We start from the raw sequence: 57671 nt of genomic DNA, 5'->3' as shown, positions 1-57671 counted from the left end.
GCGAGCGGGCTGAAGTGATCGTGCGTGAAGCCAAAAAGCTGTCCAGCGTGGCGGATATCGAAATCGAGACCCTGAACGTCTATCCGGGTCTCGACACCCACCCGAGCGTCGAAGCGGTGCGTTTTCTGAAAAACTTCGCCGCGCCGGATACCGGCACCGCCAAGGTTTCCTTCGGCACCGAGGGCGGGTTGTTCAAACAGCGCCTGGAGGTGCCAGTGGTGGTCTGTGGTCCAGGCTCGATAGAACAGGCACACAAACCTGACGAGTTTATCGAGATCAGCCAGATGGAAGCCGGTGAGTACTTTCTGCAAGGGTTGTTGGGCTCGATGCGGCTTTAGAGTTCCGTTTGCCTACGCCGAACACTTGCACATTACGCTTGTGTCTCGGTTATGGCAGGACGCCCGAGCTAGAGTTTCCCCCTTCAATGCAACCGACAGTGTGGGAAGTGCTGAGAAAGCCTTCTCGGGCTTGACTGCGCCTATTCAGAAAACCGCTAGCCACTCGCAACCCTTCCGGAGTTCCCCCATGAAAGTGCTTGAGCGCCTGACATTCGCGGGCAAGTTCGCCTTGCTCGGCTCGCTGGCCGTGACGCTGATCACCCTCCCGACCGGCCTCTACGTACTGGGCGCGTATCACAATAGCCGCCAGACCAATCAGGAGCTGCGGGGTATACGTCCGGTACAGGCATTGCTCGAGCTGATCCAGTTGACGCAGCAGCATCGCGACTTGGCGTCCGTCGTGCTGACCGGCAATCGGGACTTCAACAAAGCCCGTTCAGACAAACAGGCTGAAGTGGATCGCGCTGTCGAGGCAACCGAGCAGGTTTTGCAGGAGGCACAAATCGCCCCCAGCCTTCTGGCTGCCTGGCGACAGGCCCGGCAGCAATGGCAAGCGCTGGCCGGCCAGGTCGATCAGGCCGCCATCAAGGGCTCGCAAAGTCTGGACCGGCATAGCCAGTTGATCGCAGCCTATCTGCTGATCGAAGACGCCATGCTCGATCACTTCAAATTGTCCCTGGATCCAGTGTTAGAGACGTACTCGCTGATGGCGGGCGCCTTGATCGAGTTGCCGCAAACCACCGAGTTGTTGGGACAGTTGCGCAGTGCCGGTGGCCTGTATTTGGCGCAGGGCCAGATCTTGCCCGAACAACAAGGTGCCCTGCGTGGCCTGGCCACCCAGACACTGAGCAGCGTTGAAAAGACGGCGCGTGCCTTGAGCAAGGCGAGTGCTGCCGAACCGGAACTCAAGGCACTGCTGGAAGCGCCGCTAACGGCATCAGGTCCGCAGATCCAGCGAGCGCTTGAACTGAGCAACGCGAAGTTGGTATCGGCGATCGAGATGGACCTGAGTTTCGCACCCAGCGTTAACGCCGCAGGGAATAGCGAACCTGGCGATGCCCTGTACGCGCTTAAGCTGGAGTACCCGGTCGGCGACTATCTGACGGCATACAACAAACCGGTTGACGATTTGTACGCCCTTGGCCGTTCAGCGCTGACGGCACTCGACGAGGCACTGGTAAAACGCCGTGACAGCGACCGGCAACGCCTTGTCCTGATGTCCGCGGGTCTGTTGGCACTGTTGTTGGCCGGCGGCACGCTGGCGACATTGATCGTGCTGCGTCTGCTTGCACAGTTGGCCATGGCCATGGCCGCCGCCGAACGTATCGCCAAGGGCGATCTGACCCAACCACTGAATATCGTCGGCAGGGATGAAGCGGCGCGCCTGTTGCAGGCGCTCGAACGCATGCAAGTTAACCTGCGCAGTACGGTCACGCAGGTCTTGAGTTCTTCCGAGCGACTGGCCACGACGTCCGCTCAGTTGAGTGCAGTGACCGATGACGCCACCCGTGGTGTGCAACGCCAGAGCGCTGAACTGGACCAGGCGGCGACGGCGGTCACCGAAATGACGGGAGCGATCGAAGACGTGGCGCGTGATGCCGCCTGGGCTTCGAAGGTGACCCAGGCTGCAGACCAGCGCTCGCGCCAGGGGCAGGAGAGCGTCAGCCGTACGGTCGGCGCCATCGAATCGCTGACCGGGGATATCGAAGAGACCGCAGGTGCCCTGCAAACCCTGGCAGGCCAGATTGGGGATATCGGCTCGGTGCTGGATGTGATTCGCGGCATTGCCGAGCAGACGAATTTGCTCGCCTTGAATGCGGCGATCGAGGCGGCTCGGGCGGGCGAAAGCGGAAGGGGGTTCGCCGTGGTAGCCGACGAGGTCAGGGCCTTGGCGCAACGAACCCAGGAGTCGACCAAACAGATCGAGAGCATCATCGGCTCGGTGCAAAAAAGCAGTCACGGCACCCTGCGCGCCATGCAAAGCAGTAACGGTAAAACCCGGGAGACCCTGGAGGTCGCCCGTGCGGCAGGCGCGGCACTCGATGCCATCGTAGCTGACATCGCCCAGATCAATGAACGCAATCTGTGTATTGCCAGTGCCACCGAAGAGCAATCCCATGTGGCCCGTGAAGTGGACCGCAACCTGCTCAATATCCGTGACGTTTCCCAGCAGGCCTCGGCCGGCGCCAACCAGAGCCAGGCCTCCAGTCGGGAGCTCGCCGGCTTGGCCAGCGAGCTGAATGGCATGGTCAGGCACTTTGTCGTCTGAAGGTTCGCTGAATCCGACACCGGTGGGGCACGACGATAACCATCACCAACCAACAGTAGAGCCTGCCGTCGAATGCCGATTTTCAGCATTCGACGCTGCTGGGGCGGCGCTTTCAGCATCCTCGCCTGTGGCGACACCATAGACTGAAGGCTGTCTCGGAACAGGACTCGACCATGCTCAAGAATCGCCTGAAAGACCCCAGCCTGCTGGTAGAACTCGCTTACATCAACGGTCAGTGGATCAGCGCCGACAGCGCCGCCACCCTTGATGTTATCGACCCGGCCAGCGGCCAGTTGCTCGCCCGCGTACCCGCGATGCAAGGCAGCGAAACCCGACTTGCTATTGAAGCTGCCGAACGGGCCTGGCCGGCCTGGCGCGCACGCCCGGCGGCAGAACGGGCGGCGCTGCTGGAGCGCTGGTGTCAGGCGATGATCGATAACCTGGACGATCTCGCATTGATCATGACCTGCGAGCAAGGCAAGCCCCTCAACGAAGCCAAGGGCGAGATCCGCTATGGCGCCAGTTTCGTCAAATGGTTCGCCGAAGAAGCCCGCCGGATCTACGGCGAGACCATTCCGGCACCCAACGGCGACCGCCGTTTGCTCACGCTCAAACAGCCAGTCGGAGTCTGCGCGGCGATTACGCCATGGAACTTCCCCAATGCGATGATCACCCGTAAATGTGCACCGGCCCTGGCAGCCGGGTGCACGATCATTGTCAAACCCTCGGACCTGACACCGCTGTCGGCCCTGGCGCTGGCCGTACTCGCCGAACGGGTCGGTATTCCGGCCGGGGTGTTCAACGTCGTCACCGGCATGCCCCCCGGGATCGGCGAAGAACTGACCGGCAACCCGACGGTGCGCAAGATCTCCTTCACCGGTTCCACTGCTGTCGGTCGGCTGCTGATGCGCCAGAGCGCCGAGCACATCAAGCGCCTGAGCCTGGAACTGGGCGGCAATGCGCCGTTCATTGTGTTCGACGACGCTGATCTGGAACAGGCCGTGGCCGGCATCATGCTCAGCAAGTTCCGCAACGGCGGCCAGACCTGCGTCTGCGCCAACCGCATTCTGGTGCAAGACGGGATCTACGAGCGCTTCGCCCAGCGCCTGGTGGAAGAGGTGGGCAAACTCAAAGTCGGCAATGGCCTGGATGCCGACGTGAACATCGGCCCGCTGATCAATGCGGCGGCGGTGAGCAAGGTCGCTCGACATATCGACGATGCCTTGAGTCAGGGAGCCCGTCTGCTCTGTGGCGGCATCCCCGAGAGCGACAGCCAGTTCGTCCAGCCGACGGTGCTCGGTGAGGCCCATGCCGGGATGCTGCTGGCCAACGAAGAAACCTTCGGCCCGGTTGCACCGCTGATGCGCTTTACTACCGAGGAAGAAGCGCTGGCCCTGGCCAATGCAACGCCTTATGGCTTGGCTGCCTATTTCTTCACCCAGGACTTGCGCCGTTCATGGCGGTTCGGCGAGGCGCTGGAGTTCGGCATGATCGGTCTCAACACCGGGATCATTTCCATGGAAGTCGCCCCTTTCGGCGGTATCAAGCAATCGGGACTGGGCCGTGAAGGCAGCAAGTACGGCCTGGATGAATACCTTGAAGTCAAAGCCTTCCACATCGGCGGGCTGTGATCCGGTCACCCTTTGAACAGATAGTTGAGGAGCCACGATTGATGAGCAAACCATTCAGAATCGCCGCGATTGCCGGCGATGGCATCGGCAAGGAAGTCTTGCCGGAAGGGCTGCGGGTACTGGAGCAGGCCGCGGAAAAATGGCAGCTGGATTTGAGCATCGAAGTGCTCGACTGGGCTCACTGCGATTATTACCTGGAGCACGGGCAGATGATGCCCGCCGACTGGTTCGAACAGCTCAAGGGTTTCGACGCGATCTACTTTGGAGCCGTGGGCTGGCCGGACAAAGTGCCGGATCACATTTCCCTGTGGGGATCGCTGCTGAAGTTTCGCCGTGACTTCGACCAATACGTGAACATCCGTCCGGTACGGCTGTTTCCCGGTGTGCCGTGTCCGCTGGCCGGACGCGAAGCCGGGGACATCGATTTCGTGGTGATCCGCGAGAACACCGAGGGCGAGTATTCCTCGGTCGGCGGCAAGATGTTCGAAGGCACCGAGCATGAGTTCGTGCTGCAAGAGTCGGTGTTTACCCGGCGTGGCGTGGACCGGATTCTCAAGTTTGCCTTTGACCTGGCTCAGACCCGGCCGCGCAAACGCCTGACGGCGGCGACCAAGTCTAACGGCATTTCCATCAGCATGCCGTACTGGGACGAGCGCACTGCATTGATGGCTGCGAAGTACCCGGACGTCACTTGGGACAAGCATCACATCGACATTCTTTGCGCGCGCTTTGTGCTGCAGCCAGATCGTTTCGATGTGGTGGTGGCGTCGAATCTGTTCGGCGACATTCTGTCCGACCTGGGGCCTGCCTGCGCCGGTACCATCGGCATCGCGCCTTCGGCCAACCTCGACCCGGAGCGACGCTTCCCCTCGCTTTTCGAACCGGTCCATGGCTCGGCGCCGGATATCTATGGGCAGAACATCGCCAACCCGATTGCGATGATCTGGTCCGGTGCGTTGATGCTGGACTTCCTGGGCAATGGCGATGAGCGCTACCGGGCGGCCCATGACGGTATTCTCAAGGCCATCGAGCAGGTTATCTCCGAGGGACCGATCACCCCTGATCTGGGTGGGCAGGGTTCGACCCAAGATGTCGGCAAGGCAATCGCTGCGGCGCTTTGAGCTGAGGAACACCCGATCGGCTTCGCCGCTCTACTCATTCTTGTGTGTCACCCTTTAGCCCGTTCACACTGCGGGCTTTTTTTTGCGCGCAGGAATGGCACGTCGCGAGTTGATGACCTATATACAGCATCACGTCGAAGGTAGTCGTCATCGACCTGGTCGAAGAGCCTCTCCAGATCCATACCACTTTATGCCCTGAACACACCTAACGTTGGACCGCCAAACGGTATCCAGCACTTAAGTCTCGCGCAAAAGCCACAACTGTGTGTATAGATCATTGGATTGAGAATTGGCTGCAAGACCTGCAGCAGCGCTTATTGACTCAAATCGGCGATCGTTGGAACGCGTTCGCCGCTGGAAGGCTCGGGATGACCAAGCGTCGTACCGGACCGGGCGGCAGACGCCTGAAAGTGAGATGGATCTTTTCGAGTTTGTTGAGCAAGATGTTCGACGGCGAGGGCGATCCGAGCCTCGTGTCGAAGCCTCTAGCAGTGCGATATAGTCACGTGTCTTTAGCGTGTCGCCGACAACTACTCGACAACCTTGTATATCTCGGCCAGGTCGCACAAGTCCCAGTTTCCGCCCGTTAATACCACGCAAACCTTTTCATCCGGTTTAACGTTGATGGATCCGGCCAACAGAGCTCCTATACCAATTGAGGCGGCGGGCTCAGCTATCAATTTTGCGTCCCTGGCAAGAACACGCATACCTTCAATGATGTGCTCGTCCTCAACCAGAACGATCTCATCGACGTACCGCTCGATAATGGGATATGGATTCTGCCCCGGGACGCTTATTCTCAGCCCATCCGCAATGGTATTTTTCAACGGGAGCGAAGTACGCTCTTTGTTTATCCGGCTGTGATAATACTTTGGCGTCAAGGCGGGCTCTACGCCGATAACACGCACCGATGGCTTGGTTTCCTTGATAGCGGTTGCAATGCCTGAAATAAGACCCCCGCCACCCATTGGGATGATGACCGTATCCACATCCCGCAGATCCTCTAATATTTCGCAGCCTATGGTGCCCTGACCGGCCATCACCAGGGGGTCTTCAAAAGCATGAACAACTGCATACTTGTTTTCTGCAGCAATTTCGTACACTTTTTTCCATCTGGCAGCAGTGTCACCATCGAAAAGAATGACTTCTGCTCCGAGAGCTCTTGTGTTGTCAATCTTGATTTTCGGAGAGGTAATCGGTAACACCAATATCGCTTTCACACCCAGCATACGGGCAGCGTAAGCAAGCCCTTGGGCATGGTTGCCCGAAGAAGTGGCAATAATCCCGTTCGCTATCTCATCCCTGGACAATGAAAGTGTCTTGTTCAAAGCACCTCGAATTTTGAAAGCCCCTGTAATTTGCAATGTTTCAGGCTTCAGATAGAGCTGACAACCCACGGCACACTCTATTTTTTCTGCACGCAATAACGGTGTATGCCTAATATGAGGTTTCAGCCGTTCCTGGGCTTCTTTTATGTCCTGAATGGTAGGATGGTCGAGCATAACAATTACCTCTCTAAACATGGGCTTAACTTAAGTGGTGGGGCTTAAATGAACGCAAAAAAAGTCCCAATGTTATTTTCTAGCGCATTTCGATAGATTTTTTCGGAGGTCGTATTATCCTGTATGGCCATGCCCGTAGAATCGAAAATGGTAATTTCTTCATCATTTTCCCTTCCTGGCTTTGTGCCTAGCAGTATCTCGCCGATTTCTCCGTGAATATCGTCTTTGGTGATGATTTTCTCATTCAGCGGATGCCATGTTTCACCTTTTTCGGTGCATTGGGATATCGAGTCGTTGACTATTTTTGCATTTTTGAATATCGCTGGATCCAGTTCTTGCTTACCTTGTTGATCCGTGCCAATTGCAATAATGTGCGTGCCGGGCTTTACCCAGTCCGCTTCGACAAGCGAACCTTTTCCGCGAGTTGTAGTAATCAGGATATCAGCCTGCTCAACCGCTTCTTTTTTTGAGTTGGCCACGATCACAGGAATACCAAACTCACTTTCGATATCCATTTTATATCTGGCAAGCGCATCCGGGTTTCTGCTCCAGGCATGGATTTCTTCGATTTTCATCACTTCAGTGATTGCGCGGATTTGCATTCGCGCCTGGTTTCCGGTACCGATGGTTGTAATTTTTTTCGAGTTCTTTCTGGCCAGGACTTGTACCGAAACAGCCCCAGACGCTCCTGTTCTGAGGTTGGTAATCAAACTTCCGTCCATTACACACGTCAACGCACAACTCCTGGCATCAAACAGTAGAATAGTCCCCATGCCGTTAGGCACGCCGTGTGCTGTCGGATTATCGATGAACCCTCCTGAAGAGGCTTTCATGGATATCACTTCATTGGCTTTATAATAACCAAGCTTAAAATCGATTTCACCACGAGGCGAAGGGAGATGTATCCCTATATAATCGGGCTGCACCACCTGCCCACTGCTAAACGCTTTGTATGCCTCTCCCACCGCACCTATGACTTCCTTCATAGATATCAAACTGCCAACTTCTTGTTTTGTCAGTAAAAGTGTTTTCATTTACGTCAACTCGTTATGTTTTAAATCAGGGCACACGGTATATGCCCCTAATCGCGCCGGCGGGGAAATATGATTTTCCAGCATCAGCGCCTCTCTGATCGGGCGCCCATGTACAATTTTCGCATACCGTTTCCACTCCTTAGTGGGCGCAACTGTATTCAAGGCAGACTTGGCATGCTGATAGAGATCGCCAAGATCTAAAAAAATCAAGCAGGATCTCATCGTTATGTCCTGCGAATTTCCAGCTTACGTGCTTTCATTATGATACTGAGCGCCCAGCAGAAAACGCCGAATACTCTCCTAATACGCAATTTTCGATAATTTTCACCGCCATCAGCGATATCTAACGCTATAGAGTCCTGCAATGCCCCTAAGGCAGCCTTTCGCAAACTATGTCTTTTTATATTTTCCCGTCTGAATCGGGATCCGGTCTAGTTACCTGGGCCACCGATCCTGCGGGCGAACCGCCTGGGTACCCTTTACTATCTGCCGAACCAACGCTTGAGCTGACTACGCACCTCGGCCATTGTGAAGAGCCTGACGATCTGGTGTTTCACTCGCGGCAGCGGGCGGGTGCAGTCGACCCAGGCTCATTACGAAAAGTGCCTGCGCTCGATGATGTTTGGTTGAGAGCCTAGTGCAGGCTAGCACCGAACGTGCGATGGAAAAGACGCAAGATGTACGAGGACCTGGAGTGATATCTGGTGAGCGGCGGATTCGATTCTCGGCGGACCGTCATACGCAATGTCAGCCATTAGGGATAACCTTCAGTCCAATCAGCGCTTAGGGTTGAGCTCTTGGTTCGCTGAATGTTCCGTCATCCTCAGCATAAACTTCTGAACGCTCCCTCGAAAAAGCCCGATCCTGCTATTGCGCACCGCCAATACGACAGACCTCTTCGGGTGGAAATGCCTAATATAGAAACATCGCAACGGCATTGGCGACCGGCATGACTGCCGCAGCCTGTCCTGCCGCTCCGAATCTGCCGACATCGACATCCAACATCACAAGGCAGCGACATAGATCTAAGTTTCGATCGTCCCGATCTTGTGCGCACCGATCACTACATAGGCGCGCACTGGCACAGCTTTAAGGTGGCTTTGCAGCACTGGCTGCAAAGCCGTAAAACAATGAGTTTCAGGCCAGGAGAATAGAATGCCGGCTCCTTTGATATGCATGCAGTCCACACCGGAACTCCCGAAAAACGCCGATGTCGTCGTCATCGGCGGCGGCATCATTGGTGTATGCGCCGCCTATTACATGTCCCGTCAGGGTATGAACGTTGCCTTGGTAGAGAAGGGCCGTATAGGCGCCGAGCAATCCAGCCGCAATTGGGGCTGGTGCCGCCAGCAGAACCGCAGCGAGCGCGAACTGCCGTTGTCGACCAAAAGTCTCGCGCTCTGGGAAGAGATCACCGCCGACCTCGGCGAAGACCTCGGTTTCCGCCGCTGCGGATTGTTCTATCTCTCGGATAACCAAGCAGAATTGGACGGATGGGCGAAATGGCGCGACTTCGCGCTCACCCAGGGGGTTACAACCCATATGCTGAGCAGCGCCGAAGCCACGCAACGCGGCGCGGCAACCGGCAAGCCTTGGTTGGGAGGAGTGTTTTCGCCGTCCGATGGCATCGCCGATCCGGCGCGGGCGGCACCACTGATCGCCAAGGGCGTGCTCAAACATGGCGGCTCGGTACACCAGTTCTGCGCAGCCCGCGGTATCGAGACCGAGGCGGGCCGGGTGTCGGGCGTCATTACCGAAAAAGGCGTGATTAAGACCCGGCAAGTTGTGATGGCCGGCGGTGCCTGGGCCTCGTCCTTCTGTTCACAGCTCGACATTCGCTTTCCGCAAGCGTCGGTGCGATCTTCCATTCTTTCGGTCATGCCGGGGGCCCAGGGACTTCCCGATGCACTTCATACAAGTGAGGTAAGCGTCACGCGTCGTGGGGATGGCGGCTATACGCTGGCGATTTCCGGGCTGGCCAGTGTGGATCCGACGCCGCAGCAACTTCGATTCTCGTCGTATTTTCTGCCGATGTTCGCCAAACGCTGGAAAATGCTTTCACCCGGTGGTTTGCAGGGTTGGCAGTACGGACACGAAACGTGCCGCAAATGGGCGCTCGATCGGCCTACACCAATGGAACGTGTCCGCATCCTCGACCCTCGCCCGTCGGAGGGGGTCCTGAAGGAAACCCTTGCCCGTGCGCGCCGCCTACTGCCCGCCTTGGGCAGCGTGCCCATTCAGGCCGGTTGGGCAGGCTATATCGACTGCACCCCTGACGGTGTGCCGGTCATCGACGAAGCGGAGAATCTGCCCGGCTTCATTCTGGCCGCTGGTTTCTCGGGCCACGGCTTCGGTATCGGCCCTGGCGCCGGGCGCTTGATTGCCGAACTGGCTCAGGGCCTGACGCCGTTTGTGGACCATACCCAGTTCACCCTTGCCCGCCTCAACAAAGGGGCTTGGGGCAAAGTCTCGGATTTCTGACAGTCGTCCTTCGCTGATTTGGCGGGAGCCTTGCTCCCGTGCTCTTTCCATATTCAGTATCAGCTATTGAACCAGTGCTCCACTCGCGAACAGCTCGACAGCTCAAACGATCGACCGCCTGTCAGACTTTCACGGGCAGACATATCGAGCGCGAGTCCTTACAGGGCTATGTGATCGGAGTTCAGTCCGCGGAAGTGGTAGACCCCGTTACCTGCAGTCGCAGGTTAAGATTAGCGCGGTGCATAATTGAGCTTGCCCCTACAAAATCGGATATTAACTCCCCGTTAAATTGATGCAACTGCCAAGCGGTCTGAACTCTCTCGGTGGACGGTAATTCAAGGCACTGTGCGGATGCAGCCCGTTGTAGTGCTCGAAGACAATTGCCAGGTTACATAGCGCCGTTACTCGATCCGGCCTGGGTATGTACATCAAGTAATTCCGCTTGATCGTCTTTACGAAACTCTCAGCCATGCCGTTGCTCTGCGGGCTCCGCACCGGTGCGGTCACCGGTTGGAAGCCAATTTGCGGAGCAAACAGGCGCGTCTGTTCGGCAGTGTAAGCCGAGCCGTTATCGCTTATCCATTGCACTAGCGTGACAGGCAACTTGATCACCAAAGCGCTTCTCTACGCTTCCCAGCATCAAGTCGCGGACTTCATCGCCTGTACCCGGTCGGGCTCGCAACCCACCCGGTGGCTTCGCGGTCACCGCAGTGCAGGGCGAAGGTCATGTTCAGTTTGGCGCCGTCCTCGCAGCGAAATTCAAACCGGTCCGATCACCAACGCGTATTGCTGGTTTCCACCGCAATACGGCCTTCGTGCTGACGCGGCATGTCGGACTGTTTTATCTCATTCAATGAAAATCTGACGCGTACTGGCGGCATAATTTATTCGGCCATTGGTGGGGGATTATTCGTAACTTACAACGGTCTCGGCTGACTTCTGCACGTTGGTCCTATCGCCTCGCGACGCTCTGTAGCGCAGTGGCAAGCGTGCAGATCTCTCAGGGTAATTCGCGCGACCTTCCTGCTTAGGCCTGTCGATTACCCTAACAAGCCCAATTTCATGCAGCGTCTAGATAAGGTCCTGGTGGAATTGGAATAATATGGTGGCAACATCAAACGCCTTGGCAAAAAGTTACGATTTGGTTAACCCTTTGTACTCCCTGGGTGATGACATCCAGACCGGCAGGACTTTACGTGTCCTTGGGCTCCACGGTGACTGGCTTATCGTTGCTTATGGTTTTGCGGAACCCCTTGATTGTTTCACCAATATCCCCCCCAGTCCTTTTAGGCGCCTGGTTCCAAACAGCATGAGCACGATCAACAGAATGATCAGAAGTTTCCCGGTGCTGAAGCCACCTAATCCCATTTTCAATAATCCGTAGTGGGTGATTGACAGTATCGTGGAGATTTTCTCGCATGCTCACCCGCAATCCCTGTCGCTCGAATCCTTGCGCAATGGCTTGGACCATCGAAAGTGCACGCATGATGCCGGCAGTCGAAACGCCATCTGCCGGAACTCACGGAGTTCGCGTTACTTGACGACGTAAAACTTGCGCACGTAAACGCTACTCTTCCAGGCGCATGGGGTACCTCGGGGCACGAATACCGTATCACCGGGGTTGACCGTCAAATCGCTCCCGTCCGCAACCTGGAGTGTGACGCTACCTTCGAGCAGATGCATCAGTTCATGCAGCTTGTGCGGCCTTGCCCTGCGAGTATAGGGAGTCGAATCCCATACACCGATGAGCAGATGGGTCTCTTCCTCAACAAACAAATTGTGCGAGCGACATTGTGGGGTTGGGCTTAGCAAAATCTCTGCATCCGGAGGATTAGAGGAAGAGAGTAGCGTTAACTGGGGGAGCGCAGTGAGCCCAGGATTGCGCTCTTCAACGAGCTGGGTATCCGCGCAGAATGCCCAGAGAGAGTCGGGTTGCGCCTCGACTAGGAGCGAAGTGCCTCGGGCGATAACTGCACTGTCACCGGGATTTAGTTGGAGTGTACGATCCTGGCTGCGTAGGGTGACTTGTCCCGCGTGAACCACGATCATTTCGCTGTAGGGATATTCATCGACGCTGAATTGTCCGCCCGCCTGAACCACTCCGGCAGCAATGTCATCTGGTCCGACATAAGCAATGTGTCTGTCGAAAGGATCGTCGGCCCCCAACGATCCGGAGGTAAATTTTGTTGAAACGGGACTGCCGTCGGCGTGTGCCAACAGAACTGCATAGGGCTCTAGCATGAAAGTGTTTCTCCAGGAAATGCATCGTGTAGCGTTGGATGTAACTGTGGGGTTTGTCAGCCGATAGCCTGAGTCACTAGCGCAAATTGGCGCACTACACCGATAGCCTGCGGCGGGGTACCACGAGCCATTTGTGCGACCGTGTCGACCTGCTTCAGTCCGGCCTCTTCCAGCCAAGGGGCCAGTCCGCTGTCGGACGGTATATCCATGCGCACGAAGGCGTTCGGCACTTGGGCCAACAACAGTGCGATCAAGAGCTTGGCCTGCTCTGGATTTTCCGCGATGACCGGGCCGATGCAGCGACCACGGCCGAAGGGACGCAGCATGGCGAAGGCGCGTAGCTGACCATCGCGCTCGATACCGACCGAGTGTTCGACAATATCGAACAGATCATTTAGTACGGCGTGTCTGTTCAGGCCGCTGCCGGCGTTGGCCAGTTCGATTTGGTTTTTTCGATCGGCTTCGGTCAGCGGGCGGCAGTGCTCACCGGCTGGCAGGTCATTGGGTGCAGGGGGCAGTGCGTTGCCCTGATGTTGTTGGATATGTCCAAAGTCAACGAATCCCTGGCTGGCATAAAGTGGGACACCGGCTAGCGTCGCATTGAGCAAGGCGGTACGCGAACCGCAAGCCTCAAGTGCCAGCTCCATCAACTTGCGACCTATACCCTGGCCCTGATACTCATCACTGACGATGACCAGACCGATGGTGGCGTAAAGTCCCTGCGGACAGGTGAACGCGGTACCGATCAGACGGCCTTCGTCTTCCACAACAAAACCGTGCGCGATGCGCTGCAACATGGCCCATTCTTCCAGGCGGTGGGCCCACTTCAACTTCACGGACAAGGCGTGGGCCGATGGCACATCGGCCGAGGTCATGGGGCGATAGATATAGACAGAGCGTTGCGAGATGGACATGGCAGGTCTCCATTGACAGGGAGCTTGATCGGTCGGATTTCTCCGCTGAAAGTATTTGTATCTCACCTGCGGCGACGCCTGACAAGAGCCTCCAATTGATTCGGCAGATTCCGTAAGAGACAGCTCTGCGGGCCACAGGTACTGCTCAAATGAGAAGCAGGATCGGCAGCAAATACCGGGTCGGTTTCAGGCGGCAGGCCAAAACAAAAGACACTTCTGATGGGGAGTTTGCAAAAAAAGGCGCGCGGATGGGCGTCTCAAGTCTTAGAGAACGAGGAGCAAGCCTTCAAGAAAACAGGCCGGTCCACGAGCAACACCGGCCAGGAACAACCGTTATAGAATGCTCAGTAGGTACTCGATGATCAGGCGGACCTCGTCGATATCGCTCTCGAACGAGGTCGCACGGTGGATGGCCTGGCGCAGTCGGAAGGACAAGTCCTTGGCGGTTCCTTCCTGGATCACGTATTTTGCTTCCAGGTCACGCTCCCACTCCTTCTGGTCGTCACCCACCTTGTTGACGTAGGCACCGTTTGGATGGGCCTTGGTTCCATCGATTTGATCACCTTTGACATAGGGGGCCATGAAGCTCAACCCCGGTATGCCGAACGTAGCCAGATTCAGGTCATAACGAGCCTGGATGGAACGCTCGTTGGGGGCGTTGAAGTCGGAGTACTGAATCGAGTTGGCGAGCCAGACTGAGTCCACGCCGATGTAGTCGAAATACTCGTCGCCAGCGATCTTCTGATAAGCCAGGGTGAACTTGTGGGCATCGAAGGAATAGGCCACCTTCGCCGACCAGCTCGTGGTGTCCAGTTTACCGGCACGCGCTTCGCCTTGGTCTTGGGTCTTATAGGCCGTCAAGCCAAAACTCAACGACTGCTGATCAGTCAGAGGAATCGTATAGGAGGCACTACCGAAGTGCTGACGCCAGACATTGACGGCCTTACTGGTGTACGCCTTCACACTGAGCTTTTCGCTAATTTTATAAGTGCCACCGATGAAGTCGACGCTGTCCTCTTCGGTGCCCCCGAAAGTGGTGAGCAGCATGTCGTCGGAGTTGGTCAAATTGCGGTTGTTGAAGGCAGTGAAGTGGCCGGCTTCGAGGGATAGGTCATCGATCTTGTTGCTGGACAGTTGGAAGCCGGTAGATGTTTCCGGCAGCAAGCGGTTGTTACCGGTGGCGAATCCGGAGCGGTGGGGCGTTGTTCGTCGTACTTCAGCACGGTGGAGGAAATGCGCATCTTCACTGCGCTGCCGATCTCGCCGTAGCTATCTGGCACGTTGGCTTCGGTGGTGCGATTGTTGTTGATGGGAAGCAGGCCGTTGTTGACCCGGCCGCGGCCAGTATCCAGCTTGACTCCACCATAGGCGAAGGCATCGGTGCCGAAACCGATGGTGCCCTGGGTGAAACCGGAAGTGAAGTTGAGCGCCCCTTGCGCCCACTCCTCCCGATAGCCGTTGCGCTCGCTGGCCGGCTTGGAGCCGTTGATACCTTGGCTATTGCTGCCGCCATCGGCAGCTCAGGTGAACCACTACGAAGCAAATCCGGGAGAATTTTGTCGATCACCGTATTGCGGCGGACTTGATCTGCCTAGCCAGGCTGTACACAGCGGTGGCTATGTCGCAGCTACGGCGAGGCCTGACAATGGGCTGTAGTCAATTCGGTAGATTGCATAAGTTGCGGCTTCATGGGCCGCAGTTACTGTTAAATCAGGGGGCAAGGTCAGTAGCAATTAACGGGTTATTTTCCGGGAAAGAGGTGCGCGCAGAAACAGCAAAATGAGATGAACATCAGGTCTGTTGTATAACGCCAGATTTGCCTCAGAGAAGATAAAAAATCTGGCGTCGGTTGGTTGTTACTGGTGAGTTGACAGCCGTTGGTCAGTAACTTCGCTCGCGGTCAACCTGGCCAAGCATTGACTCACCGCGTTGATGTCGGCGGATATTCTCCAACAACACGCTAAACGCACTTTCCGGTTGGGTCATCGCAGCGATATGCGGTGTCAGCAATATCTGCGGATGGTGCCAGAAGGGATGGTCCGGTGCCGCCGGCTCCTGTTCCAGTACGTCGAGCACCGCCGCGCTGAGCTGGCCGCTGGCCAAAGCCTCAAGCAGGTCCTCTTCTACCAGGTGCCCACCCCGGCCCATGTTGACCAAGGCAGCGCCTTTGGGCAGGTGCTGGAACAACTGACGGTTGAGAATCCCTTTGGTCTGCTCGGTCAATGGCAGGACACAAAGCACGATGTCGCATTGGCCGAGGAAGGCCGGAAGTTGCTCCACACCCGCAAAGCAATCCACCCCGGCGATGCGATGCTCGCTGCGTGCCCAGCCTGATAAGGCGAATCCAAAGGTCTGCAAGGTGGCTAGAATCTGTTGGGCCTGCGTGCCGAGCCCCATGACACCTACCCGACGTTTGGCTGCCGGTTGCAGCAAGTGAGCCTGCCAGCACCGAGCCATTTGTTGCTGGCGATAACGGAGCATATCCCGGTGCAGGCTAAGCACCGCAAAACTGGCGTACTCGCACATGCCCCGCGTGATGCTCGGGTCGAGTAAACGGACCACCGGCAGGGTCGTTGGCAGACGGTCAAGGTCAAGTTGGTCGACTCCGGCCGACAAGGCGAACAGTACCTCTAGGTTTGGCAGCACTGTTTCGAGTTCGTCCGGCGCCTGCCAGGCTGCCAAGTAGCGAATATCCTGCGGATCGCCGATGTCCGGCCAGGCACGCCATTCGATGTCGGGGGCGTGCTCGGCAAACAGACGCTTCCAATGTTCACCGCGCACGGGGTCGGCTTTATAGAGCAGGGCCATGGGTCATTTCTCGCATTAAATAGGGAGCCTCAAGCATGCCCGATTGGCGGAGCAGGATATGTCGAATGATTCTGCGTAAACGCATCACGCTGCGTTGTAGGGGGCACCTATCGGCAGATTCCATGGGGCCGGGCCACAGCTGAAGGATTCTGCTGTTTGCCGGGGTGAAAACAGTCGATCCGGGTTTCTCAGGGGTCAAGTTCGGCTTAGACAATTGCGTCGAAAGCTTACCCTGTGAATCACGTCGCAGCCGCTACCCGGTTGCCAGACTCACTATGAGAGATGCCAATGAACAGTAAAGTCGAAGAAACCCCGAATTTGCTCCGTCAACGCGATCAATTCGTGCCACGAGGGCTGGTCACCGCACACCCGCTGGTCATCGATCGGGCCCAGGGTAGTGAGATGTGGGATGTGGACGGGAAGCGCTACCTGGATTTCGTCGGCGGCATCGGCGTGCTGAACATCGGCCACAATCACCCCAAGGTGGTCGCGGCGGTGCAGGCGCAATTGCAAAAGGTCAGCCATGCGTGCTTCCAGGTCGTGGCCTACAAGCCCTATCTTGACCTGGTACAACGCTTGTGTGAATTGGTCGGTGGTGGCGAAGCCTACAAGGCGGCGCTGTTTACCTCCGGTGCAGAGGCTGTGGAAAACGCGGTGAAGATCGCCCGCGCGCATACCAATCGCCCAGCGGTCATCTCCTTTCGAGGCGGTTTCCATGGGCGCACGTTGCTCGGTACGACCTTGACCGGCATGAGCCAACCCTACAAGCAGAACTTCGGGCCTTTCGCTCCCGAGGTCTTCCATACCCCGTACCCTAACGCTTATCGCGGTTTCAGCAGCGAGATGGCACTGCAAGCACTGAACGAATTGCTCGCGACCCAGGTCACGCCGGATCGGGTAGCTGCGATCATCATCGAGCCGGTACAGGGCGACGGAGGCTTCCTTTCCGCGCCGCCGGAATTTCTCCAGGCGCTGCGGGCTCTGACCGAACAACATGGCATCGTGCTCATTCTCGATGAAATTCAGACCGGTTTCGGCCGCACCGGCAAATGGTTCGGTTTCCAGCATGCCGGCATTCAGCCGGATCTGGTCACTGTCGCCAAGAGCCTGGCCGGTGGTTTGCCAATATCGGGCGTGGTGGGTCGTGCGCACATCATGGACGCGCCATTGCCCGGTGGTCTCGGCGGTACTTATGGCGGTAACGCCCTGGCGTGCGCGGCGGCGTTGGCGGTGATCGAAGCTTATGAACAAGAGCAATTGCTCGCACGCGGTGACCTGTTGGGCGAGCGGTTGCGTCAGGGCCTGCTGCGCTTGCAGGCACGTCATCCGCGCATTGGTGACGTACGCGGCACCGGCTTCATGTTGGCGATCGAACTGATCAAGGACGATGAGGCCCGCAGCCCCGATCCCGAACTTACCCAACAACTGATCGATCAGGCCAGGGTAGGCGGGTTGTTGGTGATCAAATGCGGGGTGTATCGTAATGTGCTGCGCTTTCTTGCGCCTCTGGTAACCGAAGAGGATCAGATCGACGAAGCGCTGACTATTCTTGAAGCGGCATTGTTGCGTGTGTTGAATTGATCTCATGCCTCGGTTGGCGCTTTGCAGCAATGCGCCAACCGAGGGCATTTAGCGCACATGGATTGATGAATGCATCATGGGAGACTACAACCATGTACCTGACTGATTATCGTGCACTGTTGATCGATTGCGACGAAGTCCTGGTCGATCGGGATTCCGGTATCTGGACGGCCCTGCAACCTTTGCTCGAAAACCATTCGGGCATGTTAGGCAGGGAAGAGGTATTGGCTGAGTTTGACGAGGCGGTACGCACGCTCTATCCCCGTTTTTCCGAGCTGGGTTTCAGTGGCCTATTGTGCTTTGCCCATCGTCAACTGGCAGAGCGCCTTGGGCTCAAGGCCAGTTGGGAGGAGGGCATGAGTTTCGCCCGTTCGGCATGCAACTGGTCGTTGTTCGAGGACGCGCCTGGTGCCATGTTGTATCTGCGCAAATTCTATCGGCTGCTGGTGTACTGCGATCGTGATGCTGAAGATCGCGAGCAGCTCTGTGAGCGTTTGGGGATTTTACCCGAAGACCTGCATTCCCGAGCCAGTAATCCATTGGAGGACGGCGCATGGTTGCTGGACAACAACCTGGAACCTGAAAATATTCTGCAGGTTTCCAGACCTCCTGCGGAGTCGCCAAAATCGGCTGGTTTGTGTCTGATCCGTCGTGGCCATGAGAATTGTACCCAGGAATATACCGCAGACTTTTACATCACCAGCATGGCCGACCTGGTCGCTCAGCATCAGCTATCGTTGCGACGTTGAGTTTGCTAAAACCACTGTCTAACTGAGCTGCAATCACGAGGTACCCGATGGAAGGTTTAATAAAACTAGACCGAATTGATATTAATATCCTGGTTGAACTTCAAAAAGACGGTCGAATGACCAACGTCAGTCTTGCCAATGCGGTGGGTCTGTCGTCCAGCCCATGTTTGCAGCGGGTCAAGCGGCTTGAATCGGCTGGCTATATTTCCGGGTATAGAGCTCATTTAAACCTTGCCAAGATCACCGACTCGGTCACGGTATTTACTGAGATCACGCTCAGCGACCATAAACGGGAGGACTTCGCCAAGTTCGAGTCCAATATTCGTTTGGTCGATGAGGTACTCGAGTGTCACTTAGTTAGCGGTGGTTACGATTACCTGGTGCGCTTCATGACCTGTAGCATCCAGCATTATCAGGAAGTGATCGAAGGGCTGCTGGACAAGAATATCGGCATTTCCAAGTACTTTAGTTATATCGTCATAAAATCCCTAGTACTTAAAGATGGGTTTCCGCTACGTAGGCTATTGCGTCACTGATGCTACCCAGATCAATTGGATCAGGCAAAGTAAGGAGTAGTACGCAGTCCAAATCCATATTGCTCAAGCGCTTCCAAATATGACTTGTCATTAAAGGAGCACAACACCATCACGGGCAGGCTTGAGACGTGAGCTGTGGCTCCTGCGTGCCGAGCTCGTTTAATCAGTGAAAATATTTAACAAAAACAACTATTCCACCGAGGTAACAAAGATGAGTGCGGCTTCTCTGTATCCCGTTCGTCCCGAGGTTGCGGCCAACACCCTGACTGACGAGGCGACCTACAAGGCCATGTACCAGCAGTCCGTCGTTAACCCGGACGGCTTCTGGCGCGAGCAAGCCAAGCGCCTCGACTGGATCAAGCCTTTCACCACGGTGAAACAGACTTCTTTCGACGATCACCATGTCGACATCAAATGGTTCGCCGATGGCACCCTGAACGTTTCCTACAACTGCCTCGACCGCCATCTGGCCGAGCGCGGCGATCAAGTCGCGATCATTTGGGAAGGGGATGACCCTGCCGAAAGCCGCAACATCACTTATCGCGAGCTGCACGAACAAGTCTGCAAGTTCGCCAACGCCTTACGCGGCCAGGATGTGCACCGCGGCGACGTGGTGACTATCTATATGCCGATGATCCCCGAAGCTGTGGTCGCCATGCTGGCGTGTACCCGGATCGGCGCGATTCACTCGGTGGTGTTCGGTGGTTTCTCGCCGGAAGCCCTGGCGGGTCGGATCATCGACTGCAAATCCAAAGTGGTGATCACTGCCGACGAAGGTGTTCGTGCCGGCAAGAAGATCCCGCTCAAGACCAACGTCGACGACGCGCTGACCAACCCGGAAACCAGCAGCATCCAGAAAGTCATCGTGTGCAAGCGCACCGGTGGCAACATCAAGTGGAACCAGCATCGCGACATCTGGTTCGAAGACCTGATGAAAGTGGCGGGCACTGTGTGTGCGCCGAAAGAAATGGGCGCTGAAGAAGCGCTGTTCATCCTTTATACCTCCGGTTCGACCGGTAAGCCGAAGGGCGTGCAACACACCACCGGCGGATATCTGCTGTACGCGGCGATGACCCATGAGCGTGTATTCGACTACCGTCCGGGCGAAGTCTACTGGTGCACCGCCGACGTCGGTTGGGTCACTGGCCACACCTACATCGTTTATGGCCCGCTGGCCAATGGCGCGACCACGGTGTTGTTTGAAGGCGTGCCGAACTATCCGGACATCACCCGGGTGGCGAAGATCGTCGACAAGCACAAGGTCAATATCCTCTACACCGCCCCCACCGCCATCCGCGCGATGATGGCGTCGGGCAAGGCCGCCGTTGAAGGCGCTGATGGCAGCAGCTTGCGTCTGTTGGGTTCGGTCGGTGAGCCGATCAACCCGGAAGCGTGGGACTGGTACTACAAGAACGTCGGCCAGTCCCGTTGCCCGATCGTCGACACCTGGTGGCAGACCGAAACAGGCGGCAACATGATGAGCCCGCTGCCGGGTGCGCATGCGCTCAAGCCGGGTTCTGCGGCGCGTCCGTTCTTCGGCGTGGTGCCGGCGTTGGTGGACAACCTGGGCAACATCCTCGAAGGCGTGGCCGAGGGCAACCTGGTGATTCTCGATTCGTGGCCAGGCCAGGCGCGGACGCTGTATGGCGACCATGACCGCTTCGTCGATACCTACTTCAAGACCTTCCGCGGCATGTATTTCACCGGTGACGGTGCGCGTCGTGACGAAGACGGTTACTACTGGATTACCGGTCGCGTGGATGACGTGCTCAACGTGTCCGGCCACCGCATGGGGACCGCCGAGATCGAAAGCGCGATGGTCGCCCACCCGAAAGTCGCCGAAGCAGCCGTGGTCGGTGTGCCGCACGACATCAAGGGGCAGGGCATCTATGTCTATGTCACGTTGATCGGTGGCGAAGAGCCGAGCGAGCAGCTGCGTCTGGAGCTGAAAAACTGGGTGCGTAAAGAGATCGGCCCGATTGCCTCGCCGGATGTGATCCAGTGGGCGCCGGGCCTACCGAAAACCCGTTCGGGCAAGATCATGCGCCGCATTCTGCGCAAGATTGCCACGGCTGAATATGAGGGGTTGGGGGATATCTCCACTCTGGCCGATCCCGGTGTGGTGCAGCATTTGATCGACACCCATAAAACCATGAACTCCCGGGCCTTTCTCCGGTAGAGAATAAGCTCCTTTGAAGCAGCCGAAACCTGTTTTTTTCGCATGCTCATTATGTAAATCTTTCCACTCAATAAATGGATAGATGGAGCTGGCGGCGTTGGTCGCTCGGCTGCGCCCAGTTATGGACAGGCCCGGTGAATGACGTGAGTACGCGGGAGCTCAGGACTTGGGGGCGCACTAGACGCACTTTTATCCCCATGCTTAACAATTTGCACGAGTTGGAGGCGGCGTAATGCACGTTCGCCTCCGTCAGCTTCAGCGTCATGGTTTTATGATGGTGCTGTCATCGATGTTGTCTTGCATTACTAGGTTTTCGAAACTGGCAGTTTCTGGTGGATGTACGATCGCTGTTAATTAGATCCTCCCATCCATCATTGAGTCTTGCTAGCAGAGCGCCCAAGTCTTATTAAGACAAAAGCTGTCTGCGAATTTCTCTAACTTTATGGTGCATATGAAATATAGCTGTATTTGCTTCTAATGACTTTGGTCATGCTTTTAATGGCGTGATCGCTAGGTTATGTGTCTGATACGCTTGTGGATATTTTCAGCTGATGTTCAGCTTTCACGGTGCTGATGAAGGCTTGCATCGCTGATGACATAATTCGATGCCGCCGAGTGATCAGACCGAACGGTGGCAAGCGTGGTTCGAAGCTAATCGGCAGAATGGCCAATAGATGACGTCCAGGATAGTCATCGACCACAGAGAGTGGCGTAACGCCGAGCATGTCGGTGTGTTGGATCAGCGACAGCAGGGTCATGATCGACGTGGTTTCGACGATGCTGCTGGGGACATCAACCCGTGCGTTGTGAAATACCTGATTGATGATGGTGCGCATCGGACTGGGTTGTTGTTGCAGAACCCAGGTCATGTTCTGCAGTTCTCCCCAAGTCAATTGGGTGGCTTGGGTCAAGGGATTTTGCGCTCCGGCAATGACACATAGCTGCTCTTCGCCAAGGCTGTCGAAGAGCAACTCTTCGGACCGCGCTCCGGGTGGAATCCTTCCTAGTACCAAATCCAGTTGATCCTGAAGCAACGCATTCACCAGTACGTCACTGGTGTCGACCTGAATGCTCATCGACAGCCGTGGATGGCTTTTCTTTAAGGTTGCAATAGTCCGTGTCAGTAAGCCCGAGGCCAAGGCTGGAATGGCTCCGACAGTGACCCGGCCAAGATTGCCGGATTCCAGCGCAACCAACTCTTCACGCATGCCACTGAGCTCGGCGAAAACCATACGAGCGTAGTAGGTAACTGTTTCTCCGAAAGGTGTGGGGCGCATGCCACGAGATAAACGCTCGAACAGTTCGACACCGAGTACCCCCTCGGCCTCATGCAACATTTTGGTCGCAGCGGGTTGGGTCATGCCGATATTTTCGGCGGCGCGGCGTAGAGAACCAAACTCCTCCAAAGCGAGCATCAGCCGCAATTGGCGCAAGCGCAAGCGGCTGTGTATCACGCTGGCATCGGGAATTCGGGTCATGGGTTCGGCTCGGCAATGAGGTGGCGGCAAGCTAGAAAAAAATCTCCGGCGCTGCCAGTGGTTGCTGTTCAGGCAGCCATTTTTCCATCATCAAACGAGGATGGCGCCAACGAACCCTAGTGCAACTTGCAAGGTATCACCGCGTCTTGCGGCAGGATAAGTGTGTGGGGCTATGCATAACGCGTCTAGTCAAAAAAATAAATAGGGTGATAGCCCACAGTTATGTCGGCTTGAATTGCAGGCAGCGGATGCTTGAGAGCTTTTCGCTTATATCCTGAGGTGATCACCCTATCAGAAGCTTTGATTAGACGGTTATCGCCTGTTCTTCGATAGTCGTCCTACCGAGAGGCGGGAAAGCAGTGATGCCTTCATTCGCCTTAACTATAAAAACAAAGGCTGAGGTGTGCGTCATGGCCCATTCAAGTGCTGATCAGCGCGAGCTGTCAGACGACCTGCAATCGTACAAACCAAAGATCGCCCTAGTCCTGGGTGACCCGGCGGGTATCGGTCCGGAATTGATCGCCCGCTTACTCGCCGAATCGCAGGTGCGCTCCAAAGCCCATCTGCTGTTGATCGCTGACGAGGCTCAGATGCGCATTGGCATGGACATCGCCGGTTGCACCTTTCCCTATCGCACCATCGACTCACTGGATGCTCTGGACTTCAGTGATGACACCCCGCTGTTCTATCAATACCGCGGCGAGGCGCGCGGCGAGTTCCCGCGTGCCGAGGCCAGCGCCATCGGCGGTCAGTACTGTCTGGACACTCTGGAAACAGGTCTGCGCCTGACTCATCAGGGGAGCACAGACGCGTTGTTGTTTGGCCCGTTGAACAAGACCTCATTGCATATGGCGGGCATGACCCATAGCGACGAGCTGCACTGGTTTGCCGAGTACCTGGATTTCCATGGGCCGTTCTGCGAGTTCAATGTCCTCGACAATCTCTGGACATCGCGAGTGACGTCCCATGTGGCACTTGCCGAGGTGCCGGGATTACTCAGTCAAGCCAGGGTCGTGGAAGCCATCGAACTGATCGACACGGCGCTCAAGCGCAACGGTCTCGCCAAGCCACGGATCGGTGTCTGTGGCCTCAACCCGCACAACGGTGACAACGGCAGTTTCGGCCGTGAAGAGCTAGACATCATTGGCCCTGCGGTGAAGACCGCGCGGGAGCACGGGATCGACGCCGATGGCCCTTATCCGGCCGACACCATTTTTCTCAAGGTTCAGGGCGATGCCAAAGCTTTCGACGCGGTGGTGACCATGTACCACGACCAAGGGCAGATCGCGATCAAGTTGATGGGATTCTCCCGTGGAGTGACGGTGCAGGGTGGACTGCCGATTCCCATCACCACACCGGCACACGGAACCGCCTTCGATATCGCAGGGCAGGGCAAAGCCAATGTCGGAGCCATCCGCCAGGCTTTCGAGATTGCTTGTCGGATGGGCAGCGGTCGGCGTTAAGCCGAAAAGTACGCGTACCGCTCCAGTGCTCCACTAAAACAATAAAAGGTACCCGATCATGAACACCAGCACGCTTGCAGCCGCAGAAAGTCCTTCTATTGCCAATAGCCGTTGGCTGAGGGTTATTCCGCCAATACTGATCACTTGCATCATTTCCTACATGGACAGGATCAATATTGCCTTTGCCATGCCCGGAGGCATGGGGGCGGAGTTAGGTATCACGGCCAGCATGATGGGCTTGGCCGGTGGCATTTTCTTTATCGGTTATCTGTTTCTGCAGGTGCCCGGTGGAAAGCTGGCCGTGCACGGCAGCGGCAAGAAGTTTATTGGCTGGTCGTTGTTGGCGTGGGCGGTCATCTCGGTATTGACCGGTCTGGTCACCAATCACTACCAACTGCTGTTTCTGCGCTTTGCCTTGGGTGTGGCCGAAGGCGGCATGCTACCGGTGGTGCTGACAATGATCAGCAATTGGTTCCCGGACAAGGAGCGCGGGCGTGCCAATGCCATTGTAATCATGTTCGTTCCATTGGCCGGGATCATCACCGCACCCTTGTCGGGCTGGATCATCTCCACGTTGGACTGGCGCATGCTGTTCATCATCGAAGGGCTGCTGTCGGCCGTGGTGATGGTGTTGTGGATGCTGACAGTCAGTGACCGTCCGCAAGAGGCGAAATGGATCTCCAAAGAAGAGCGGGACTATCTCATCACGACGTTGCGCGAAGAGCAGCGTGCTATCCAGGGTAAACAGGTCGGAAGCGTTTCGTTAAAGGCAGTACTGAGCGACAGAACCATGTGGCATCTGATCGCGCTGAACTTCTTCTATCAGGCGGGCATTTATGGATACACCTTGTGGTTGCCGACCATCCTTAAAGAGTTGACCCACACAGGCATGGGCATGGTGGGCATGTTGGCCATCCTGCCGTATCTGGGCGCCATGTTCGGCATGCTGCTGTTCTCCAACCTCTCGGACCGTAGCGGCAAGCGCAAAGTGTTCATTGTCGTGCCGTTGGCGTGTTTCGCACTTTGCCTGTTTCTCTCCGTCACGCTGCGGGAACACATGTGGTGGTCCTTCGCAGCGCTGGTCGGCTGTGGGGTCTTTCTGCAGTCGGCAGCCGGCGTCTTCTGGACCATTCCAGCGAAGTTGTTCAGTGCCGAAGCGGCCGGCGGTGCGCGCGGTGTGATCAATGCGCTGGGTAACCTCGGCGGCTTCTGCGGACCTTATTTCGTCGGCGTCCTGATCTCCCAGTATGACCAAAGTGTCGGCGTCTACAGCCTGGCGATATCGGTGGCACTGGCTGCATTGCTGGCGTGGGTCCTGCCAGCCAAATGCGACAAAGCTTAAGCCAAAAATCTGCGCATAACGAATGAGGAGTCAAACCATGAGTCAGGAAATTCTTTTGCTGGTGCAAAAATGCGCCCATACCTTCAGCTTCTACGACGTCGCCAGCGGCGAGGCCATCAAGCACATTCGCCTGCCGGACTTCCCTCACGAGTTCGTCGTCGACTCGCAGAACCGTTTTGCCTATGTCGGCCATTACGGTATCGAGACTTCCAGCCATAAAGGCGAGGGTGGCTGCTCGGTGTTTGTCATCGATCTGGAGAAGGGTGAGCACGTGCGCACCCTGGACATCTGGCCGTACTTTCGTCCGCATGGCCTGGCAATGGATCAACAGGACCGTCTCTACGTGCTCAGCGAAGGGCATTCGACCCTGCTGATTTTCGATCAACCGCACCTGCGAGATGTACCTGATCGGGCGATTCCTTCAGGCGGCTACAAGAGTCACCTGGTGGCACTGACCCGTGACGGTGAAACGGGCTTTGCGCTCAATCTGTTGAGCAACACCGTGACCCGCCTCAAGCCCCAGGATCCGACCGTTGCACCGTTGCCGCTGCAACCTGGCAGCCAGCCTGAGGGCAACTGCTTCAGCCAGGATGAGCGCACGCTGTACGTGACCACCCGTGGCGATAACAGCATCGTCGCCATCGATGTGGAAACCCTGCAAGTGACCCATCGCGGTCGAACCGGCGCGGACCCGACCCGGATCTACCGTGATCGCCAGGATCGCCTCTTCGTGACCAATTATGGTGAGCAGTCGATCTCGGTGTTCAACGCGGATCTGCAGGAAATTCGTCGTATCGAACTGGACAGCGCGGCGATCGCCATGAGCTTGCATCCGACCCGTGATCTGGCATTCGTCACCCTCAAGGATCAGCGCGTCGGCATGCTCAATCTGGACAACTGGACCTTCGAGCGCTACTTCGAAACCCTGCTTGAGCCAGATGTTTCGCAGGTCATCGTCCGCTAAGTGCTGAAGGCGAGAAGATCATGACAGCCATGCCACGCAGTTTGCATGAACGTCTGGGCCTGGAGGTGGGAGCCACCGCTCCCATTACCCTCATCGACGCGCACCACCACTTATGGGATCTGGATAGCCATAGCTATCCCTGGCTACAGGGGCCTACGGACCCGGCGTTCTTTTTGGGTGATTACAGTGCGCTACGGCGCAACTACTTGGCGCAGGACTATCTCGCCGACAGCGCCGAGCACCGGGTACTGGCTACCGTGCACTGTGAGGCCGAGCATGATCGCGGCTTTCAGGTCGCGGAGACCCGTTGGGTACACGAGCAGCATGCGCGTTTTGGTTTTCCCAATGCGGTTGTGGCGCATGTCTGGTTCCACCACGACAACTGCGAGGAAATTCTCAAGCGTCACTTGGACTACCCGTTGCTGCGGGGCATCCGCAGCAAGCCGCTCACGGCGGCCAGCCCCGAATTGGCCGCCAGTGTGCGTGGCCAGCCGGGCAGCATGCAGGACCCAGCCTGGTTGCGCGGTTTCGCGCTACTGGCCAAGTACGGACTGAGCTGGGACTTGCGCGTGCCCTACTGGCACCTGGCTGAGGCCGCGCAGGTGGCAGCGGCGTTTCCCCAAGTGCCGATCGTGCTCAACCATATGGGTTTCCCCTGGGACCGAAGCAGCACCGGTCTCGATGGCTGGCGCAGAGGCATGCAGGCATTGGCGGCGCAGCCGAATGTCTGGGTGAAAGTGTCCGAGCTGGGTTTGCGCGATCAACCCTGGACGTTGGAAGGCAACCGTGGGGTGGTGCGCGAAACCCTGGAGCTGTTCGGTATTGAACGTTGCCTGTTTGCCAGCAACTTTCCGGTGGCTGGTTTGTGTATTGGTTATGACCCGTTGGTGCGATCCATGGATGCCATGCTCGAGGGTTACGACGCGGCGCAGCGTGAGGCCTTCTTCTGGCGCAACGCCCAGCGTTTTTACCGGATTGCGCTGTAGCGGGACGCAAAAAATCATAATAAGGAAAACAACAAAATGCTCAGTGAGTCACTGCAGTCTGCAGGATTGCCGCTCCTGTATTACGAAAATGTCAGCAAGCGTTTTGGCCGAACCCTGGCGGTCAATCGGGTCAACCTGCAGGTAGAAGCCGGCAGCGTGCTGGCCCTGCTTGGGGAGAATGGCGCGGGCAAATCCACCCTGATCAAAATGCTCGCCGGCGTGCATGGGCTGGATGAAGGTCGCATTCTGTTCAAGGGGCGACCGATCGAGAGCGACGCCGACCGCCGTGGCATCGCCTTCATCCACCAGGATCTGGGCCTGATCGATTCGCTTAGCTCCGCGGAAAATATCGCGTTCAGTTGCGGTTTTCCCCGCCGCCTCGGCCTGATCGACTGGGCTCGGGTGCGGCGCAAGGCCCGCGAGGCGTTGGCGCTGGTGGATGGCAGTATCGACCCGGATACACCGGTCGGCGAGCTAGAACGTACGCAAAAATCCCTGATTGCCATCGCCCGGGCGCTGGCCATGGACGCCGAATTATTGATCCTCGACGAGCCGACCGCGAGCCTGCCGGCGGACGATGCCGAGCGTCTGTTCAAGGTGCTCAAGCGGTTGCGCGAAAGGGGGTGGGGATGATCTATGTGTCCCATCGGCTGGACGAAATTTTTCGTGTGGCCGATCAGGTGGCGGTCATGCGCGACGGCCAATTGGTCTGCCGCAAGGCGATCGCCGATACCGACCCGCAGGATCTGGTGCGACAGATTGTCGGTCGCGAGCCCGAGCAGCTCTATCTGGCCGCTCCGGTGCGTAATGGTCCGCTGGTGCTGCAGGTGCAGGACTTGCAGACCGGTCCGGTCCGCGGGTTGTCCTTTGAGCTGCATGCTGGCGAGATTCTCGCGCTGGCCGGTCTGCGTGGTGCAGGTCAGGAACTCATCGGTCGTGCCTTGTTTGGTCTGCAACCCATGGAGGCGGGCCAAGTCCTGCTCGATGGTGCGCTGCTGCGTCCGACTTCCCCTCAGGCGGCCATGCGTCAAGGCCTCGGTCTGGTCGCTGGTGACCGCTGTGGAGAGTCGCTCACGATGCCGATGTCGGTGCGCGAGAACCTCTACTTCAATCCGGTGGCCAACGGACTCGGACTCTTTGGCTGGATCGCCCCGCAGGACGAGCGGCAACAAGCCGATGAGCTGGTTCGCCGGTTTGGAGTACGTCCCAACGATACCGAGTGTCCAGTGGAAACCCTCAGCGGTGGTAATCAGCAAAAGGTGGTAATGGCGCGTTGGCTGAAGATCACCGATCGCGTGCTGATTCTCGAAGAGCCTACTGCCGGGGTCGACGTTGGCGCCAAGGCTGAGATTTACCGGCTGATCCAGTGTGCGATGGAGCAGGGGCTGGCGGTGTTGTTGATTTCCACCGACTTCGAGGAGGTGGCCAATATCGCCCACCGTGCACTGGTGTTCAGTCGCGCGAAAGTGGTTGCCAGCCTCGGCAAGGACCAGCTGTCGGTCAACAGTCTGCTTGAGTATGCCTCCGCCAGTGAACCAGCAGGCCATTGACGTTCGTTGAAGGGTGGGCTGATTTGATCTGCCGTGCGCCTCAGCCCTGTGCAAAAACCAATAACAACAGAAGGATTGCCATGAAATCTGATAACGCCGCTCCGGTGATAAATCCGAGCGTTCTGTCCCGGGACTTTTCGCGCCTGTTGCCGGTTTACGGCATGCCGGTATTGATGCTGTTACTGATCCTGTTCTTCTCCGTGCTGCTGCCGGATACCTTTCCCACATTGCTGAACCTTAACTCGATCCTTAGCGACAAAGTGATCATCGCTATCCTCGCTCTGGCCGCGATGATTCCCATGTTGACGAACAAGATCGATCTGACCGTCGGCTACGGCATTGTGCTCTGGCATATCCTGGTGATCAGCCTGCAAACACGCTACGGCTTTTCCTGGCCTGCGGCGGTTTTGGTGGTCTTGGCCGCAGGCCTCCTGTTCGGGTTTCTGAATGGCCTGCTGGTGGAGATGGCGAAAATCGACTCGTTTATTGCCACGCTCGGCACCGGCACGGTGATCTATGCGCTGGCGCTGTGGCACAGCGGTGGACGCCAGGTGTTCGGCGAGTTGCCTGACGGTTTCATCCAGCTCAATGGCGCCATGCTGTTTGGTTTGCCGGTCTGTGCCTTTTACGTCATGGGCCTGGCGCTGGTGCTGTGGGTGGTGACCGAGTTTCTGCCCATTGGCCGGTTTCTCTATGCCATCGGCGCTAATCCGCGGGCGGCCGAGTTGAACGGTATTCCCAGCCGCCGTTATGTGATCGGTGCCTTCATGGGTTCGGGCCTGCTGACTGCGGTAGCTGGCGTGTTGTTGGCTTCCAAGTTGCAAATCGGCCAGGCCAGCGTAGGTCTGGAGTTTCTGTTGCCGGCGCTGGTCGGTGCGTTCCTGGGTTCCACCACCATCCGTCCGGGACGGGTCAATGTCTGGGGCACGTTAATCGGTGTGGGTGTTCTGGCAGTGGGAATTGCCGGTATTCAGCAGTTGGGCGGGGCCTTCTTCGTCGAGCCACTGTTCAATGGCGTCACCTTGTTGCTGGCGATCGGTATCGCTGGTTTTTCCGGACGTCGACGGACGCGCGTGCGCAATACACGTAGCGCAGCGAATTGATCTTCGCGCCAGAACTGGCGCGCTTCAGACCAACAAAAGCTCACATATTTTTTCCACTCTTTCGGAGTAGAACGCTATGACTTTGCCTGTTTTCAGCCGCACCCTGGTCTCCGGGCTGCTTGCCCTGTCGGTCATGACGTCGGCGTTTGCCGATGATTTCGTCGAACAAGCCAAGCAGCGGATTGCCGATGCAACTCAGCCTTGGCACCACTGGAATGGGCCGATCACCGGTCCGGCGGCTCAGGCCGACAAGCAAGTGCTGTTTGTCGCCGCGGATTTGCGCAACAGCGGCGTGCTGGGGGTCAGTGAGGGGGTACAGGATGCAGCCAGAGCCATTGGCTGGAAGCTCCGTGTGCTGGACGGCCAGGGCAGCATTTCCGGGCGTACGGCTGCATTGAACCAGGCCCTCGCACTGAAGCCAGACGGCATCATTCTTGGCGGCTTCGATGCCCATGAACAGGCTGCTGCCATCAGCAAGGTTCGCGCGGCGAACATTCCGATGGTGGGCTGGCACGCCGGGCCAGGGGCCGGTGCAATGCCCGCGGAGGGGCTGTTCGTCAATGTCACCACTGACCCGACGGAGGTGGCCAAAATCGCAGCTTATTACGCCGTGGCGCAATCTGACGGCAAGGCCGGCGTCGTGATCTTCACTGACTCGTTGTATACCGTAGCGACCGCCAAATCGGACGCCATGGCTCAAGTGATCAAGCAATGCTCCGGCTGTTCGTTGCTGGAGGTGCAAGACACGCCATTGGCCGAAACCTCGACGCGTATGCCGCAACTGACCACCTCGCTGCTCCAGCGTCATGGTGACAAGTGGAACTACGCGCTGGGGATCAACGACCTGTACTTCGACTTCATCGGTCCATCGCTCAGCCGCGTGGGACGCAAGCCTGACCAGCCGCCTTTCAGCTTGTCGGCCGGTGACGGCAGCGAGTCGGCATTCCAGCGCATCCGCAAGTCACGCTATCAGGTGGCGACAGTTCCGGAGCCACTCAACCTGCACGGTTGGCAGCTGATTGACGAACTGAACCGGGCCTTCGCCGGCGAGCAGCCAAGCGGCTACGTAACCGCGGTGCACCTGGTCACACCGCAGAACGTGGAGTTCGATGGTGGGGAGCGCAACACCTTCGATCCGGACAATGGCTATGCCGCGGCTTACAGCAAGATCTGGAAGCATTAAGGACCGAGCCATGAAAAACATCGAGATATTCGACCCGAGGCTGCAGCGCATCCTGAACCCGGACAGTCGCCTTGAGCAGCTTTGTACGGGGGCCGAGTGGGGTGAGGGCCCGGTGTGGATCAGCGAGCAAAGTTGCGTGGTCTGGAGCGATATTCCCAACAACCGCATGCTGCGCTGGTCGGCCGATGAGGGCTTTAGCGTATTCCGTCAGCCAGCGCATTTCAGCAACGGTAACTACCGCGACCGCGAAGGTCGGCTGGTCACTTGTGAGCACGGCCGGCGCGGTATTTCGCGCACCGAGAGCGACGGCCGGGTGGAGGTACTGGTCGACCGCTATCAAGGCGCCCGGCTCAATTCTCCGAATGATCTGGTGGTCAAGTCCGATGGCAGCATCTGGTTCAGCGACCCGGCCTACGGAATCATGAGTGATCGTGAAGGTTACCGGGCGGAGAGTGAGCAGGACGGTTGCCATGTGTATCGCTTCGATCCACTGAGCAATGAGCTGAGCAGGGTGGCCGATAACTTCGAGAAACCCAATGGCCTGGCGTTCTCACCTAACGAGACATTGCTCTACGTTTCGGACACCTCGGCTTCCCATGCCGCAGACGGTTGCCATCACATCCGTGTGTTCGATGTGCTCGACGGTCGGCGTCTGGTCAATGGCCGTTTGTTTGCGGTGATCGAACCAGGATTGCCCGATGGATTTCGCGTCGATCAGCAAGGCTGGCTGTATGTCAGCTCGCAGGACAGCATCCAGGTCTATGCCCCCGACGGATGTCTGCTGGGCAAGATCCTGGTGCCGGAGAAAATCTCCAATTGCACCTTCGGGGGCGCTGAAGGTAATCGTCTGTTTATCACGGCATCCACCTCGCTCTATGCCATCACGCTGAACACGCGGGGATGCCAGAGCTGATGCGCCGCGTCCATGCCGAACGACAATAATAAGAGGACCAGCAATGTTCAGAAAATTTCTCATCTGTGCCCTTTGGCCAGGGCTGCTCTGCAGCCTGATAGGCGTGCCTTGCATGGCGGAGGAGCCGCCGGCCTTAATCCCTGGCAGCATGCCGGACAACAAGCAGGCGGCTGCATTGTTCCAAAGCTTCGCATCGCGTCCAGTGCAACCCTGGACCGTCCCGCAAATGGAGACTATTCCACCGGGGGCCGAGGGCGAGCTGATTCGTTATGGCATGAAGTTGATGCGGCAAACCACTCAGTTGGCCGGGCCGCTCGCGGAGGATCACAGCAAGCGTTATTCGCGTAACAACCTCAGCTGTACCAACTGTCATGAGGCAGGACCTTCCGGATTGCCGGGCAGCAAACCCTATGCACTGCCTCTGGTTAATGCCGTCAACGAATATCCCAAGCTTGATCCGAAAAGCATGAAGGTTATCTCACTGGAACAGCGGATTGCCGGGATGTTTGGCAAAGGCGAAGTTGAGCTGACGGCAGAGAAACCGGAAATGCAGGCCATCGTTGCCTACCTGCGTTGGTTGGGTGGCCAGAGTAAGCCGGGCATAGCCGTGCCGGGCACAGGCCTGTTGCCCATTAACATGCCCGATCGCGCCGCCGACCCTAAACAGGGGCAAAGACTGTTCGCCGCGCATTGCACCCAATGCCACGGCGTTAAGGGCGAGGGAATGCCAGCACCGGACTTTGCCAAGGGTGGCGGCTATCTGTTCCCGCCTATCGCCGGAGATGACACTTACGACGATGGCGGGCATATGTACATGGTGCCGCTGCTTACCCGCTTCATCTACGCCAACATGCCTTTTGGAAGTACCGCTTCTGCGCCACAGCTGAAGATAGACGAGGCCTACGACATCGCGTCTTACATCAACAGTGAGTTGCCGCGTCGGCATAATCCCCAGCGGATCGGCCTATACCCCAATCCGACGTTCCGTCCGGCGGGATTTGCCATTCCAGAGCATTTCCCCGATGACCCTGAGGGCTATCGACGCGCACGTTTCGGGCCGTTTCCCCATGGCCCGCTGTGAAGATGGCGCCCCTGTATCGAGCCATGAGTAATAGCCCGGCGATTGAGTCGGGCCATCCGAGCGGCTGAGCGCTTTTACGCACCACGCAAGTGGCTGCGTGATTAACGGCCGACTTTGGCCGATCAACTTGCCTGACCCCTTCGGTGCATCACGTCATCGGGCTTCACCAGCCCGAAGGGGACGGCTTTGTCCAAAAAAAAGATGGGAGCACAACAATAATGGCTGACTCCGTAACCGTAGCGACTGACTTTCCGAAACCAACCCTGACGAGCGTCGCCCTCGGCGTAGCGCTGGCTATCTGCGCGTCATCGACGCTGGCCGAAGAGCATGGTTTTGTCGAAGACGCCAAGGTCACTCTTGGAGTACGCAACTTTTACATGAATCGCAATTTCGTCGATCCGTCTTATCCGCAAAATAAGGCCGCCGAATGGACCCAAAGTTTCATCCTCGATGCACGCTCCGGCTTCACTCAAGGCACTGTCGGTTTCGGTGTGGATATGCTGGGCTTGGGGGCGTTCAAGCTCGACGGTGGCAAAGGCACAAGTGGTACCGGCCTGCTGCCTATCCATGACGACGGCCGTCCGGCCGATGATTACGGTCGCCTGGCTGTTGCCGGCAAGGTCAAATTGTCGAACACCGAGCTGAAGGTGGGTGAATGGCGCCCGGTGCTGCCGATCCTCCGGGCCGATGACGGCCGTTCATTACCGCAGACTTTTGAAGGGGCCCAGGTCACCTCCAAAGAGATCGCCGGCCTAACCCTCTATGGTGGCCAGTTCCGTGGCACCAGCCAGCGTAACGACGCGAGCATGGAAGACATGGGTGTCGATAAAGCGCTGTCGGATCGTTTCAATTTCGCTGGTGGGGAGTATCGCTTCAACCAGGAGCGCACTCAGATCGGTCTTTGGCATGCCGAGCTAGAAAACATCTACAACCAGCAGTTCGTCAACCTGGTGCATAGCCAGCCGATCGGAGACTGGACCTTGGGCGCCAATCTCGGCTATTTCCAGGACAACGATGACGGCAGCGAACTGGCCGGGAAAATCGACAACAAGGTCTACTCGGGCCTGTTCTCCGCCAAGATTGGCGGCAGTACGTTCTACGTTGGCCTGCAAAAACTCACCGGCGACGGCAAGTGGATGCGCGTCAACGGCACCAGCGGCGGCAGCCTGGGCAATGACAGCTTCAACGCCAGCTTCGACAATCCTCAGGAGCACTCATGGCAAGTGCGCTACGACTACAACTTCGCCGCTATCGGGATCCCCGGTCTGACCCTGATGAACCGCTATATCAGCGGTGACAACGTACACGTCGGCGCCATCACCGACGGCCAGGAAAGCATACGAGATGCCGAGCTGGCCTATGTCGTGCAAAGCGGCGCCTTCAAGAACCTGTCGGTGACATGGCGCAACACCAGCTTGCGCCGCGACTTCAGCAACAACGAGTTCGATGAGAACCGTTTGATCTTCAACTACCCGATCTCGTTGCTCTGATTTGAAAAGGCGCAGTGCGTCCCTTTTTTCGAAAGAGCAGAGGGAACGTACGCCAAGAGCTTTTCTTATCGATAACCCGAGTTTGGGCGTTCATCAAAAAGGTATTTCTACAGGCTATCGCCGGATAAACATAAGTGATTATTCAGGCCGGTACAGCGCAGCTAAAGTCGGACCATCAAAAGAGCGCAACCTCCTCAGGGCGAACAGCCTGTACACGACTCAATTCAACTGAATCCACAGTGAAGGAACTGTATTCATGAAAATCAAAGCGATCCGTACCCGTGTTTTCGAGTGGAAAGGCAAAGTCGTCCCCCCTCAAGCGCACTTCTGCACCAACGCCAGCGACATCTTGTTCGAGCGCGGCGACGCCATGGGCTCGTTCCGTTTCCACGGTTGGCTGGTGGTGGAAGTCGAGACCGACACCGGTCTTGTCGGCATCGGTAACTGCGCCCTGGCGCCGCGTGTGGCCAAGGAAATCATCGACACCTATCTGGCGCCGATTGCGATTGGCGAAGACCCGTTCGACAACGAATACATCTGGCAGAAGATGTACCGCCAGAGTCACGCCTGGGGCCGTAAAGGCATCGGCATGGCGGCGATCTCGGCGATCGACATTGCCATCTGGGACATCATGGGCAAAGCGGTCAACAAGCCTGTGTTCAAACTGCTCGGTGGCCGCACCAAGGAAAAAATCTGGACCTACGCCTCCAAGCTCTATGCCAACGACAACCTCGACCTGTTCCTCGAAGAAGCCCAGGGCTATCTGAACCAGGGTTTCACCGCGCTGAAAATGCGTTTCGGCTACGGTCCGAAAGATGGCCCGGCAGGCATGCGCAAGAACATCGAGCAAGTGCGCGCCCTGCGTAACCTGGCCGGCCCCGACATCGACATCATGCTCGAGTGCTACATGGGCTGGACCCTGGAATACGCTCGCCGCATGTTGCCAAAACTCGCCGAGTTCGAACCGCGCTGGCTCGAAGAACCGGTCATCGCCGATGACATCGAGGGTTACATCGAGCTGAAAAAAATGGGGATCATGCCGATCTCCGGCGGCGAGCACGAGTTCACCTCCTACGGCTTCAAAGACCTGCTGGAACGCCGCGCTGTCGACGTGATCCAGTACGACACCAACCGGGTGGGCGGCATCACCGCCGCGCGCAAGATCAACGCCATGGCCGAAGCCTGGTCGGTGCCGGTGATCCCGCACGCCGGGCAGATGCACAACTATCACCTGACCATGTCCACCACCGCCTCACCGATGGCCGAGTTCTTCCCGGTGTTCGACGTCGAAGTCGGCAATGAGCTCTTCTACTACGTGTTCAAGGGGGAGCCGCAACCGGTCAACGGCTACATCCAGCTCGACGACAACACGCCGGGCCTGGGCCTGGAAATCTCCGATGAATACCTGAGCGACTTCAACATCATCGAGTGACCCTGTGGTGCCACACATTCACGACTTTTTGGAGGGCCGACATGCGCCTGATTCAATTTGAAAACACTGCGGGTGAACGCCAGGTCGGCCTCGTCGAAGGTCCACAGGTTCAGCTGCTGAAAGGCACCTGCAGCACCCGCGAACTGGCACTCGCGGCGATCTGCGCCCAACGCAGCCTGCAAGAAGAAGTCGCCCAGCGCGGCACCGAACCGGGACCGGATTACGCCCAGCTGTTGCAGCAGGGCAAAATCCTGCCGCCACTGGACCACGAAGACCCGGCGCATTGCCTGATCAGCGGCACCGGCCTGACCCATTTAGGCAGCGCCTCGGCGCGGGACAAAATGCATCAGCAGGACGGCGCAGTCGAAGCCGGCATGACCGACACCATGCGCATGTTCAAATGGGGCCTGGAGGGCGGCAAACCAGCGGCAGGGCAGGTCGGTGCGCAGCCGGAATGGTTCTACAAAGGTGACGGCAGCATTGTCGTGCGCCCCGGCGCGGACTTCCCGGTGCCGCCGTTTGCCGAAGACGCCGGCGAAGAACCGGAGCTGACTGGCCTCTATGTGATCGGCGATGACGGCCAGCCATACCGCGTCGGTTATGCCTTGGGCAACGAGTTCTCCGACCATGTGATGGAACGGCGCAATTACCTGTACCTCGCCCATTCGAAACTGCGTTTCTGCGCTTACGGTCCGGAGCTGCGCGTCGGTGAATTGCCCAAGCATCTGGCGGGCACCAGCCGCATCAAACGCAATGGCGAAACGATCTGGGAAAAAGAGTTTCTCAGCGGCGAAGACAACATGTGCCACAGCCTCGCCAACCTTGAATTCCACCACTTCAAATACGCGCAGTTTTTGCGCCCCGGTGATGTCCACGTGCATTACTTCGGCACGGCCACGCTGTCGTTTGCCGATGGAGTGAAAACCCAGCCGGGCGATCGCTTCCAGATCAGCCTCGATGAGTTCGGCGCGCCACTGGAAAACGGCATCGGCGAAAGCGCCCAGCCGCTGGCCATCGGTCAGATTCGCGGGCTTTAAGTCTTTAACCTCCGGCGCTGTTGACCGGTCAAGGAATCAGTCATGACTTCGCTACTTGGACACAACTACATCGGCGGTCGCCGCAGCGCCAACGGCACGTTGCAATTGCAAAGCCTCGACGCGACTACCGGTGAACCGCTGCCCGGCACCTTCTTCCAGGCATCCGAAACCGAAGTGGACGCCGCCGCCAAAGCTGCGGCCGCTGCGTATCCGATTTACCGCAACCTGAACGCGGAAAAACGCGCGACATTCCTCGATGCCATCGCCAATGAAATCGATGCGTTGGGCGATGATTTCGTTGCCACCGTGTGCCGCGAAACCGCGTTGCCGGCGGGGCGTATCCAGGGTGAACGCGCACGCACCAGCGGCCAGATGCGTTTGTTTGCCAAGGTTCTGCGGCGCGGCGATTTTTACGGTGCGCGAATTGATCAGGCCCTGCCGGATCGCCAGCCGTTACCGCGTCCGGATCTGCGTCAGTACCGCATCGCCCTCGGGCCGGTTGCGGTGTTCGGCGCCAGTAACTTTCCCTTGGCGTTCTCAACGGCCGGTGGTGATACCGCCTCGGCACTGGCGGCCGGTTGCCCGGTGGTGTTCAAAGCCCACAGCGGGCACTTGGCGACGGCCGAATGGGTGGCGGATGCCATCATCCGCGCCGCCGAGCGCACCGAGATGCCGGCCGGCGTGTTCAACATGATTTATGGCGGTGGCGTCGGTGAATGGCTGGTCAAGCATCCGGCGATTCAGGCCGTGGGCTTCACCGGTTCGCTCAAGGGCGGCAATGCCCTGAGCCACATGGCCGCGACCCGGCCGCAGCCGATCCCGGTGTTTGCCGAGATGTCGAGCATCAACCCGGTGTTCCTGTTGCCCAAAGCGCTCGCGGTACGTGGCGAGCAGATTGCCGCGCAATTGGCCGCATCGGTGACACTGGGTTGCGGTCAGTTTTGCACCAATCCAGGTTTGGTCATTGGTTTGCGGTCGCCGCAGTTCAGCCTGCTTCTGGAAAGCTTTTGCGCCAGCATGAACCAGCAACCGGCGCAAACCATGCTCAATGCCGGCGCGCTGGCCAGCTACAGCCGGGGCCTTGGCGAACTGCACGAACATCCGGGGCTGACGCATCTGGCGGGCAAGCCTCAACTGGGGAATCAGGCTCATCCGCAAGTGTTCAAGGCTGATGTCAGTCTGTTGCTCATGGGCGACGAACTGCTTCAGGAAGAAGTCTTCGGACCAACCACCATCGTCATCGAAGTCGAAGATCGGGCTCAGCTGGCGGCAGCGTTGCATGGCCTGCGCGGGCAACTGACGGCGACGCTGATTGGTGAGGCCGAGGAATTGCTGGAGTACCGCTGGCTCGCGGAGGCGCTGCAGGAAAAGGTCGGGCGGATTTTGCTCAATGGTTATCCGACGGGTGTCGAGGTTTGCGAGGCGATGGTGCATGGCGGGCCGTACCCGGCGACGTCCGATTCGCGGGGGACCTCAGTCGGCTCGCTGGCGATTGATCGTTTCCTACGTCCGGTGTGCTTCCAGAACTACCCGGATGCGTTGTTGCACGAGGCGTTGCAGAACGCCAATCCGCTGGGGATTCGGCGCTTAGTAGACGGCGTGAGTACGCGTGAATCACAGGGCTGAGGACTGTTTGCCATTCCAATAAAAAGGGGACTTTCAATCGCTAATAACCTTCGGCCATTATCGAACGTGGATGTTTGATGGCGGCCGGCTGGCCGAGCAGGCAAGGGGTGCCGAACAGATAAAGTTTTCGCTGTCAGGCGCTGCGGTCGAATGTCTGCTGATGGCCGTTTCGGTGGGTTTCGAATCACAGGTATGGCAGTTGCTATTGTCGCAGCAGATCAGTTCGGCGGCTGTTCAGAACAGCTGATAGAACACTTTGTTTCCGGAGGGGTATCCAACTCTTACTTTCTGATGCCCCTCCTTTTTTCTTTTTCTTTTTCTTGGAGCTCGGGGGCAGATTGTCTACTTCGGGGGTAAGCAGATCGATACGTCTATCAAGGGCGGCAATCTGCCAGAAGCCTGGCGCAAGGACAATCAAAAAGGGGCAAGTCGGTGTCCTGTCTGCCAGGGAGCTCGTTCATCGGCTCATGCAGTCTCTTATGTCTTATAATGCTTGCATGCATATTGGCAGCCACTCAAAGGCGCAGAGCTCGGTTCTCAGCTAGGCTCTCATGACGGAGTTAGCTGCTTCATGCACAGCGTGCTATTCCAGTAGGGGAGTGACAGCAGGTGTAGAGCCATGCAATCTCTCGACCCAGTTTTGCTCAGCGATATTCTTCCTGCCGAGGCGTTCCGACAAATGTCCGCTTTCGGAGCCCTCTCGGACCATTTCGTGGAGCAAGTGCTGTCGGGCGGTGAGTTGTACAGATTAGCGGAGGGCGAGATGCTCTATCGCCAAGGAGAACGCGCAGATTGCTTCTATATCGTTCTAAAGGGGCATGTGGAGATATATCAGGACACCGAAGGCGGCCGCAAAGTCATCCGAACGACTACCGAGGGGGAAAGTGTTGGTTTTCCTGCAATGCTGGCGATGCGCCCCAGACTATTTAGTGGCGCTTCGACCGACGAATGCATAGCGCTTAAAATTTCCTGCCAGTTTCTATTCAGACTTCATGAACTGGATAGCCAGCAATACGAAATATTTTTTATCAACCTTTCTCGTGATATGAGTCGCTTTATGAGTGATTGCGCTCGCCGCTAATCTTCATGAGGCGTGCATGCCGCAAAGCTCGTCGAAGTCGAGCCTTTGCTGTCGCTTACATTCATCACTACGGTGTTTGCACCGAGCAGTTTGTACTAGCTTGAGCCATCCTGGCGGCTTCTACCGCTCCCTATAGCTGGGTGTCACAGTTGGAGGGAATTTGTAGCTATTTCCATTAGGTATTACTGCCCTAGCGTTTCAGTCAGCCGAAATTAGGTGCAATCATCGCGCTGTGAGCTCAGCGCTACGTCTTGATCACAATGAATTACTGAAAGTGGAAGGGGTGGTGGTCAATCAGTTCACCGGGCATACAGGTTTGCACCAAAATCTCGTTGATGAGCTGTTGGCTGAAGGTTTGCCTGTGCTACCGGTTTATCTGAGCAGCTCCGTCAAGATGCGCGAATCTCACGAAGTTTCAGTACCCATCATCCATTTGGCCCCTCGGCATAAGCTTTCTCGGGAGTTTTTGGTTTGCTGGATGCTCTGGAGCGAGCCGCTTAGCTTCATCAATGACAGGTTGCTACAAGCGTAATCGACACCTCATGGGGCACCCCTCCAGCTAGCGTCAAATCAGCCCGAGCTGGTGATTCAAAACCAGTTCATGCAACTGAAACACTGACGAAACATTCCGGCCCTATGATTCGCGTCACTGAAATCCAGGGAGTTGGAGATGAATCGACCATCAAGAAGCATGCGCAAACTGCTCGACTCCGTCGCCACTAACAATGAGGTAGCGGCGCTCGATATGATGCGCGCAGTAGAGCAGCTCCAAGACGAAGTGCTACGCCAGCGGTTGCTCAACATGATTCACCGACTTAACCAGGACGCTATTGACTTACGAATGGCGCGTGACGATATCCAGGGCGGAGCCATAAAGCTCGCGTGATCAGGCTCGGTGACGTCTCTTAGTCTGTATGCCGCACTGGTCTCTTGGGCCAAGGGCGTGTTGACCCGTCCCGAGCTATCCCGGTGGGTCAGCCGGGTAGTTGGGTCAACGTTCATCTGCGTCGGAGCAATCATCCTGACCATGCGTCGACAGCTGCATAAGAGGAGGGCGGCGAGGTACCGATTAGCGCAGCACAGGCGCCAAAACATCACCACTGATTTGATGCAGAGCCTGCCTCTTTCAAGCCAGGGTAATCATTGAGCGCAAGGCTAGACTCACCATCGTCCATTGGCTCGCGCACTGATTTATGTATCACTCCGGCTTCAGCATCCGCACGCATCTGATCGAGCTCCCTGTGAAATGCCTTGTCCTGAACCGTGGGCTTACTGGTGTATGGCTTTCGTTCGGGTTCAGGCTGTGCTGCATAAGTCGTTACCGCATCAGGGTCGTGCTGCAGCTTTTCTTGAACTTGCGATTCCAGCATCGCACGTAGCGCATCTTTGTCGGGGCGAGTCAGCAATTTGTCAATCCTATTAGGAAACCAGGCACCCAGTAATCGACTGGGCCAGTGGCCGGTTGGGGAACATCCAATCGATCGTGCTGAAAAATTTGGGCTGCAGATACAGCCACAGGATTTCAGGTCGAAGAGAAGAGGCGGATCATCAATTTCTTCCAACACGGCGACCGTGTCAAATTGGGAGCATGCCTGGGATGATTTCGTAATCGACAGGAACGCTGGACGTCTTACTCATGGACTTATGTATGGCTGCTTGGTGTACGTAAGGATATGCTGCCCCCCGACTTCATATATGCCAATAAAAACCAACCACAGTGACGTTATGAGCCAATCAGAGACGCGTGCGACTGCCCTAGCGCTGTATCCAGAGGACTCCCGCGAGGCGGCGGCTCTGCTTTAGCAGGCCGTACCACTGATGGTGCGTCACAACATTCCACCAAATCCTGTGCACTATGCTCTCTGGTACACCTACAGCAAAGGTCAGGAGCCAGAGCTTAATCGCCATCTGGACAGGGTGGTCAAAGACTTCGACTGTTTCCCTCCAGAATCTGCTACGAAGCTTTTTCGCGACTACATCATTCGTGACGAATTGGAGGAGGCGCGCGCAGGGCAACAACAAGCGATCGATCTGGTTGACGACATGGAGCGTAATGTCTCGCGTAGCGTGAATGGTAGTTCCAATTTTCAAGCCAGTCTTGGGCATTGCATGGAAATGCTCGCGGAGCCGGTCGACCAGAGGTTGCCCGCCATTCTGAGCGAGCTGCAACAGAGCACCCAGGTCATGCAGGATCAGCAAGAGCTTTTCCTCTCCCAGCTGCACTCAGCGCAAAATGAAATCAAGAGTCTGAAAGACAAGCTCGAGCGTGCCCAACTGGCTGCATCTTTGGATGGTCTGACTAAGGTGTTGAACCGAGCTACCTTCGCTCGCTTGCTGGAGCATGCATTGAACAACGCTCCTCATGGGGTGGCATTGGTCATGTTGGATATTGATCATTTCAAGCAGTTCAATGACCGGTATGGCCATCCTTTGGGCGACCGCGTCCTTGAGCATGTTGGTCAGGTGTTACGGAACTCAATCCCGCCTCAGGCCCTGGCGGCACGCTATGGTGGTGAAGAGTTCTGTGTAGTCCTGCACGAGTGTTTTGATCTCACCAGTGCTCATACATTTGCTGAGCAGCTGCGCTTAAAAATTCAGGCACTGCGGATCAAGGTTCGTGGCACGGATGAGGTGCTTGACACTGTAACTGCGTCCTTTGGTGTCACCCTCGCCAAAGCGGGTGACGATGTGGAAAGCCTTCTGACTCGTGCCGATGTCGCGCTCTATCGAGCCAAGCGCAGCGGGCGCAACCGAGTGAACTGAAAATGGCGTTCGGACTCTAGCTGCAATCACATAGCCCCACAGGATATGGTGATTCGATTCGCTTTCATTCCGAATGGCAGCCATAGCTAAGCTGTGGTGTGAAATGAGGTCAATTAAAAGGTCGCTCCTTCGGGCTTAAGCCCGGCTCGAGTCGCGTCGTGTGACAATCGAAGCCACGTAGGATCTTGCTGAAGCTGAGCGTTAGAGATGATATTTATCTTCACCCTTAATTACGAACTGACGTCTGACGAGAGCGATACGGACGCTCTTGTGTAACCGTCCGGGCAACACACCTTCCTGACACCGTCGCTTCAGGCGATGGTGTCCACCTAAATTAAGTGGACACCATTTTTAGCCTTTTTAAGCGGACGCCCATGCCACAAGTACGCCGTACCTATTCAAAGTCCTTCAAGGCCCAGGTCATCGCCGAATGCGCGCAGCCTGACATCTCGATCGCCAATGTCGCGTTGACCCACAACCTCAACGCCAACCTCGTCCATAAATGGATACGCGTGCATGCGCAGAAAAACCTGACACTTCAAACCGCCTTCATCCCGGTCAAGACGTCGCCGCCGTGCCGATGCATCAGGCCCTTCCTGCCACGATCCGAATCGAAGTGCCGTATTCAAAAGGCGTAGTCGTGGTGAGTTGGCCGGCAGAAAATGCAGCGGCGTGTTTTGCTTTCCAGCGAGACCTGCTGCGATGATCCGCATCGACTCCATCTGGCTCGCCACCGAGCCCATGGACATGCGTGCCGGCATGCGCGGCGCAAGTTCTTCGAACTGCATGCCACGTACCGGTAATGGATTTGCTGCATGCCTGGATGATCAACCAACGTGATCTCGTGCCTGAAGGTTCGGCTATCAGCAGAGCACTGGATTACAGCCTGAAACGCTGGGCAGCGCTGTCGCGCAGTGGAAAACGGGCGGCGGCGATCATGAGTTTGATCCCGTCGGCGCGGCTGAATGGGCATGATCCGTATGCCTATTTGAAGGATGTTCTCATGCGTCTGCCGACGCAGGCGAGTGAAATCGATCAGTTGCTGCCGCACAAGTGGCAACCAGCTTGATCGCGCCAGGCGGGTTGCCCGGGGCGCATACTGTCGTCCTCCCCGAGCCCTGCGGTTACCCTGACTGAACCGTGCAATGCATTCACGCGACGTCGTGCCACATCATTCCAATGTTGATAGCGCTCAGGGAACAAAGTATCTGAAAGTGCTCGAATACTATTTGGCGATAGCAGCACCAAAAGCGAGCCAACGATCTTTTGATAGGGTGCGAGCCTCCTCAAATAACCAGTCTCGAAAGGCCTTTAATCTCGGTAGGCTTACACATTCCGAGCGATAGACAACGTAATAGGCCAATGGAGAGACAAACTGAATATCCGGAAACAAGCGGATCAACCTACCAGCAGCCAGATCATCTTGGGCCATGACGCTGCGCGCAAGCGCAATCCCTTGCCCATCTATTGCCGCTTGAAGCACCGCTGCAGAGTTGTTGATCTTCATTCCCCGCTGCGTCGATAGGTCTTTCATCCCAACCGTTTGCAACCAGGTAGCCCAAGTCGTGAATCCTGCGTGTCCGTCCATCGACAGGTCATGAATCAGGGTTTCATTTGCCAATTCAGCCAGCGTTTGCAAACAGTCCGGCGTACTTTTCAGTAGAGGTGAGCAAACAGGGTAGATTTCCTCGTCCATAAGTTTTTCTGCGATCAGGCCAGGCCAGTGACCGGCACCATATCGCACTCCGATATCGATTCTTTGAGCCAGGAAGTCTACTGCTTTGAGCTGCGTATCAAGCCGGACATCAGTATCTGGCCAAGCGGCGTGGAAGCGTTCAATTCGCGGCAATAACCATTTGGCGGCAAATGCGGGACTGACCGTGACCGTCAGAACCCCGCTGGGTGAATTATCCCTCATCCGTTCCATGCCCAACGTAAGCCGCTCGAATCCAGCCCGAATGTCAGGGAGCGCACGCTCAGCAACCTCCGTAGCGACCAACCGTGCCTTGCCACTGGAGCCTCGATGGAACAGGGGCGTGCCTAACCACTGCTCAAGGGTGCGCACTAGCTGCCCAACGGCTGCCGGGGTGACGTTCAACTCTTCGGCAGCAACAGAAAAGCTTTGATGACGAGCACTGGCTTCAAAAGCCCGCAGTGCATTGAGATGGACGGGCGCTGCCATAGCGGTAAACCTTTTCTTTATCGACCTAACACTTTATCTCGTTTGTACCACCATCGATAGAGGTCAATAATTCGCTCGTACCTAAGCAGCACATCGTGCGGTCCGACGATTAAGGGCCGCGTTTTAAAGGCTGATGACCGGTTCTCGGTTTCCCGCATGGCCTCACTCACTATCTGGAGTATTTAAATTAGCAATCAATTCACCGGCAAGAAATTATTAGTCGTCGGCGGCACCAGTGGAATGGGCCTGGAAACCGCGCGGCTCGTATTACAGCAAGGCGGTAACGTAGTCATCGTGGGCGGCCGTGCAGAGAAAACCGGGGCGAGATTGCCGAGGCACTAGGTGTTGCCATCGCGCTCAATGCAGGCGCTGCATTGGTGTATTTGGCAAGAGTCCTGGACGCACACGCTCAACTGCCTGCTGCTTGAGAATCGATATGCGGCGACGGTGATCACCGTCGCCCAATACCTGCATTTAATTCCCTGGAGAACAGCCGTGCTCATCAATTCTGACTTCACCCAGCGCGCTGCTGTCGCTGCTCATGACTACAACTGGGTGGCATCGCCACAGCCGGGCGTTGAGAGGGTCATGCTTGATCGAGTCGGCGGCGAAAGAGCTCGTGCAACGAGTATTGTTCGCTACTCAGCCGGTTCCAGTTTTGCCCCTCATCAACACCCTGGCGGAGAGGAAATCCTCGTCCTTTCCGGTACGTTTGTAGACGATGACGACAGCTATCCCGCAGGCTGGTATCTGCGCAACCCTCCGGGTTCCAGCCATGCGCCTTCCAGCCCTGAAGACACCGTCATTTTCGTGAAGCTTTGGCAGATGTCTGCGGATGAGCAGGTCAAGGTGCGGATCGACACGCGACGGCCAGATGCATGGCAACAAGAAAGTGACCGCGAGGTCTGCCCGTTACATGCCAGTGAATCCGAGGCTGTTTGTCTGGTGCGCTTACCTGCGGGTGCACTGTTATTCGATGCTCCCGTCGAGAACTCCGAGCTTTTGGTCTTGGCTGGAAGTTTGGTCGAAGCCGGACGGCATTACGAGGCTGGCAGCTGGCTGCGTTTTCCATCGGGAGAACACCCGCAGCTGTATACCGCAACAGAGGGGTGCACGATCTATTTTAGGCGTGGACGCCTGATCGGGCTTTCAAGCAAGGCATTACCATGAACCAGATTCGCATCGCGATCATCGGCGGAGGCATCAGCGGGCTATACGCGGCCTATTTACTTGAATCCCAAGGCATCTATGATTATGTCTTATTTGAAGCCCGCGAGAGACTCGGAGGACGGGCTCTATCCGTCGCGCTTGAGGGCACAGTTGCAGGCCTATCAGATCCCTCCGACCGCTTTGACCTAGGGCCGTCTTGGTTTTGGCCCGATTTCCAGCCGCAGCTTGACAGCCTGGTAGCCGATCTTGGCCTAGAGCGGTTTGTGCAGAACGTACAAGGCGACAGCGTGATCGAGCGCATTGCCGGAGCGAGGCCCGTACGCACACAGGGCTACTCTACTTCGCCGTCTTCGGTACGCTTACTGGGCGGTATGGCGGCTTTAGTCGATGCGCTTGCTGCCAACGTAAATCCCGACAAAGTGCGCATGGGACGGGCAGTACGTCGTCTCCATGCCTGCGAGCAGCACTTGGAAATAGAGAGTGAGAGCGGGGACGGCAGCCGAGAATCATGGGCGGTCGAGCACATTCTGTTAGCCGCTCCACCGCGATTGCTGGCCCAAGACATAGACTTTTTGCCAGGACTTCCCCCTTCGATTGCGCAGCTATGGCGAAGTACCCCAACCTGGATGGCTCCTCACGCCAAATACCTCGCCGTATTCGACTCCGCATTCTGGAACAAAACCGGATTGTCCGGACAAGCACGGAGCGCAGTAGGCCCTATGGTGGAGATTCATGACGCCTCGTCGCCTGGTGGACATGCCGCGCTGTTCGGCTTTATAGGCATCCCGGCGCAGACGCGCAACGTAATGCCTCAAGAACAGTTGCAGACAATGTGTCGCGCTCAGTTGGTGCGGCTTTTCGGGCCAGAGGCGGGTAAGCCTGTGGCTGAATTCCTCAAAGACTGGGCGCAGGATCCTCTCACCTCTGTTGCTCAAGATTTGCTCGACGGAGGGCAACACTCAGTCAGCCTAGAAGCAACAGTCGATTCCTCCCCTTGGGCGGGGCGGTTGATTGGAATTGGCAGTGAATGGTCACCGCAGTTTCCGGGGTACATCGCAGGCGCCATCGAAGCAGCTGCATTAGGCGTGCGCCTGATGCTCCAAAAACAGAGCTGATCGCGCTCGGCGGACTCGGCCATTTCATACGGATACCCAAAGGATCTCTCATATGAACGAAGCGACTCTCGTGCTGCCGGAGCAAACTCAACGTGGCAATATCTAGCTGTTGGCATTAGCCCAAGTGTTGGCCGACGCAAACTCGGTAGTGATTTACGCCATCGGCGCTGTAGTCGGTAATGACCTCGCTCCTTCCAAAATGCTTGCAACCTTGTAGATCACTGCCATCCATAGCAGGTCACGGCGCTAACATTCGTCTTTTTCACCAGTTGCAAGCTGTGTTCGCCAGACGCTTACACTTAATCAGATGCCGTATCACTCAACGCGTCGACTGAACATGTTGGGACGAGGGTGGAAACGAAGGCCGTTTGATCTTATCGGCCGACTGGAGAGGGGGGCTTGCGTGACATTCGATATCCGAGCGGCAGACACTGTTAACATTGATTGAGGCGGAACACTGGCATATCGCCCATGTTGCCGCCCGCCTAGGGATCAGCCGCAATACGCTCTATCGCAAACTGCGCCATCACGGTATTTCACGACCCGGTTGAATGCAGAATGACACCGTCGCGTTTCTTGCCTTTGTGGACTTGGACTGAGGCGATAGAGGTCGAGCAGGAGAGGGCGCTAATGCTAGAAGTACCGTCGCCATCCCATTCTTCGATGATGATTTTCATAGCTGGCTTTCTCACGTGTGGTCTCCATGGCTTCTGAGTCGGCAATATGTATCAGCGAGCACGGTGTCCGAATCCTTTTGTTGGAAAGAGGCGAAGTTTTTCGCCACCGCTGCCTCCCCGGCAGAGCCGGGAGGTTCCTTGATCGGCTGGTGCTACGAACGCTGATCTGGGCTATATCACGGCCCAGCTCAGCGTGTTTGGCCGACCGTAAGTCGTGTTAGTTGCCCCAGCTCACCTGGGCACACGATTCTTGGCAACGATCAAGATCGCCTTTGTCGATAATTAGCGCGATCGCGCTCTGATGTCAGAAGCTCCACGTCAAGCCGGCACCTAGTTGCCAAGCTTTCGCTTCCACGTTGTTTGCGCCGATCTGCTCGCTCCTGTTCAGGGCAAGCCCCAAGTGGCTGTCCACGCGTAGATTTTTGTTGATCTCGTAGCCCGCGCCCAGTGTTACTTGATCAAGCCAAATCACTGCCGCGTCAACAGCCTGGAGGTATTGGACAATCGGTGGGTTAAGAGGAATGGAAACTCCATTCAGGGCGAAAGAATTGTTCCCCGCAATGCTGCTACCGACGTCGTTCTTGATGGGGCTGTTGACATGGCTGTAACCGATACGCCATTTGGCAGCGCCGGTAGTCAGTTCGGCGCCCGTAGCGATCACTGTCTGGCTCTCGTAAATATCCTTGTAAAATTCAGCGCTGCTCCAGTCTTTATAAAGAACATCGAGGGCTATCAACAGCTTGCCATTCATCAACGCCCGATTGGCGATGCCGAAAGCAAATTCCTGCGGTTGCTCGATAGTGGTGTCACTGAATTTGCCGGGACCATTGTTGAACAGGTTCTGGTATCTCATTGACATGGGGCTGCGATAGTAGGCGCCAATGGTGGTGGCACCGACGTCGTAATTTATGCCAAGCGTGGCACGCACACCGAAAGCGTGAACACTGGAAGTGTCGGAATTCAGCGGCATCTGTGCGTAACCTTGAGCCACGGTGATCGCCACCCCGCCGGATAGAGCGTCACTGAAACGGTGGCCGTAGCCAACGTTGGCGCCAAAAACAACCATCTCTGCATTCGGATCCAGGCTGGCTGAAGTGCAGTAAACCCCGCCCCCCGCAGAACACCCGCCAGGATGTGGTCCGCCGGCACCCTTGAAGTCGGACCCCACCCCCGACACTACGGTAAAACCAAAGCCCAAAACGTCGTTCTCTCCCAGCGGTTGGGTGATCGCGACCGCTGGTATGAGATAAGACGAGGCCTTGGAATCGTCTGCCCAAGCAGCGCCGGTCACTGATCCGTCGTGTTCTACATTAAGGCTCGGTTCAAAGTATGTAGCCCCGAGCGAAAAGCGGGTTGCATCTCTAAACTGGGTCAAAGCCGCGGGATTGCCATAAAGAGCCGCCGCGGGCTCCAGTGGGCGAGCGACGCCGACCCCGGCCATTCCGCCGGAAGCCGGCAACATCGTAAGATTGAAATCCGTTCCGTAGTTCGCAGCCTGGGCAGTTGCGCTCACTAGGGCACCCATTGTCAGCGCTATGAAAGGTTGTTTCATGGTTGGTTTCCTTTATTGTTATTAATAACCATCTGAGACTCCTTCCGTATCTGAGACCGTCTACTTCGGTCCGGCAAAACACGGATCCAGCACCGCACACACTTTTCAACGCATCGAAGTTACACATCAGGCGAGCCAAGCAACGATTGGGCCTGTGCACGCTGAAATCTATATAGGCTGGTTGCTTGTTGTAACTCGGACGATGGCCGGGGTGAGTCGTGTATAACTCGAGTCGAGCAGGGGTTTCGTCTGGGGAGATACTGGAGAAACTACTAAGGAAGCACTGATTTATTCCCAGCCCAATTCTGCCGACAATCGAGACAAGCGAGCCTGTGCGAAACAACCGAATCTTTAAATTGCAGCGTAGGTTTATTGAGTTGGAATATGTGTAGAAGTAACTCACCCATGGCTGTCGCTGCGTCAAATACGACACTGAACATCCGTCTTTCGTGTGGCGAGACTATTGTTCGCGTTTCCCTAGTACATTTACCAGTATATGCCAGGGTTATCACCGATTCCGAATTTCCGCGGACTCTGACAATATTGGACCTCGTTACTTAGCTATGGATGCGAATACATGAGCGATGAAACTAAAGAAAAGTCCCTGCGGTGGGCCCTGCTGGTTTTTGGCCTGTTTCTCTTGATTGGTCTCTATCCCTTGATGAACTGGTTCTGGACCGATGGATGGACATGGGAGCCAAGGCAGACCAAATATGAACAGATGATTCAAGGGGTCTACGCGACGCTGGGAATATTTCTACTAATCGCGTCCCGTCGACCAGGCGAGCACCGCAGTCTGATCCAGTTCACGATTTGGTCCAGTATCGTGCATGCCGGGATCATGGCGATGCAGGCCGGGGTTGATGCTCACGAGCACGCCAACCTTCTTGGTGACGTACCAGCTCTGTTCATCATGGCAGGTGTGCTTTGGTTCTTGTTACCGCGCGCCAAGGTGCTCAAGGCGGCCGTTTAAAACCGATTTCGTCTTCATGGCAAGCCTGAGAGACAAGTTTCGGCGCCTCGCCTCTCAGGGCGCTGAGCCCGGAACCAGGGCGACACCGTTTGACATGAGTGACGTTTCGGGTGATTGTCAATTTCTTTCTACAACATCCCAACGACGCAGAACCATGTTTCTTGAATCCATGAGCCAAGGTGAAATTGGGATGGATCGAGTGAGTTCGCTATGTTGACATTAATTGTTGGCGGATCAGCGTTTGCCGCGATAACCGGCATCGCTTTGTACTTGGCGAAGCGACTCCGCGATGCCGAAAGTCGGTTGGGGGCCGAGGGATCCGCGCGTGTTCTGGCGGAGCGCGCTCTCTCGGATCTAGAGCAACGCCTGCAAACTATTTTTGAATCGCAACTGGAGTGCGTAAAACTCCACGACGCCAATGGAACTGTCCTGACCATGAATCGGGCAGGGATAGCGTGCCTCGGTGCCAATTGTGCCGCGCAGGTGGTGGGCACCTCCGTTTACAGCTTCATTTCCGTGGAATATCACGAGCGATACAAAGCCCTCTCTGCAGCTGTGTTTGAGGGGCGATCCGAGTCGATGGAGTTTCGAGTCTTGTGTGCGATGGGTCAGCACCGTTTGTTCGAGACGAATGTAGTGCCGATGCGCGAGTCGGGCGGCACAATCGTCGCGGCGCTCGCGCTGACCCGCGACATTACCGACCGGCGCAACGCTGAAGAGCGGGCACAGCGCCACCTCTCCGACCTGGCCAGGGTCGGCCGAATCACGTCCATGGGAGAGATGGCGTCGGGTCTTGCGCATGAGCTGAATCAACCCCTCGCCGCCATCGTGAACTACGCGTCGGCGAGTCTTCGCCGTCTTCGAACTGCGCCAGACAAGATTGAAAGCGTGGTCGAGTCACTGGAAGCAATTAACGAACAAGGTCAGCGGGCAGGGCAGATCATTCGCACTGTCAGGGAGCTGGTTAGCCGAACGGAACCGACTAAAACGCTGGTGGATATCAACGAGATCGTACGCATAATGGTGTTGCTTATAACACCCGAGGCCACGCGACATGACGTTAGGATTGCGATGAAGCTCGCACCGGATACGGTGGCCATCTACGCAAGCAAGATTGAGTTGGAGCAAGTCGTCTTCAATCTGATTCGAAATGCGGTAGAAGCAATAGGAAATCCAGGCGCTGCTGCACAGGCGTCCGTCAGTGTGTCAACGATGCGCGGCCAGGACGGAGGAGTCGAGGTGGCGGTGGAGGATTGCGGTTGCGGTATTGATGCGGATGATATCGACAAGTTGTTCGATCCCTTCTTTACGACGAAAATTGACGGCATCGGCATGGGGCTCTCGATCAGTCGATCGGTCATCGAAGCGCACGGTGGTCGCATTTCGGTTCGTCCCAACGCAGGCAAGGGCGTCACGTTCACATTCACCGTTCCTCCTGCCTTGGAACAGCGGATTGAGTACGGCCACAGTTCCTGATGGCATCGGCGGCCTCCCTGTGTGCCAAGCCCTGCTACTCACCCCAAGTTTTCCGTTTATCGCTATGCAATGCTGAGGAGCTGCCTGCTCAAGTGCATGCGGGCCGATAGGAGTGGGGCGGGGTTCTTCACCGAGCAGGGCTGCTGCGCCCGCAGAGGATGCGCACAGTCCGCGCCCCCCGAGGGTCTGTAGTCTTCACTCCCACCCGCAACGATCTCGGCGCTGCTTCACCGGGGAGACCTTCTTGAGCACCGAACTCGATTCGCCTCAGCGGGATCGCTAGGCGCACTGCGCTACTCGATCATCGGCCCCTTGCTCCCCGCACCGAAGGCTCCCAAAGAACTATTTGGCTGCTCGATTTCCATCACACCGCGCGCAAGGTCGTGACGCGCAGCGGCGCCTGGGTCGAGCCGATGCTGCGTCGTGTCACCAATGACCGCTCATGTCTGCTGTGCCACCTGCTGTGGTATCTCGAAGATACTGCCGAAAGACTCGTTCATGGCCTCACGCAAGCGTTTATGAAGCGTGGCCTGCCGCTCTCCCTCTCTTGCGCGGGCTGCCGGGCGCATCAACTGCGGCCTGCGACAGTGGTCTGATCTGCCGCATCGGCGACTGCATGCCGATGGGCCGGCGTTGCTCGCTCGTGCCGCACGAGTGACATAGGTATCCGGACTCGGTTTTGCCCTAGGCTCAGCCTCGGGATGCGCCTAGGTATGCCGCTGAGTCAGCCTAGTTGTTCCACATGTGATCGAAGGCAGACACTTTTCGTGCTTCTTGAACGTCAGTCGCATGTTCAGGACTAGCTCTGAAATGACCAATCGAGGATGCCATGACAACATCAACAATAGGCAAAAAAATTCATGAGATGGTTACCCACCTCCAGAAGAACTCTGCCGCTCCGGCGCCCGCAATGTTCAAGGCGCAGGTGCGGCTAGACGGCGGCACGCAATGCAGTGCCTACGTTCGCAAGTTCCCGGCCTTGCTCGTCGATGAGCCGCCAGATATGGGAGGCAACGACGCTGGAATGAATCCCGTCGAATTGCTGCTGACTTCCCTGGGGGCATGCCAAGGGATTTTGTACTCGCTTTATGCACACATGACAGGGATCAAACTCGATTCTGTCATCGTGGATCTCAAGGGGCAGCTCGATGTCCGGGGGGTATTTGGCGTAGATCCTTCGGTGCCGCCTGGTTACCAGACAATTAAGTTCGAAACGCGCATCACGAGTCAGGAGGACCCCGCAACCATCGCGGAATTCGTCCGCATGGTTGAAGCGCGCTGTCCAACGCTCGACACACTGAAGCGGCCGGTGAATGTCACCGGCAAAGTGTTCTTGAACGGTGAGGCGCTCATGCCGCTTTAGCCGATCAGTCCTTAGCCAGGTTGTCGCCTCGAAATAAAAATCACTGAGAGGCGCAACTTACTATCGGCAGCGTTTGCCACGAACCCAAGCAAAGGAGAGACACCATGACAAGACAAACAAAATGGATGGAACTTTGCTCACCCATCGAGATGAGAGGAATAACGTTCAAGAACCGGATGATGCGTTCGGGCATGTATGAGGGGATGGCAACGGAGCGGGGTGAGGTGACGCCCGAACTGGAGTCCTGGATTGCACGACAGGCTGCTGGCGGTGCCAGTTGTATCTTCCCCGGCTACACCAACGTTTGTCTGCCCCGCTGTATGCCATTTCAGACCGGCTCATACGATGATAGCCACATTGCCGGTCTGAAAAAGCTGGCGGATACAATCCATTCGTATGGTGCGGTAGCGGGTCTGCAACTGGCGGCCGCCGGACGGCAGGCGAATCCCAACCTGTTCTTCTCAGGTGCAGAGGCGGTGATGGGGCCGTCGGCGATGGGGCCGAGTCCCATGTACCAGGCCGCATGTCGGGAGATGACCGAGGCTGAGATCTGGAAAGCAGTCGAAGACCAGGCCGCTGCTGCCGTAAGGGCCAAGAAGGCCGGATTCGATATCGTGCTGCCCAACGCCGCTCACGGCTACCTGCTGGCGCAGTTCCTTTCTCCACATACCAACAAGCGAACTGACGCGTGGGGAGGCACGCCCGAGAAGAGGTTTAAGTTCTTTGAAGAGACCTTCCGGGCGGTGAGAGAAGCAGTGGGGCCAGAGATGTTGGTCTGGACCAAAATCTCCGTTGATGAGCCCTGGAACGATGGAATCAACCTGGATGAAGCCAAGATATTCATCCCGGAAGTGGCCAAACTCGTCGACGCCATTGAGATCAGCGGCGGCACGATCGTTGACAACGTTTTTATGATGACACGGGGAGAAATTCCGATCGGAACCTTGAAGAAGGGTATTGGCGGGATCGTCGAGGGGATCACTCCTGAACTCATCAACGGCCTGTATGGAATCAGGGACTCAGTTAAGTTTGAAGAAACGTATTGGTATAACCATGCAGTCGCTCTTAAGCCGCTCTGTGGCGATACCCCGCTGATTCTCACGGGCGGTCACAAGTATCCGGCGACCATGAATCAGATAATCAAAGAAGGGACAGCCGATATGTTGTCTTTAGCGAGGGTCCTTGCTGCAGAACCTAACTTTCCTAATGACGTACTCGATGGAAGAGAGGACCCGGGGAAGTGCTCCAACTGTAACAAGTGTCTGGTTGAAGTTGTTTTGGGGAACAAGTTGAGATGCTACCTGCCGGACGACGGATACAGCTACACCTGATATTTGAGACTTGCTACCAATAATCGCGCCCAGTGAATGCGGGGACTGACTTTGCCCCGGAAGAACGTCCCTCTCTATTGAGGTATTTCAATAAATGCGAGGAGGACGGAAATGTCAAAGACAGTGCGGGCGCGCGATATAAAAACTTGTGCGAAACCTTGCCCCCGTGAGTGGCAATGACATCAGGCAACCCAGGAGACACGCAATGGATCCCTTCGATCTCAAACGATTTAATCTCGATCTCGCTAATCCCTTCAAGAAACAATACGAAAACTACATTGGTGGCAATTGGGTTGCGCCCAGTGCCGGCCGCTACTTTGAAAACGTCTCGCCCATCACCGGAACGCCGTTCTGTAAAGTCCCCCAGTCCGACGCGGAAGACGTGAATCGTGCATTGGATGCAGCGCACGCTGCCCAAGTGAAATGGGGGAAGACTTCTGCAGCGGAACGTTCCAACCTGCTTTTGAAGATCGCCGATCGCATCGAGCAGAACCTGCAGATGCTGGCCGTGGCCGAGACGATCGACAACGGTAAGCCCCTGCGCGAAACCATGGCGGCCGACCTTCCGCTGGCCGTAGACCATTTCCGCTACTTCGCGGGGTGCCTTCGCGCAGAAGAGGGTGCCATCTCCGAGATCGACGAGAACACGGTTGCCTACCACTATCAGGAACCCATCGGGGTGGTCGGTCAGATCATTCCCTGGAATTTCCCGCTGTTGATGGCAAGCTGGAAACTGGCTCCTGCTTTGGCCGCCGGTTGCTCAGTGGTGATGAAGCCCGCCGAACAGACCCCGGCATCTATATTGGTACTGATGGAAGTCATTGGTGACCTGCTTCCGCCCGGCGTGCTCAATATCGTCAACGGCTTCGGCAAAGAGGCCGGTGAGGCTCTGGCCACTAGCAATCGTATCGCCAAGATCGCGTTCACCGGATCCACGCCTGTCGGCCAGCGCATCCTACATGCCGCTGCTGAGAATCTGATTCCATCCACCGTCGAGTTGGGTGGCAAGAGCCCCAACATATTCTTTGCCGACGTCATGGACAAGGACGATGAGTTTCTGGACAAGGCGCTCGAAGGTTTGGCCATGTTCGCGTTGAACCAAGGTGAAATATGTAGCTGTCCATCGCGAATCCTGGTGCAGGAATCCATCGCAGAGCGTTTCATCGATATGGCCACCAAGCGCGTCGGCAACATCAAGACAGGCCACCCGTTGGACCTCAGCACCATGGTGGGTGCGCAGATATCCAAAATCCAGATGGATAAGATTCTCGACTACATCGACGTTGGGAAAAAAGAAGGCGCGCAAACGCTCATTGGCGGTGAGCGCAGTGTGCTCGGGGCGGAGCTGGATAGCGGTTTTTATATCAAGCCCACCATCCTGCAGGGTACCAACAACATGCGCATTTTCCAGGAAGAAATCTTCGGCCCTGTGGCTGCATTGACCACTTTCAGGGACATGGACGAGGCGATCGCGATCGCCAATGACACGATGTTCGGCCTTGGTGCTGGGGTGTGGAGTCGCAACGGGACCACCGCCTACAAGATGGGGCGCGCGATCGAGGCCGGAAGAGTCTGGACCAACTGCTACCACGCCTACCCAGCGCACGCAGCGTTTGGCGGCTACAAGCGCTCCGGCATTGGCCGCGAAACCCACAAGATGGCCTTGGCTAACTACCAGCAGACCAAGTGCGTGCTGGTGAGTTATAGCGCCCACAAATTGGGCTTCTTTTGAAAACCGGGCACCGGCAAAGCAAATAGTGGCCTGCTGTGCCTTTCATCCTTTACCCCCCGCGTTGGGTCGGTTAAGTGCAACGCTCCCAGCCTTCGTAAGGAGGCTGCAACGAACATCGGGGCTAGTCCGCGATGTTTGGGCGTCAGCAGAGGCTGACCTTGCGCATTTTATTGCGTTATCCAAAGAGGAAAACGTTATGCCGCTCGTGACGATTAAAGGTATTGAGGGTGTGTTCACCGCCGAGGAAAAGCAGAAGGCAATTCGCGCTGTCCACGACGCCATGGTGTCAGTCGAAGGCAAGAATATGGAAGGTGTGACCTGGGTGATCTTCGAGGAGGTGAAGAGCGGCGACTGGTCCATCGGTGGGCATTGCCTTACCGCTGCCGACGTGAAGAAGCTCCAGGCTGGCGATTGACCTCCGCGTAGTGCCGGCTGTCCTGTTGGATGGTCGGAACTTTCAAAGGGGCCTTCGGGCCCCTTACTCCGCGTCGCGGCACAACGCGCGGCCATGGGCGTCGGCTCCATCCGGCAACAGCGCTTCATGGTTGGTTTCGATTCAACTTTGACAACTGCCAGAGATATCGCAATGACCGCAGAACAAATTGACGCCTTTGACCAAATGCATGCCCGCTCTATCGCAGATCCAGACCGGTTCTGGGGCGAAGCTGCTCAGGGCATCAGCTGGTACAAACCTTGGAGCAAGGTGCTGGACGACAGCACGGCTCCGTTCTATCGCTGGTTCGTGGGCTCCGAACTCAACACTTGTTACAACGCAGTGGACCGGCACGTCGAGGCGGGCTGTGGTGACCAGGCTGCGATCATCTACGACAGCCCCCTCACCGGTACTGTCCAGACCATCACTTACAGCGAGCTTCAGGCGTCCGTTGCCCAGTTCGCAGGAGCGTTGCGTTTGCGTGGTGTGGCTAAGGGTGATCGTGTACTCGTCTACATGCCCATGATCCCGCAGACCGTTATTGCCATGCTGGCCTGCGCGAGGCTGGGGGCTGTTCATTCTGTGGTGTTCGGAGGCTTTGCGCCCAACGAGCTCGCGACCCGTATCGACGACGCCAAGCCGAAGGTCGTCGTTTCTGCCTCATGCGGGATCGAACCAAACCGCATCGTCAAATACAAACCGATGCTCGATTCTGCCATCGATCAGGCCAAGCACAAGCCGGACAGCGTCATCGTTTACCAGCGCCCGCAGGAGCGCGCATCGCTTGTCGA

47 protein-coding genes and 9 pseudogenes (2 of these 56 cut by a window edge) are annotated in these 57671 nt (G+C 56.8%); 43 read left to right on the top strand and 13 right to left on the bottom strand.

From position 1 onward, the window contains the following. The 4 genes from argE to K5R88_RS08245 form a co-directional block, all read left to right on the top strand. Nucleotides 1–338, top strand: the 3' end of a protein-coding gene (gene argE / locus K5R88_RS08260) for an acetylornithine deacetylase (RefSeq protein ID WP_226299679.1). The gene continues 820 nt to the left of window position 1, outside the view; only the last 338 of its 1158 coding nucleotides appear in the window; its start codon lies off the left edge, out of view; its stop codon occupies nt 336–338. A gap of 187 nt (nt 339–525) precedes the next feature. Then, nucleotides 526–2607, top strand: a complete 2082-nt coding sequence (locus tag K5R88_RS08255; protein ID WP_226299678.1) for a methyl-accepting chemotaxis protein — start codon at nt 526–528, stop codon at nt 2605–2607. A gap of 173 nt (nt 2608–2780) precedes the next feature. Beyond that, nucleotides 2781–4238 carry an NAD-dependent succinate-semialdehyde dehydrogenase gene (locus tag K5R88_RS08250; RefSeq protein WP_226299677.1) on the top strand — a complete coding sequence of 486 codons (1458 nt, stop codon included), beginning with the start codon at nt 2781–2783 and terminating at the stop codon, nt 4236–4238. A gap of 41 nt (nt 4239–4279) precedes the next feature. Beyond that, a complete protein-coding gene (locus tag K5R88_RS08245) occupies nt 4280–5359 on the top strand; it encodes a tartrate dehydrogenase (RefSeq protein ID WP_226299676.1) in 1080 nt (359 codons plus the stop codon). A 530-nt stretch (nt 5360–5889) separates the two neighbouring features. Here the strand turns inward: K5R88_RS08245 and K5R88_RS08240 are convergent. Together K5R88_RS08240 and K5R88_RS08235 are read right to left on the bottom strand one after the other, a co-directional pair. Continuing rightward, nucleotides 5890–6861, bottom strand: a complete 972-nt coding sequence (locus K5R88_RS08240; RefSeq protein ID WP_226299675.1) for a threonine/serine dehydratase — start codon at nt 6859–6861, stop codon at nt 5890–5892. Between the two features lie 44 nt (nt 6862–6905). Next, nucleotides 6906–7895, bottom strand: a complete 990-nt coding sequence (locus tag K5R88_RS08235; RefSeq protein ID WP_226299674.1) for an ornithine cyclodeaminase family protein — start codon at nt 7893–7895, stop codon at nt 6906–6908. A gap of 1155 nt (nt 7896–9050) precedes the next feature. Here K5R88_RS08235 and K5R88_RS08230 point away from each other — a divergent pair. After that, the gene (locus tag K5R88_RS08230; RefSeq protein WP_226299673.1) at nt 9051–10376 is read left to right on the top strand and encodes an NAD(P)/FAD-dependent oxidoreductase; all 1326 of its coding nucleotides are present in this window, start codon (nt 9051–9053) and stop codon (nt 10374–10376) included. Between the two features lie 273 nt (nt 10377–10649). Here K5R88_RS08230 and K5R88_RS08225 read toward each other — a convergent pair. The 7 genes and pseudogenes from K5R88_RS08225 to K5R88_RS08200 all read right to left on the bottom strand — a co-directional run. Then, a pseudogene (locus K5R88_RS08225) lies at nt 10650–11200 on the bottom strand (integrase core domain-containing protein); the annotation flags it as partial. 368 nt (nt 11201–11568) lie between these two features. Continuing rightward, nucleotides 11569–11744, bottom strand: a pseudogene (tatA, locus tag K5R88_RS08220) (twin-arginine translocase TatA/TatE family subunit). 165 nt (nt 11745–11909) lie between these two features. Further along, nucleotides 11910–12617: a cupin domain-containing protein gene (locus K5R88_RS08215; protein WP_226299672.1), complete on the bottom strand. Its 708-nt coding sequence runs from the start codon at nt 12615–12617 to the stop codon at nt 11910–11912. Nucleotides 12618–12673: 56 nt separating this feature from the next. Beyond that, a complete protein-coding gene (locus K5R88_RS08210; protein WP_226299671.1) occupies nt 12674–13531 on the bottom strand; it encodes a GNAT family N-acetyltransferase in 858 nt (285 codons plus the stop codon). Between the two features lie 333 nt (nt 13532–13864). Next, nucleotides 13865–14695: an OprD family outer membrane porin gene (locus K5R88_RS08205; protein ID WP_268945187.1), complete on the bottom strand. Its 831-nt coding sequence runs from the start codon at nt 14693–14695 to the stop codon at nt 13865–13867. Continuing rightward, on the bottom strand, nt 14593–15021 hold the full coding sequence (locus K5R88_RS30730) for an OprD family outer membrane porin (protein WP_268945228.1): 429 nt from the start codon (nt 15019–15021) through the stop codon (nt 14593–14595). The genes K5R88_RS08205 and K5R88_RS30730 overlap by 103 nt, the downstream gene beginning before the upstream one ends. 391 nt (nt 15022–15412) lie before the next feature. Beyond that, nucleotides 15413–16339: a 2-hydroxyacid dehydrogenase gene (locus K5R88_RS08200; protein WP_226299670.1), complete on the bottom strand. Its 927-nt coding sequence runs from the start codon at nt 16337–16339 to the stop codon at nt 15413–15415. Between the two features lie 288 nt (nt 16340–16627). Between K5R88_RS08200 and gabT the strand changes: the two genes are divergently transcribed. The 4 genes from gabT to acs all read left to right on the top strand — a co-directional run bounded on the left by gabT (nt 16628) and on the right by acs (nt 21384). Continuing rightward, nucleotides 16628–17920 (top strand): 4-aminobutyrate--2-oxoglutarate transaminase, encoded by a 1293-nt coding sequence (gabT, locus tag K5R88_RS08195; RefSeq protein WP_226299669.1) that lies wholly within the window; start codon nt 16628–16630, stop codon nt 17918–17920. 92 nt (nt 17921–18012) lie between these two features. Further along, nucleotides 18013–18669 (top strand): HAD family hydrolase, encoded by a 657-nt coding sequence (locus tag K5R88_RS08190; RefSeq protein WP_226299668.1) that lies wholly within the window; start codon nt 18013–18015, stop codon nt 18667–18669. 47 nt (nt 18670–18716) lie between these two features. Then, nucleotides 18717–19205, top strand: a complete 489-nt coding sequence (locus K5R88_RS08185; protein ID WP_226299667.1) for an Lrp/AsnC family transcriptional regulator — start codon at nt 18717–18719, stop codon at nt 19203–19205. Nucleotides 19206–19416: 211 nt separating this feature from the next. After that, the gene (gene acs / locus K5R88_RS08180; protein WP_226299666.1) at nt 19417–21384 is read left to right on the top strand and encodes an acetate--CoA ligase; all 1968 of its coding nucleotides are present in this window, start codon (nt 19417–19419) and stop codon (nt 21382–21384) included. Between the two features lie 515 nt (nt 21385–21899). Here the strand turns inward: acs and K5R88_RS08175 are convergent. Continuing rightward, the gene (locus tag K5R88_RS08175) at nt 21900–22862 is read right to left on the bottom strand and encodes a LysR family transcriptional regulator (RefSeq protein ID WP_226299665.1); all 963 of its coding nucleotides are present in this window, start codon (nt 22860–22862) and stop codon (nt 21900–21902) included. 410 nt (nt 22863–23272) lie between these two features. Here K5R88_RS08175 and K5R88_RS08170 point away from each other — a divergent pair, with 410 nt between their 5' ends. From K5R88_RS08170 to K5R88_RS08080, 19 genes and pseudogenes are all read left to right on the top strand, one after another. Continuing rightward, a complete protein-coding gene (locus K5R88_RS08170; RefSeq protein ID WP_226299664.1) occupies nt 23273–24325 on the top strand; it encodes a 4-hydroxythreonine-4-phosphate dehydrogenase PdxA in 1053 nt (350 codons plus the stop codon). 58 nt (nt 24326–24383) lie between these two features. After that, nucleotides 24384–25667: an MFS transporter gene (locus K5R88_RS08165; RefSeq protein WP_226299663.1), complete on the top strand. Its 1284-nt coding sequence runs from the start codon at nt 24384–24386 to the stop codon at nt 25665–25667. A 37-nt stretch (nt 25668–25704) separates the two neighbouring features. Next, a complete protein-coding gene (locus K5R88_RS08160; RefSeq protein ID WP_226299662.1) occupies nt 25705–26631 on the top strand; it encodes a YncE family protein in 927 nt (308 codons plus the stop codon). A 20-nt stretch (nt 26632–26651) separates the two neighbouring features. After that, nucleotides 26652–27617, top strand: a complete 966-nt coding sequence (locus K5R88_RS08155) for an amidohydrolase family protein (protein WP_329959896.1) — start codon at nt 26652–26654, stop codon at nt 27615–27617. Between the two features lie 36 nt (nt 27618–27653). After that, nucleotides 27654–28250 carry an ATP-binding cassette domain-containing protein gene (locus tag K5R88_RS08150; RefSeq protein ID WP_226299661.1) on the top strand — a complete coding sequence of 199 codons (597 nt, stop codon included), beginning with the start codon at nt 27654–27656 and terminating at the stop codon, nt 28248–28250. Continuing rightward, nucleotides 28247–29167: an ATP-binding cassette domain-containing protein gene (locus K5R88_RS08145; protein WP_226299660.1), complete on the top strand. Its 921-nt coding sequence runs from the start codon at nt 28247–28249 to the stop codon at nt 29165–29167. Before K5R88_RS08150 ends, K5R88_RS08145 begins: the two co-directional genes overlap by 4 nt. An 80-nt stretch (nt 29168–29247) precedes the next feature. Beyond that, entirely contained in the window at nt 29248–30270 is a 1023-nt protein-coding gene (locus tag K5R88_RS08140; RefSeq protein ID WP_226299659.1) for an ABC transporter permease, read from the top strand. Between the two features lie 76 nt (nt 30271–30346). Further along, nucleotides 30347–31453 carry an ABC transporter substrate-binding protein gene (locus K5R88_RS08135; RefSeq protein WP_226299658.1) on the top strand — a complete coding sequence of 369 codons (1107 nt, stop codon included), beginning with the start codon at nt 30347–30349 and terminating at the stop codon, nt 31451–31453. A gap of 10 nt (nt 31454–31463) precedes the next feature. Next, complete coding sequence (locus tag K5R88_RS08130) at nt 31464–32366, top strand: SMP-30/gluconolactonase/LRE family protein (protein ID WP_226299657.1); 903 nt, start codon at nt 31464–31466, stop codon at nt 32364–32366. Between the two features lie 43 nt (nt 32367–32409). Beyond that, nucleotides 32410–33447: a c-type cytochrome gene (locus K5R88_RS08125; RefSeq protein WP_226299656.1), complete on the top strand. Its 1038-nt coding sequence runs from the start codon at nt 32410–32412 to the stop codon at nt 33445–33447. A 218-nt stretch (nt 33448–33665) separates the two neighbouring features. Next, on the top strand, nt 33666–34937 hold the full coding sequence (locus K5R88_RS08120; RefSeq protein ID WP_226299655.1) for an OprD family porin: 1272 nt from the start codon (nt 33666–33668) through the stop codon (nt 34935–34937). A gap of 256 nt (nt 34938–35193) precedes the next feature. Next, entirely contained in the window at nt 35194–36369 is a 1176-nt protein-coding gene (locus K5R88_RS08115) for an L-rhamnonate dehydratase (protein WP_007943924.1), read from the top strand. A 41-nt stretch (nt 36370–36410) separates the two neighbouring features. Next, nucleotides 36411–37406 (top strand): AraD1 family protein, encoded by a 996-nt coding sequence (gene araD1 / locus K5R88_RS08110; protein ID WP_226299654.1) that lies wholly within the window; start codon nt 36411–36413, stop codon nt 37404–37406. A gap of 42 nt (nt 37407–37448) precedes the next feature. Beyond that, on the top strand, nt 37449–39032 hold the full coding sequence (locus K5R88_RS08105) for an aldehyde dehydrogenase (NADP(+)) (protein WP_226299653.1): 1584 nt from the start codon (nt 37449–37451) through the stop codon (nt 39030–39032). A gap of 70 nt (nt 39033–39102) precedes the next feature. Further along, nucleotides 39103–39279: a hypothetical protein gene (locus tag K5R88_RS08100; protein WP_226299652.1), complete on the top strand. Its 177-nt coding sequence runs from the start codon at nt 39103–39105 to the stop codon at nt 39277–39279. A 372-nt stretch (nt 39280–39651) separates the two neighbouring features. Next, the gene (locus tag K5R88_RS08095) at nt 39652–40113 is read left to right on the top strand and encodes a cyclic nucleotide-binding domain-containing protein (RefSeq protein WP_226299651.1); all 462 of its coding nucleotides are present in this window, start codon (nt 39652–39654) and stop codon (nt 40111–40113) included. A 244-nt stretch (nt 40114–40357) separates the two neighbouring features. After that, nucleotides 40358–40614: pseudogene (locus tag K5R88_RS08090) on the top strand (ParA family protein); the annotation flags it as partial. Between the two features lie 169 nt (nt 40615–40783). Beyond that, the gene (locus K5R88_RS08085; RefSeq protein ID WP_134100720.1) at nt 40784–40999 is read left to right on the top strand and encodes a hypothetical protein; all 216 of its coding nucleotides are present in this window, start codon (nt 40784–40786) and stop codon (nt 40997–40999) included. Between the two features lie 6 nt (nt 41000–41005). Further along, nucleotides 41006–41152: pseudogene (locus K5R88_RS08080) on the top strand (LysE family translocator); the annotation flags it as partial. Between the two features lie 55 nt (nt 41153–41207). Here the strand turns inward: K5R88_RS08080 and K5R88_RS08075 are convergent. Then, a complete protein-coding gene (locus K5R88_RS08075) occupies nt 41208–41519 on the bottom strand; it encodes a hypothetical protein (RefSeq protein ID WP_226299650.1) in 312 nt (103 codons plus the stop codon). 319 nt (nt 41520–41838) lie between these two features. On the opposite strand from K5R88_RS08075, the pseudogene K5R88_RS08070 reads away from it, so the two are divergent. From K5R88_RS08070 to K5R88_RS08060, 3 genes and pseudogenes are all read left to right on the top strand, one after another. Next, nucleotides 41839–42876: pseudogene (locus K5R88_RS08070) on the top strand (GGDEF domain-containing protein). A gap of 374 nt (nt 42877–43250) precedes the next feature. Next, on the top strand, nt 43251–43514 hold the full coding sequence (locus K5R88_RS30855) for a transposase (protein ID WP_226299649.1): 264 nt from the start codon (nt 43251–43253) through the stop codon (nt 43512–43514). A gap of 155 nt (nt 43515–43669) precedes the next feature. Next, nucleotides 43670–43945 (top strand): annotated as a pseudogene (locus K5R88_RS08060) (transposase domain-containing protein); the annotation flags it as partial. A 156-nt stretch (nt 43946–44101) separates the two neighbouring features. On the opposite strand, the gene gcvA reads toward K5R88_RS08060, so the two are convergent. Next, the gene (gcvA, locus tag K5R88_RS08055; RefSeq protein ID WP_226299648.1) at nt 44102–45058 is read right to left on the bottom strand and encodes a transcriptional regulator GcvA; all 957 of its coding nucleotides are present in this window, start codon (nt 45056–45058) and stop codon (nt 44102–44104) included. A 186-nt stretch (nt 45059–45244) separates the two neighbouring features. Here gcvA and K5R88_RS08050 point away from each other — a divergent pair. From K5R88_RS08050 to K5R88_RS08030, 5 genes and pseudogenes are all read left to right on the top strand, one after another. Next, a pseudogene (locus K5R88_RS08050) lies at nt 45245–45382 on the top strand (sugar dehydrogenase); the annotation flags it as partial. After that, nucleotides 45373–45486: pseudogene (locus tag K5R88_RS08045) on the top strand (carboxymuconolactone decarboxylase family protein); the annotation flags it as partial. The pseudogenes K5R88_RS08050 and K5R88_RS08045, both read left to right, overlap by 10 nt. Before the next feature lie 19 nt (nt 45487–45505). Further along, entirely contained in the window at nt 45506–46228 is a 723-nt protein-coding gene (locus K5R88_RS08040; protein WP_226299647.1) for a cupin domain-containing protein, read from the top strand. Further along, a complete protein-coding gene (locus tag K5R88_RS08035; protein ID WP_226299646.1) occupies nt 46225–47343 on the top strand; it encodes a flavin monoamine oxidase family protein in 1119 nt (372 codons plus the stop codon). The genes K5R88_RS08040 and K5R88_RS08035 overlap by 4 nt, the downstream gene beginning before the upstream one ends. 413 nt (nt 47344–47756) lie before the next feature. Then, nucleotides 47757–47894 (top strand): annotated as a pseudogene (locus K5R88_RS08030) (helix-turn-helix domain-containing protein); the annotation flags it as partial. Nucleotides 47895–48324: 430 nt separating this feature from the next. On the opposite strand, the gene K5R88_RS08025 reads toward K5R88_RS08030, so the two are convergent. Continuing rightward, nucleotides 48325–49572, bottom strand: a complete 1248-nt coding sequence (locus K5R88_RS08025) for an OmpP1/FadL family transporter (protein WP_226299645.1) — start codon at nt 49570–49572, stop codon at nt 48325–48327. Between the two features lie 577 nt (nt 49573–50149). Between K5R88_RS08025 and K5R88_RS08020 the strand changes: the two genes are divergently transcribed. The 7 genes from K5R88_RS08020 to K5R88_RS07985 all read left to right on the top strand — a co-directional run. Further along, nucleotides 50150–50545 (top strand): DUF6632 domain-containing protein, encoded by a 396-nt coding sequence (locus K5R88_RS08020; protein ID WP_226299644.1) that lies wholly within the window; start codon nt 50150–50152, stop codon nt 50543–50545. Nucleotides 50546–50755: 210 nt separating this feature from the next. Next, nucleotides 50756–52021 carry a PAS domain-containing sensor histidine kinase gene (locus K5R88_RS08015; protein WP_226299643.1) on the top strand — a complete coding sequence of 422 codons (1266 nt, stop codon included), beginning with the start codon at nt 50756–50758 and terminating at the stop codon, nt 52019–52021. An 829-nt stretch (nt 52022–52850) separates the two neighbouring features. Further along, a complete protein-coding gene (locus tag K5R88_RS08005) occupies nt 52851–53384 on the top strand; it encodes an OsmC family protein (protein WP_226299642.1) in 534 nt (177 codons plus the stop codon). A 104-nt stretch (nt 53385–53488) separates the two neighbouring features. Continuing rightward, nucleotides 53489–54715, top strand: coding sequence for an NADH:flavin oxidoreductase (locus K5R88_RS08000; RefSeq protein ID WP_226299641.1), 1227 nt, complete (start codon nt 53489–53491; stop codon nt 54713–54715). Nucleotides 54716–54920: 205 nt separating this feature from the next. Continuing rightward, complete coding sequence (locus K5R88_RS07995; protein ID WP_226299640.1) at nt 54921–56447, top strand: aldehyde dehydrogenase family protein; 1527 nt, start codon at nt 54921–54923, stop codon at nt 56445–56447. A gap of 196 nt (nt 56448–56643) precedes the next feature. Next, a complete protein-coding gene (locus tag K5R88_RS07990) occupies nt 56644–56862 on the top strand; it encodes a tautomerase family protein (RefSeq protein WP_213605872.1) in 219 nt (72 codons plus the stop codon). A gap of 171 nt (nt 56863–57033) precedes the next feature. Then, a protein-coding gene (locus K5R88_RS07985; protein WP_442963911.1) for a propionyl-CoA synthetase crosses the window boundary here: on the top strand, nt 57034–57671 show its beginning. The gene runs 1294 nt beyond the window's last position; the window shows 638 of its 1932 coding nt (coding positions 1–638); it begins with the start codon at nt 57034–57036; the stop codon falls past the right edge of the window.

This window comes from Pseudomonas sp. MM213 (assembly GCF_020423045.1).
GTDB lineage: Bacteria > Pseudomonadota > Gammaproteobacteria > Pseudomonadales > Pseudomonadaceae > Aquipseudomonas > Aquipseudomonas migulae.
Note: the sequence above shows the minus strand (reverse complement) of the source record. Positions and strands in the feature narration are given on the sequence as shown.

Coding starts and splice junctions, on each gene's coding strand:
- K5R88_RS08255 (WP_226299678.1), top strand. CDS start 526: ATGAAAGTGCTTGAGCGCCTGACATTCGCGGGCAAGTTCGCCTTGCTC.
- K5R88_RS08250 (WP_226299677.1), top strand. CDS start 2,781: ATGCTCAAGAATCGCCTGAAAGACCCCAGCCTGCTGGTAGAACTCGCT.
- K5R88_RS08245 (WP_226299676.1), top strand. CDS start 4,280: ATGAGCAAACCATTCAGAATCGCCGCGATTGCCGGCGATGGCATCGGC.
- K5R88_RS08240 (WP_226299675.1), bottom strand. CDS start 6,861: ATGCTCGACCATCCTACCATTCAGGACATAAAAGAAGCCCAGGAACGG.
- K5R88_RS08235 (WP_226299674.1), bottom strand. CDS start 7,895: ATGAAAACACTTTTACTGACAAAACAAGAAGTTGGCAGTTTGATATCT.
- K5R88_RS08230 (WP_226299673.1), top strand. CDS start 9,051: ATGCCGGCTCCTTTGATATGCATGCAGTCCACACCGGAACTCCCGAAA.
- K5R88_RS08215 (WP_226299672.1), bottom strand. CDS start 12,617: ATGCTAGAGCCCTATGCAGTTCTGTTGGCACACGCCGACGGCAGTCCC.
- K5R88_RS08210 (WP_226299671.1), bottom strand. CDS start 13,531: ATGTCCATCTCGCAACGCTCTGTCTATATCTATCGCCCCATGACCTCG.
- K5R88_RS08200 (WP_226299670.1), bottom strand. CDS start 16,339: ATGGCCCTGCTCTATAAAGCCGACCCCGTGCGCGGTGAACATTGGAAG.
- gabT (WP_226299669.1), top strand. CDS start 16,628: ATGAACAGTAAAGTCGAAGAAACCCCGAATTTGCTCCGTCAACGCGAT.
- K5R88_RS08190 (WP_226299668.1), top strand. CDS start 18,013: ATGTACCTGACTGATTATCGTGCACTGTTGATCGATTGCGACGAAGTC.
- K5R88_RS08185 (WP_226299667.1), top strand. CDS start 18,717: ATGGAAGGTTTAATAAAACTAGACCGAATTGATATTAATATCCTGGTT.
- acs (WP_226299666.1), top strand. CDS start 19,417: ATGAGTGCGGCTTCTCTGTATCCCGTTCGTCCCGAGGTTGCGGCCAAC.
- K5R88_RS08175 (WP_226299665.1), bottom strand. CDS start 22,862: ATGACCCGAATTCCCGATGCCAGCGTGATACACAGCCGCTTGCGCTTG.
- K5R88_RS08170 (WP_226299664.1), top strand. CDS start 23,273: ATGGCCCATTCAAGTGCTGATCAGCGCGAGCTGTCAGACGACCTGCAA.
- K5R88_RS08165 (WP_226299663.1), top strand. CDS start 24,384: ATGAACACCAGCACGCTTGCAGCCGCAGAAAGTCCTTCTATTGCCAAT.
- K5R88_RS08160 (WP_226299662.1), top strand. CDS start 25,705: ATGAGTCAGGAAATTCTTTTGCTGGTGCAAAAATGCGCCCATACCTTC.
- K5R88_RS08155 (WP_329959896.1), top strand. CDS start 26,652: ATGACAGCCATGCCACGCAGTTTGCATGAACGTCTGGGCCTGGAGGTG.
- K5R88_RS08150 (WP_226299661.1), top strand. CDS start 27,654: ATGCTCAGTGAGTCACTGCAGTCTGCAGGATTGCCGCTCCTGTATTAC.
- K5R88_RS08145 (WP_226299660.1), top strand. CDS start 28,247: ATGATCTATGTGTCCCATCGGCTGGACGAAATTTTTCGTGTGGCCGAT.
- K5R88_RS08140 (WP_226299659.1), top strand. CDS start 29,248: ATGAAATCTGATAACGCCGCTCCGGTGATAAATCCGAGCGTTCTGTCC.
- K5R88_RS08135 (WP_226299658.1), top strand. CDS start 30,347: ATGACTTTGCCTGTTTTCAGCCGCACCCTGGTCTCCGGGCTGCTTGCC.
- K5R88_RS08130 (WP_226299657.1), top strand. CDS start 31,464: ATGAAAAACATCGAGATATTCGACCCGAGGCTGCAGCGCATCCTGAAC.
- K5R88_RS08125 (WP_226299656.1), top strand. CDS start 32,410: ATGTTCAGAAAATTTCTCATCTGTGCCCTTTGGCCAGGGCTGCTCTGC.
- K5R88_RS08120 (WP_226299655.1), top strand. CDS start 33,666: ATGGCTGACTCCGTAACCGTAGCGACTGACTTTCCGAAACCAACCCTG.
- K5R88_RS08115 (WP_007943924.1), top strand. CDS start 35,194: ATGAAAATCAAAGCGATCCGTACCCGTGTTTTCGAGTGGAAAGGCAAA.
- araD1 (WP_226299654.1), top strand. CDS start 36,411: ATGCGCCTGATTCAATTTGAAAACACTGCGGGTGAACGCCAGGTCGGC.
- K5R88_RS08105 (WP_226299653.1), top strand. CDS start 37,449: ATGACTTCGCTACTTGGACACAACTACATCGGCGGTCGCCGCAGCGCC.
- K5R88_RS08100 (WP_226299652.1), top strand. CDS start 39,103: ATGTTTGATGGCGGCCGGCTGGCCGAGCAGGCAAGGGGTGCCGAACAG.
- K5R88_RS08095 (WP_226299651.1), top strand. CDS start 39,652: ATGCAATCTCTCGACCCAGTTTTGCTCAGCGATATTCTTCCTGCCGAG.
- K5R88_RS08085 (WP_134100720.1), top strand. CDS start 40,784: ATGAATCGACCATCAAGAAGCATGCGCAAACTGCTCGACTCCGTCGCC.
- K5R88_RS30855 (WP_226299649.1), top strand. CDS start 43,251: ATGCCACAAGTACGCCGTACCTATTCAAAGTCCTTCAAGGCCCAGGTC.
- gcvA (WP_226299648.1), bottom strand. CDS start 45,058: ATGGCAGCGCCCGTCCATCTCAATGCACTGCGGGCTTTTGAAGCCAGT.
- K5R88_RS08035 (WP_226299646.1), top strand. CDS start 46,225: ATGAACCAGATTCGCATCGCGATCATCGGCGGAGGCATCAGCGGGCTA.
- K5R88_RS08025 (WP_226299645.1), bottom strand. CDS start 49,572: ATGAAACAACCTTTCATAGCGCTGACAATGGGTGCCCTAGTGAGCGCA.
- K5R88_RS08020 (WP_226299644.1), top strand. CDS start 50,150: ATGAGCGATGAAACTAAAGAAAAGTCCCTGCGGTGGGCCCTGCTGGTT.
- K5R88_RS08015 (WP_226299643.1), top strand. CDS start 50,756: ATGTTGACATTAATTGTTGGCGGATCAGCGTTTGCCGCGATAACCGGC.
- K5R88_RS08005 (WP_226299642.1), top strand. CDS start 52,851: ATGACAACATCAACAATAGGCAAAAAAATTCATGAGATGGTTACCCAC.
- K5R88_RS08000 (WP_226299641.1), top strand. CDS start 53,489: ATGACAAGACAAACAAAATGGATGGAACTTTGCTCACCCATCGAGATG.
- K5R88_RS07995 (WP_226299640.1), top strand. CDS start 54,921: ATGGATCCCTTCGATCTCAAACGATTTAATCTCGATCTCGCTAATCCC.
- K5R88_RS07990 (WP_213605872.1), top strand. CDS start 56,644: ATGCCGCTCGTGACGATTAAAGGTATTGAGGGTGTGTTCACCGCCGAG.